This window comes from Nocardia sp. NPDC004573 (assembly GCF_053602135.1).
Window position 1 is genome coordinate 1 of the sequence record NZ_JBSGDA010000037.1, and the last position, 50946, is coordinate 50946.

At 67.7% G+C, this 50946-nt stretch carries 54 protein-coding genes, 2 tRNA genes and 1 pseudogene; 34 read left to right on the plus strand and 23 right to left on the minus strand.

The genetic code is table 11. The features are described from left to right. The 9 genes and pseudogenes from ACWEKR_RS33515 to ACWEKR_RS33555 form a co-directional block, all read right to left on the minus strand. Positions 1–356 (minus strand): annotated as a pseudogene (locus tag ACWEKR_RS33515) (hypothetical protein); the annotation flags it as partial. After that, positions 353–730 carry a hypothetical protein gene (locus ACWEKR_RS33520; RefSeq protein WP_452357919.1) on the minus strand — a complete coding sequence of 126 codons (378 nt, stop codon included), beginning with the start codon at positions 728–730 and terminating at the stop codon, positions 353–355. The pseudogene ACWEKR_RS33515 and the gene ACWEKR_RS33520, both read right to left, overlap by 4 nt. Further along, positions 727–927 carry a hypothetical protein gene (locus ACWEKR_RS33525; protein WP_452357920.1) on the minus strand — a complete coding sequence of 67 codons (201 nt, stop codon included), beginning with the start codon at positions 925–927 and terminating at the stop codon, positions 727–729. The genes ACWEKR_RS33520 and ACWEKR_RS33525 overlap by 4 nt, the downstream gene beginning before the upstream one ends. Next, positions 924–1235, minus strand: coding sequence for a hypothetical protein (locus ACWEKR_RS33530; protein WP_452357921.1), 312 nt, complete (start codon positions 1233–1235; stop codon positions 924–926). Before ACWEKR_RS33530 ends, ACWEKR_RS33525 begins: the two co-directional genes overlap by 4 nt. 14 nt (positions 1236–1249) lie before the next feature. After that, positions 1250–1462, minus strand: a complete 213-nt coding sequence (locus ACWEKR_RS33535) for a hypothetical protein (protein ID WP_452357922.1) — start codon at positions 1460–1462, stop codon at positions 1250–1252. Beyond that, complete coding sequence (locus ACWEKR_RS33540) at positions 1459–2763, minus strand: FtsK/SpoIIIE domain-containing protein (protein ID WP_452357923.1); 1305 nt, start codon at positions 2761–2763, stop codon at positions 1459–1461. The genes ACWEKR_RS33535 and ACWEKR_RS33540 overlap by 4 nt, the downstream gene beginning before the upstream one ends. A 318-nt stretch (positions 2764–3081) precedes the next feature. Then, positions 3082–3729 (minus strand): DUF2637 domain-containing protein, encoded by a 648-nt coding sequence (locus tag ACWEKR_RS33545; protein WP_452357924.1) that lies wholly within the window; start codon positions 3727–3729, stop codon positions 3082–3084. A gap of 20 nt (positions 3730–3749) precedes the next feature. Beyond that, entirely contained in the window at positions 3750–4010 is a 261-nt protein-coding gene (locus ACWEKR_RS33550; RefSeq protein ID WP_452357925.1) for a hypothetical protein, read from the minus strand. Continuing rightward, on the minus strand, positions 4010–4480 hold the full coding sequence (locus ACWEKR_RS33555; RefSeq protein WP_452357926.1) for a hypothetical protein: 471 nt from the start codon (positions 4478–4480) through the stop codon (positions 4010–4012). The genes ACWEKR_RS33550 and ACWEKR_RS33555 overlap by 1 nt, the downstream gene beginning before the upstream one ends. Positions 4481–4621: 141 nt before the next feature. Here ACWEKR_RS33555 and ACWEKR_RS33560 point away from each other — a divergent pair, with 141 nt between their 5' ends. Together ACWEKR_RS33560 and ACWEKR_RS33565 are read left to right on the plus strand one after the other, a co-directional pair. After that, positions 4622–5359: a helix-turn-helix domain-containing protein gene (locus ACWEKR_RS33560; protein WP_452357927.1), complete on the plus strand. Its 738-nt coding sequence runs from the start codon at positions 4622–4624 to the stop codon at positions 5357–5359. A 4-nt stretch (positions 5360–5363) separates the two neighbouring features. After that, positions 5364–5846 carry an NUDIX hydrolase gene (locus tag ACWEKR_RS33565; RefSeq protein ID WP_452357928.1) on the plus strand — a complete coding sequence of 161 codons (483 nt, stop codon included), beginning with the start codon at positions 5364–5366 and terminating at the stop codon, positions 5844–5846. Here ACWEKR_RS33565 and ACWEKR_RS33570 read toward each other — a convergent pair. Next, on the minus strand, positions 5822–6349 hold the full coding sequence (locus ACWEKR_RS33570; protein ID WP_452357929.1) for an HD domain-containing protein: 528 nt from the start codon (positions 6347–6349) through the stop codon (positions 5822–5824). The two genes, ACWEKR_RS33565 and ACWEKR_RS33570, sit on opposite strands and share 25 nt — an antisense overlap. Before the next feature lie 610 nt (positions 6350–6959). On the opposite strand from ACWEKR_RS33570, the gene ACWEKR_RS33575 reads away from it, so the two are divergent. Both ACWEKR_RS33575 and ACWEKR_RS33580 read left to right on the plus strand, forming a co-directional pair. Then, entirely contained in the window at positions 6960–7124 is a 165-nt protein-coding gene (locus ACWEKR_RS33575) for a hypothetical protein (RefSeq protein ID WP_452357930.1), read from the plus strand. Between the two features lie 847 nt (positions 7125–7971). Beyond that, positions 7972–8799 (plus strand): enoyl-CoA hydratase, encoded by an 828-nt coding sequence (locus ACWEKR_RS33580; protein ID WP_195088287.1) that lies wholly within the window; start codon positions 7972–7974, stop codon positions 8797–8799. A 51-nt stretch (positions 8800–8850) separates the two neighbouring features. Here ACWEKR_RS33580 and ACWEKR_RS33585 read toward each other — a convergent pair whose 3' ends face one another. Next, a complete protein-coding gene (locus ACWEKR_RS33585; protein WP_195088289.1) occupies positions 8851–9897 on the minus strand; it encodes an Hsp70 family protein in 1047 nt (348 codons plus the stop codon). A 125-nt stretch (positions 9898–10022) separates the two neighbouring features. Further along, positions 10023–10574, minus strand: a complete 552-nt coding sequence (locus ACWEKR_RS33590; RefSeq protein WP_452357931.1) for a MarR family winged helix-turn-helix transcriptional regulator — start codon at positions 10572–10574, stop codon at positions 10023–10025. Between the two features lie 114 nt (positions 10575–10688). Between ACWEKR_RS33590 and ACWEKR_RS33595 the strand changes: the two genes are divergently transcribed. Further along, positions 10689–10763, plus strand: a tRNA-Cys gene (locus ACWEKR_RS33595). A gap of 72 nt (positions 10764–10835) precedes the next feature. On the opposite strand, the gene ACWEKR_RS33600 is transcribed toward ACWEKR_RS33595, so the two are convergent. The 6 genes from ACWEKR_RS33600 to ACWEKR_RS33625 all read right to left on the minus strand — a co-directional run bounded on the left by ACWEKR_RS33600 (position 10836) and on the right by ACWEKR_RS33625 (position 17132). Next, complete coding sequence (locus ACWEKR_RS33600) at positions 10836–11888, minus strand: ABC transporter ATP-binding protein (protein WP_452357932.1); 1053 nt, start codon at positions 11886–11888, stop codon at positions 10836–10838. Next, positions 11885–13438 carry an ABC transporter permease gene (locus tag ACWEKR_RS33605; RefSeq protein ID WP_452357933.1) on the minus strand — a complete coding sequence of 518 codons (1554 nt, stop codon included), beginning with the start codon at positions 13436–13438 and terminating at the stop codon, positions 11885–11887. Before ACWEKR_RS33605 ends, ACWEKR_RS33600 begins: the two co-directional genes overlap by 4 nt. Positions 13439–13440: 2 nt before the next feature. After that, the gene (locus ACWEKR_RS33610) at positions 13441–14463 is read right to left on the minus strand and encodes an iron ABC transporter substrate-binding protein (protein WP_452357934.1); all 1023 of its coding nucleotides are present in this window, start codon (positions 14461–14463) and stop codon (positions 13441–13443) included. Positions 14464–14562: 99 nt separating this feature from the next. Then, positions 14563–15984 (minus strand): metallophosphoesterase, encoded by a 1422-nt coding sequence (locus ACWEKR_RS33615; RefSeq protein WP_452357935.1) that lies wholly within the window; start codon positions 15982–15984, stop codon positions 14563–14565. A 4-nt stretch (positions 15985–15988) separates the two neighbouring features. Beyond that, the gene (locus ACWEKR_RS33620) at positions 15989–16603 is read right to left on the minus strand and encodes an Rv0361 family membrane protein (protein ID WP_452357936.1); all 615 of its coding nucleotides are present in this window, start codon (positions 16601–16603) and stop codon (positions 15989–15991) included. A 127-nt stretch (positions 16604–16730) separates the two neighbouring features. Continuing rightward, on the minus strand, positions 16731–17132 hold the full coding sequence (locus tag ACWEKR_RS33625; protein WP_452357937.1) for a nuclear transport factor 2 family protein: 402 nt from the start codon (positions 17130–17132) through the stop codon (positions 16731–16733). Between the two features lie 141 nt (positions 17133–17273). Here ACWEKR_RS33625 and ACWEKR_RS33630 point away from each other — a divergent pair, with 141 nt between their 5' ends. Both ACWEKR_RS33630 and ACWEKR_RS33635 read left to right on the plus strand, forming a co-directional pair. Next, a complete protein-coding gene (locus ACWEKR_RS33630; RefSeq protein ID WP_195088299.1) occupies positions 17274–17648 on the plus strand; it encodes a hypothetical protein in 375 nt (124 codons plus the stop codon). 234 nt (positions 17649–17882) lie between these two features. Further along, on the plus strand, positions 17883–18566 hold the full coding sequence (locus ACWEKR_RS33635) for a hypothetical protein (protein WP_195088301.1): 684 nt from the start codon (positions 17883–17885) through the stop codon (positions 18564–18566). A gap of 241 nt (positions 18567–18807) precedes the next feature. Here ACWEKR_RS33635 and ACWEKR_RS33640 read toward each other — a convergent pair whose 3' ends face one another. Then, positions 18808–19515, minus strand: a complete 708-nt coding sequence (locus tag ACWEKR_RS33640) for a L,D-transpeptidase family protein (RefSeq protein WP_452357938.1) — start codon at positions 19513–19515, stop codon at positions 18808–18810. Between the two features lie 463 nt (positions 19516–19978). Between ACWEKR_RS33640 and ACWEKR_RS33645 the strand changes: the two genes are divergently transcribed. From ACWEKR_RS33645 to ACWEKR_RS33655, 3 genes are all read left to right on the plus strand, one after another. Further along, complete coding sequence (locus tag ACWEKR_RS33645) at positions 19979–20353, plus strand: hypothetical protein (protein WP_452357939.1); 375 nt, start codon at positions 19979–19981, stop codon at positions 20351–20353. Positions 20354–20424: 71 nt separating this feature from the next. After that, complete coding sequence (locus tag ACWEKR_RS33650) at positions 20425–20802, plus strand: hypothetical protein (protein ID WP_452357940.1); 378 nt, start codon at positions 20425–20427, stop codon at positions 20800–20802. Between the two features lie 153 nt (positions 20803–20955). Next, entirely contained in the window at positions 20956–21279 is a 324-nt protein-coding gene (locus ACWEKR_RS33655) for a hypothetical protein (RefSeq protein ID WP_195088309.1), read from the plus strand. A gap of 150 nt (positions 21280–21429) precedes the next feature. Here ACWEKR_RS33655 and ACWEKR_RS33660 read toward each other — a convergent pair whose 3' ends face one another. Further along, on the minus strand, positions 21430–22440 hold the full coding sequence (locus ACWEKR_RS33660) for an asparagine synthase-related protein (RefSeq protein WP_452357941.1): 1011 nt from the start codon (positions 22438–22440) through the stop codon (positions 21430–21432). Positions 22441–22524: 84 nt separating this feature from the next. Here ACWEKR_RS33660 and ACWEKR_RS33665 point away from each other — a divergent pair, with 84 nt between their 5' ends. Next, positions 22525–22854 carry a hypothetical protein gene (locus ACWEKR_RS33665; protein WP_452357942.1) on the plus strand — a complete coding sequence of 110 codons (330 nt, stop codon included), beginning with the start codon at positions 22525–22527 and terminating at the stop codon, positions 22852–22854. Between the two features lie 120 nt (positions 22855–22974). Here ACWEKR_RS33665 and ACWEKR_RS33670 read toward each other — a convergent pair. The 3 genes from ACWEKR_RS33670 to ACWEKR_RS33680 all read right to left on the minus strand — a co-directional run bounded on the left by ACWEKR_RS33670 (position 22975) and on the right by ACWEKR_RS33680 (position 25374). Next, positions 22975–23047, minus strand: a tRNA-Arg gene (locus ACWEKR_RS33670). A gap of 105 nt (positions 23048–23152) precedes the next feature. Further along, positions 23153–23809, minus strand: a complete 657-nt coding sequence (locus ACWEKR_RS33675) for a DUF305 domain-containing protein (RefSeq protein ID WP_452357958.1) — start codon at positions 23807–23809, stop codon at positions 23153–23155. 644 nt (positions 23810–24453) lie between these two features. Beyond that, positions 24454–25374 carry a DUF3105 domain-containing protein gene (locus ACWEKR_RS33680; protein WP_452357943.1) on the minus strand — a complete coding sequence of 307 codons (921 nt, stop codon included), beginning with the start codon at positions 25372–25374 and terminating at the stop codon, positions 24454–24456. A 93-nt stretch (positions 25375–25467) separates the two neighbouring features. Between ACWEKR_RS33680 and argS the strand changes: the two genes are divergently transcribed. From argS to murA, 23 genes are all read left to right on the plus strand, one after another. Further along, entirely contained in the window at positions 25468–27126 is a 1659-nt protein-coding gene (gene argS, locus ACWEKR_RS33685) for an arginine--tRNA ligase (RefSeq protein ID WP_452357944.1), read from the plus strand. A gap of 129 nt (positions 27127–27255) precedes the next feature. Beyond that, positions 27256–28677: a diaminopimelate decarboxylase gene (gene lysA / locus ACWEKR_RS33690; RefSeq protein WP_452357945.1), complete on the plus strand. Its 1422-nt coding sequence runs from the start codon at positions 27256–27258 to the stop codon at positions 28675–28677. Continuing rightward, positions 28674–30029 (plus strand): homoserine dehydrogenase, encoded by a 1356-nt coding sequence (locus tag ACWEKR_RS33695; RefSeq protein ID WP_452357946.1) that lies wholly within the window; start codon positions 28674–28676, stop codon positions 30027–30029. The genes lysA and ACWEKR_RS33695 overlap by 4 nt, the downstream gene beginning before the upstream one ends. A 23-nt stretch (positions 30030–30052) precedes the next feature. Then, on the plus strand, positions 30053–31174 hold the full coding sequence (gene thrC / locus ACWEKR_RS33700; protein ID WP_452357959.1) for a threonine synthase: 1122 nt from the start codon (positions 30053–30055) through the stop codon (positions 31172–31174). Positions 31175–31199: 25 nt separating this feature from the next. Continuing rightward, positions 31200–32153 carry a homoserine kinase gene (gene thrB / locus ACWEKR_RS33705; RefSeq protein WP_452357947.1) on the plus strand — a complete coding sequence of 318 codons (954 nt, stop codon included), beginning with the start codon at positions 31200–31202 and terminating at the stop codon, positions 32151–32153. Between the two features lie 328 nt (positions 32154–32481). Beyond that, on the plus strand, positions 32482–34536 hold the full coding sequence (gene rho / locus ACWEKR_RS33710; protein WP_452357948.1) for a transcription termination factor Rho: 2055 nt from the start codon (positions 32482–32484) through the stop codon (positions 34534–34536). Between the two features lie 748 nt (positions 34537–35284). Further along, entirely contained in the window at positions 35285–35515 is a 231-nt protein-coding gene (rpmE, locus tag ACWEKR_RS33715; RefSeq protein ID WP_039796334.1) for a 50S ribosomal protein L31, read from the plus strand. A gap of 81 nt (positions 35516–35596) precedes the next feature. Continuing rightward, positions 35597–36667 (plus strand): peptide chain release factor 1, encoded by a 1071-nt coding sequence (gene prfA / locus ACWEKR_RS33720; RefSeq protein WP_452357949.1) that lies wholly within the window; start codon positions 35597–35599, stop codon positions 36665–36667. A 25-nt stretch (positions 36668–36692) separates the two neighbouring features. Continuing rightward, the gene (prmC, locus tag ACWEKR_RS33725) at positions 36693–37571 is read left to right on the plus strand and encodes a peptide chain release factor N(5)-glutamine methyltransferase (protein ID WP_452357950.1); all 879 of its coding nucleotides are present in this window, start codon (positions 36693–36695) and stop codon (positions 37569–37571) included. 299 nt (positions 37572–37870) lie between these two features. Next, complete coding sequence (locus ACWEKR_RS33730) at positions 37871–38539, plus strand: L-threonylcarbamoyladenylate synthase (RefSeq protein WP_195088329.1); 669 nt, start codon at positions 37871–37873, stop codon at positions 38537–38539. After that, on the plus strand, positions 38536–39693 hold the full coding sequence (locus ACWEKR_RS33735) for a glycosyltransferase family 4 protein (protein WP_063022915.1): 1158 nt from the start codon (positions 38536–38538) through the stop codon (positions 39691–39693). Before ACWEKR_RS33730 ends, ACWEKR_RS33735 begins: the two co-directional genes overlap by 4 nt. An 11-nt stretch (positions 39694–39704) precedes the next feature. Then, positions 39705–40160, plus strand: a complete 456-nt coding sequence (locus ACWEKR_RS33740; RefSeq protein WP_452357951.1) for a hypothetical protein — start codon at positions 39705–39707, stop codon at positions 40158–40160. 268 nt (positions 40161–40428) lie between these two features. Next, positions 40429–41277: a F0F1 ATP synthase subunit A gene (atpB, locus tag ACWEKR_RS33745; RefSeq protein WP_452357952.1), complete on the plus strand. Its 849-nt coding sequence runs from the start codon at positions 40429–40431 to the stop codon at positions 41275–41277. A gap of 78 nt (positions 41278–41355) precedes the next feature. Continuing rightward, positions 41356–41604, plus strand: coding sequence for an ATP synthase F0 subunit C (locus tag ACWEKR_RS33750; RefSeq protein WP_039796339.1), 249 nt, complete (start codon positions 41356–41358; stop codon positions 41602–41604). A 5-nt stretch (positions 41605–41609) separates the two neighbouring features. Then, complete coding sequence (locus ACWEKR_RS33755; protein WP_452357953.1) at positions 41610–42170, plus strand: F0F1 ATP synthase subunit B; 561 nt, start codon at positions 41610–41612, stop codon at positions 42168–42170. A 19-nt stretch (positions 42171–42189) separates the two neighbouring features. Further along, positions 42190–42999: a F0F1 ATP synthase subunit delta gene (locus ACWEKR_RS33760; RefSeq protein ID WP_452357954.1), complete on the plus strand. Its 810-nt coding sequence runs from the start codon at positions 42190–42192 to the stop codon at positions 42997–42999. A gap of 53 nt (positions 43000–43052) precedes the next feature. Next, positions 43053–44690 carry a F0F1 ATP synthase subunit alpha gene (atpA, locus tag ACWEKR_RS33765; RefSeq protein ID WP_452357955.1) on the plus strand — a complete coding sequence of 546 codons (1638 nt, stop codon included), beginning with the start codon at positions 43053–43055 and terminating at the stop codon, positions 44688–44690. A gap of 132 nt (positions 44691–44822) precedes the next feature. Continuing rightward, the gene (locus ACWEKR_RS33770; RefSeq protein ID WP_063022903.1) at positions 44823–45794 is read left to right on the plus strand and encodes a F0F1 ATP synthase subunit gamma; all 972 of its coding nucleotides are present in this window, start codon (positions 44823–44825) and stop codon (positions 45792–45794) included. Between the two features lie 76 nt (positions 45795–45870). Beyond that, positions 45871–47319: a F0F1 ATP synthase subunit beta gene (gene atpD, locus ACWEKR_RS33775; RefSeq protein ID WP_195088338.1), complete on the plus strand. Its 1449-nt coding sequence runs from the start codon at positions 45871–45873 to the stop codon at positions 47317–47319. A gap of 6 nt (positions 47320–47325) precedes the next feature. Next, the gene (locus ACWEKR_RS33780) at positions 47326–47703 is read left to right on the plus strand and encodes a F0F1 ATP synthase subunit epsilon (protein WP_159839198.1); all 378 of its coding nucleotides are present in this window, start codon (positions 47326–47328) and stop codon (positions 47701–47703) included. A gap of 248 nt (positions 47704–47951) precedes the next feature. Next, the gene (locus ACWEKR_RS33785) at positions 47952–48374 is read left to right on the plus strand and encodes a DUF2550 domain-containing protein (RefSeq protein WP_195088340.1); all 423 of its coding nucleotides are present in this window, start codon (positions 47952–47954) and stop codon (positions 48372–48374) included. Between the two features lie 51 nt (positions 48375–48425). Next, complete coding sequence (locus tag ACWEKR_RS33790; RefSeq protein WP_452357956.1) at positions 48426–49007, plus strand: cob(I)yrinic acid a,c-diamide adenosyltransferase; 582 nt, start codon at positions 48426–48428, stop codon at positions 49005–49007. A gap of 216 nt (positions 49008–49223) precedes the next feature. Further along, the gene (murA, locus tag ACWEKR_RS33795; RefSeq protein WP_452357957.1) at positions 49224–50483 is read left to right on the plus strand and encodes a UDP-N-acetylglucosamine 1-carboxyvinyltransferase; all 1260 of its coding nucleotides are present in this window, start codon (positions 49224–49226) and stop codon (positions 50481–50483) included. The last annotated feature ends 463 nt before the right edge of the window (positions 50484–50946 follow it).

The window sequence follows — 50946 nt, forward strand, 5'->3', positions numbered from 1 at the left end:
TCGATACTCAGGTGGCAGGCGGTCATGAGTTTGGCCCACCGCCGGCGGTAGCGGTGCCAGGTCAGGAACCGGGTACGAGCCCGCGCGGTGACCCAACGCTCGAACATCTGCGGGCGAGCACGCTGCCACAGCACAAGTCCCGCGACGGACACCCCGCCGGCCGCGAGACCCATCGGCCACCCCAACAGCACCCAGGCGGTGACGACCAGGGCGAGGGGGACGGAGATCATCGGGAACAGGATCAGCCACCACACGCCGATCGCCGCTGCCCACAGCAGGTTGAGCAGCGCCAACGCGAACCGGTCCGATGCGTCCAGGCGGGTGTCTTTGCGGATGTGAACGGTTTTGGTGGTCATCGGCTCGCCTCCACGGTCGAGGGATCGAACAAGGACATCTGCCCCCGACACGGGGCGTGCAGGTCGGTGGAGCGGCGACCCTTGCGGACCTGACTCGCCGCCGCAGCCACCACCGGATTGACGCACTTCACGGTGTTGTCGCGCCCGACCTTGAGGCGGGCATCGCCATCGACCCGTCGCGGGCCACCGTGTTCGGGGATCAGCTCCCATGCACCGCGAGGCGTGGCGGAATCGGTTGGCAGCACGCGGGTTTCGTGGATGATCAGTGCCCCACCGGGCATGGGTCGGTCGTTGACCTCGTAGACGACATCACCGGGTTTCACCTGCGAGGGGCGCAGCAGGTAGAAGAACACCGCAGGCTCAGGCGTGGTCATGCCGCCTCATCCCATCCGTAGCCGTCGTCCAGGTCGGCATCCCACCCGGGCGCGTCCCCGGTCTCCACCAGCAGGTGCACCGCGATCCCGACCGGGTCCACGCCGCGGCGGTCGAGTTGGCAGCGCCGCAGGGCGCGGGTATCGATAACGGCATCGATGTCGTCATGGTGGTGGAGGGAACGGACGTTGTTGTTCATGACAGGGCCTCGATGTCAGGGATGCCGCACACTTCGCAGGTGCGGGAACGAGTGGCTTTGCCCAGCGACCACAAGGTGGTCTGCCAGGACTCGGGGAAGGAATGGCCGGCTTCGGCGCAGCGGGCGGTAGCGAGGCAGCCGTCACAACGCACCTGATCGCCGTCATACAGCCAGCCCACGCCGCCGCTGCGGGCATTGAGGTAGGCCACGGCCTGGTTGATGGAGTCGAAGCAAATCGACTCGTTCTCGCCTTCGGAGTAGATGTCACCGCAGCCGTCGCAGTACACGACCACGTGTGTCTCGGTCACGAATCCCCGCCTCATCACCGGTCACCGCCCCGAGACCACCGGATACGGACGTACGCGCGGGCACGGCCACGGTGGCGGCTCAAATGGAACTCCCCGTCCCAATCGACGTGGTAGTTGATGAGTTCCAGGAACTCCACCACGGTCTCGATGTCGGAAGGGGAACCGATCAGCCGCAGCGCCACCGGAGACGAGCCGACCGCAGCATTGGCGTTGTTGTTGGTGGTCATGCCGCCACCGGCCCGTCATCGAACCCGCTGAACCCGTCGAAGTCGGTGAGGTTGACCGGCCGCGGCAGTGGTGTGTACTGCTTGACGATCCAATCGATATCCGCGTTGGTGATGTGGAAGGCGCGAGCACGCCGGAAACCGGGGTTGCCGTCCTCCTGCACGTAGCAGACACCGGGAGTCGAATGCGGAATCTCATCGCAGCGCGAACCCCGCTCCCGAGCGCCTTGGCCGTGGATCATGGCGACCTGGGTGGGTTCGTCCATCCGCATCCCGATCCGATACGGCAACAACTGTCGTTGCGGCACAGTGTCTTTCGACGGATCGATCACCGTTTCGATCACCGAAAACAGTGGTGCCCGACCCTGCGACAGCAACTGTCCGTGAGCGTGTTCGAACCGGTTGCGCAACTCCGAAGTGGTGAACGCCGACAACACCGCAGCCTCATCGATGATCGTGACCACCAGCGGGTTATCCGGTGTCGGCACCGGCTTGCGCACCCCGTCTTGGCCGTAGCGGTCCGCGGCGGCTTTCATGTCCGCGACCGTGGCCTCCAGCTGGGCGATCATGAACTCCGGTTCGGTGTGCGCGAACTGGGTGCACAGCGGTTCCAGATGCCCGAGTTCCATCCGGCCTTTCGGGTCGATCAGCCGCAGGTCCACCCGTCCGGAACGGATCGCCGGACCCATGCCCTTGACCAGCGAATGCAGGACCGTGGACTTACCCGATCCCATCCCGCCGGCGATCAGCACATGCCGGCCCTGCACCGGCACCGGCCAGACTTCGCCGTCCTCGAACACCCCAGTCGGGACCGCCTCCAGGTCCACCCCGTCCCCGAACGCCACCATCGGCGCGGCAACGGCGTCGGCCAGGGTGTCGTAGACCCGCAGGTCCAGGCGGACGAAGCCGGGACCGGCACCGGTCGCGGTCACCTGGGGAACACCGAAGTACTGGGCCAGGGCGTCGAGGGTGTCCTCGTTGGTCCAGTCCTTGAGCTTCTGCCCGCCGAGCATCTGCACGTCCACCGACATCCCGAACGGGGTGTAGGACGCGGACAGGACATTCGGGAACCCGGTCTCCCATGAGCCGAGCCCCACAGCCGGCCACATCAACGACAGCTGCGCCGAATCGGTCACTACGAACACCGCCGTCCGCAACTCCACCGGAGCCCCCGCAACGACCTCACGAGCATTACCAGCCGGTTGCACACCAGCGCCGCGCGCCGCCAGTGACCGCAGCCACCACAACGCCGACGCCCCCGTGCACATACCACCGGCCAGCATCACCGAACTCGCGATACTCATCGGGACAACCCCCAACCTTCCGAGCCGCGCTCCAGCTCGCAGAACAGGCGGCAGCCATTTGGAGCAGGGGACTCAGCCGGAGCCTTGTCGACCTCCGGCCGGCCGAGACCGGCGTCCTCGCAGAACATCACGCATTTGGGCGCAGTCGCAGTCGGAGCCGGAGTCTCGGTGGTGGTGGCTACCGCCGAGGAGGACGCCACGGCCGGGACAGCCGGGGTCGGGGTGGCTGGGGACGAGGTGCCCAGCACTCCGACACCGGCCAACAGGGTCACCAGCGACGAAACACCCATCGCTACAGCAGGAACAGAAACAGTCATCTCAACCCCCCACAGGGATAGCGAGCGGCAGCATCGGCTGCTGAACCGGCCGCGGACGAACAGGAACAGGACGGATAGGCCGAACCGGAGCCGTACGCACCACCGCCGGGACAGCAGGCAGCGGCAGTTGAGCCGGTTCGGGATCGGTATCGGGCACAGGTTCGACCGCGGCGACAGCCGGCGTGTCGGTCTCCGGCACGGCGTCGGGCTCGACATCGGAGACGGTCTCGGTCGTGGGCTTCTCGACGCGTTTGCGCTGGGCAGCGCGGAACAGCATCACCCCGCCATGCGTGTCCACCAACAGCGCGATCGGGGCGATAGCCGCGATCACCGCCGCCACCCAGTTCGGAAGCTGTTGCCCATCGGTGAAGGCATGCAGGCTGTTGCCGGCCACCGACACCACCGCACCAACGCCGAGCACCCATGAGAACCAGCGGCGCTCATCGGGCCGGTTGGACAACACCATCGCCGACACCGTGGCCTGAATGATGGTGCCGTCCACGATCACCGGAAACAGCCACGAATCGTCGCGGTCGATGCCGGCCAACTCCGCCAGGTCGCGCAGTGTTTCGTAGCTGAGGACGAACGCAGCGACGCCGACACCGACGATGATCAACACCGCCGCCACCAGCGCCAACCGCATCCGCATCGAACGGTCATCCCCGAACATCACGCCACCCTCGAACCCAGGCGAGGCAGCCAATCTGGGAAGTTCAGACCGGCGTCGGCCCACTCACACTGGACCGCGTCCTCCAACGCCGCCGCCAGGTCCCACAGCAGATCCACCGCGACCGGCACCGTCATGAACATCGAGCCCGAACCCGTGGTCACCACAACCTTGTCGATGCGGTGCGAGTACTCGGCGTTCACCGCCGCCGGGTCGCCGTGAGGCGAGGAACTGACCTGCATCCACACGTCCGGGGCAGCCATCACGCACCCGCCTTCGCGGTGTTGCCGTTGCCGGCCGCGGCGTTGGGCTTCGGGGTGTTGTTGTCGCCCTTGATCCCTGTCGCCCGGTAGACGTAGCCCAGGTACTTGAACTCGCCCTGACCCATCACCTTCGGTTCCGCGGTCAAGCCCTCCAACTCGATGAACCACATGTCGTCGACGATCTGCTCACCCGCCGGCACCGGCTGGTGCTGCGAAATGAAGGTGATCTCGAACGACGCGCGCTTGCCCTTGCCCTCGCTGGCCTCATGCGGGTCGGTCACCGTCGCCGTCCACAACGGCAGGCCCGTGCCCTCCCCCGTCTTCGGGTCGAAGTCGAACTTCTGCTCCGGCAGCGCATTGCGGTCCGGGTTGTACTTGATCGCCGGGCCGATCGGAGCCATCAGGATCAGACGCTTCGGAAACGCCACCCGCGACTCGATCGGAAACTGGTAACCCTTGCTGATTGCCACGTGAATCCCCTTGTGTGAGTGATGATTTGGTCATCAAATGAGGTTCTGTAACCTCCGACACATCTAGGATCCCGCGACATATAGGGACGGAATAACCCGATATCTGGGACACTTTGGGACACTTTGCGGTAGCATTGAAGCATGACCAATGAACGACTTCGCGGGGCGATGGCGGCAGCAGACCTCACGAAACACGCTCTCGCGGAGCGGCTTAAGATCAGCACCAAAACCGTAGAGCGATGGATCACTCAAGACCGATGCCCGCATCCGGGACTTCGGCTAAAGGTCGCCCGCGAACTGGCCTGTGACGAGACCTACCTCTGGCCTGAACTTTTGGCGGGTAGTCGATCTGCAACCGCCTCGTTATCAGAGCTAGTGCAAATCTGGCCAACTCGTCCCGAGGTACCGCACGAGGTTTGGCGTTCGCTCATGCAGCAGGCCGCTGGCCACATTGATGTCCTGGTGTACGCAGGCGGCTTCCTTGTGGAGTCTCTCAACTTCGTAAACGTCGTCCGAGCCAAAGCAAGTGCGGGCGTGCAGGTTCGAATCCTCCTTGGAGAGAGCGATTCGCCGGAAGTTCTCGCCCGAGCCCGCGAGGAGGGCTTGCCGTCACTACCTCAGCGGTGCCAATCAACGCTGGAATATCTCCGGGAAACGATGGACTCGCCGATGGTCGATATCCGCACCCACCGCACGACGCTGTACAACAGCATCTACCGTTTTGGCGACTCGATGCTTGTCAACACCCACAGCTACGGTGCCTACGCAGCGAAGTCTCCCGTTCAGCATTTGCAGCGCGTCCCTGGTGGTCGTCTCTTCTCCTACTACATGGAGTCGTTCGAAGCTGCGTGGGCCACGGGACGTCCCGCATTATCCTGACCCTATGGGACGCCGAATCGACTACCACCAGGACCCCAACGCTCCAGCAGCCAATAGCGTCCGGCCTAGCGCCGCAGCATTCGTCCACCGGCAAGGCAGGGTCCTTCTTATATGCAGGTCAGATAATGGCAACTGGTCAATGCCTGGAGGTGCACACGACCCTGGGGAGTCTCTCAGCCACACCGCCGTCCGAGAGACCCAGGAAGAGACAGGGGTCGACATCCACATAACCGGAATCGTCGGAATCTTCACCGACCCGACCCACGTCATCCACTACACCAGCAACGATGAAGTCCGGCAGGAGTTCACCGTGGTCTATCGCGGTGAAGCAATCGGCGGGTACCCGACAACCAGCAGCGAAAGCACGCGCGTCGAATGGGTGCCGGTCGATCAGATTCCGGCCCTGAAGATGGACCCTAGTCAGCGAAAGCGAATCGACTGGGCACTCAATGAGAGCGAACCCTACATTGACCCCGACGCCCGCTGAGCCGCCATCCGCAACCGCGGCTCTGCTCGCGTGATGGCGGTATGAACCACACTTCCCGGTTCGTACCTTCTTAAAATCTCGGCCAATCGTTCATCCACTGTGAAGTCTTCGCCGTTCGGCCCGGTGGAGAGGTCAGCCCACCACATGAAGTCGTCGGCAGCGTCGAGTCCTGTAATGCCGACCAGCCGGAACTCTTCGAACAGTCCCACATCCAGGCCCCGTACATCCGCCTCGACCTCTGCCGCTGTGTGAAATGCCACCAAGTGACATACGACCAGCGAATACCCGAGCGAACGCAACAGCCGGGCACCGTCGATCGGGTGGAACCCGAGGTCCGGATACCCGTAACCAACGTCATGCAGATACGCCGCCATGATCGCGTCTGCACGCAGTTCCGTTGGCAACAGTCCCGCGACACTCTCCATCCGCCGGCCCACCGCGATCGAGTGAGCACGTCGCGATTCGGTCAGCGGAGACAGCAGGTCGGCCATGGCCTCATTCACGGCTGCCATGCTACGCGCGGACGCCGATCCCACCCGCGCTGAAGGACGATCGGCGCATCGCTGACTCTCGTGCGCTGCGTTGTGCGGGTTGTTGCCGAATTTCGCCATACAGACTCAAGAGCGCCCGCGGCGGCGCTTCGCGCCGCCGCCGCGCTACGCCGCACGGCGGCGTCCTCGTCGCAGGCTCCTCGGACACCGGTGCGTCGAGCGCGTCGGCAGCACTCGACCGCCACGGGCGCGCCGGAGATCCTGTCTGACCGCTTTCTGCATAACCGGGCAGCGCTGGGCACGCCGGCAGCCGTACCCGACTTACCTCCCGCAGCCGAGCCCGAATCCGCCGGCACTCTGCCCGGTCGACCGGCCGGGGTCCCGCCGAGGTACCCGGGTACTCGAACGAGGTCACCGCATCCAGCCAGCCAGGCTCGCTGGTCACCAGTTCCTCCCCGGTCGTGGCGGTCTGACTGATCCGAGGGCTATCACGACCCCAGCGGGCATCAAGAGCGCCTACGGCGTCACTGCGTGATCGGCATTCGCCGACTCTTGACACCCGCCGGAGCCGTGATCGAGACGCCCTCAGCCAGACCACCCCAACCGGAGAGGAACCCGCGAGATGATCACCAAGCCCACTACCTGCCAGCTCCGCGGATGCGACAACCCCGCCGCCGTCCCGTTCACCTCCAAGTACGGCCCGCAGGACCAGGTCACCTGGCACTGCACCCCGTGCAACACCCAGTACCGCCGCAACCTCGAGATGCTCGACCGCCACCCGTACTGACCCCGGGGGGCTTCGGCCCCCTTCCCTTCGGGCCACCGGCAACGACGCCGGACAGCGGAACCGTCAGCGACGCCGGTTCCCAGGCCCGAACCCCTCCGGCCTGGCTAGCCGGAAACAGTTGTCCCGCGCGGGAATCCTCTCCACCGCGCGGGACAACTGCCGAATTCTCCTAATAAGAACCTTTAAAGAAGGAGCGACGCAAACTCGGGTCGCCAACCATGTCCGCCACCTTCGGCCGCGCGATGATCCAGCCGACCCGGCATGGTGCGGCGCGCACTCCTCCGATCACCCTGCCGAAGGTGTACCACACTGCCGGGACACTCCAAAGGGCGCTACGCGTCACTCCGTGATGGGCTGCGCCCACCCTTTTCCGCACCCCGGCAGCGCGGTCCAGGCCATGCCCAGGCTGACCGGAGGAGCGCACACCCCACTCCCACACCTCCGGCACGATCATCGATGTTGACTGACACCTTCGGTGTCACGCGGGGCACTGCCCCGGACCCCGCTCCTCGCCGGAGAGGCAGGCATCCCAGAGGGGCATTCGAACATAGGTGCGAATAAAGTGATCTTGTTCGAACACGCGTAAGCGGCAGGTGGGCGACCCATCTGCCGGCCGTGCAAAGCATGTTCAGTTGGAGGATGTAGCGGGAGTTTCGGCGGAAGATTGACCGGCATTTTCCGCGGGTGACAGAGGATGCAGTGGGATGAGGAGAGATGTCGAATTTCGCGAATAACGTTGCATCTCAATAGCTTCGGATGAGGAGGGATGTGGCGGGACGTCGGCAATATGGTGCTGTTGTATCGTCACCGATATCCGTGACCGTTCCGACCGTGAGGGTGCAGAAGAATGAGCGCATCGCAAAGCGATTCCGTGGGGGGCGGGGGCCGGGCGACGGGCGGGCCGGCCTTCGAGACGATTCTGCTGGAACGCAAGGGCCGGGTCGGCTGGATCACGCTGAACCGCCCGAAGGCGCTGAACGCACTGAACGCACAGGTCCTCGACGACGTCATCGCCGCGCTCGACGAGCTCGAGCACGACGACGAGATCGGGGCCATCGTGATCACCGGCTCGGAGCGGGCCTTCGCGGCGGGCGCCGACATCAAGGAGATGCAGCCCAAGTCGTACATGGACATGTTCATGGACGACTACTTCGCCCGCTGGGACCGGCTGGCGCAGTTCCGCAAGCCGACCATCGCCGCGGTGGCCGGCTACGCGCTGGGCGGCGGCTGCGAGCTGGCCATGATCTGCGACATCCTGCTCGCGGCCGACACCGCGAAGTTCGGACAGCCGGAGATCAAGCTGGGCGTCATCCCCGGCATCGGCGGCTCGCAGCGCCTGACCCGTGCGATCGGTAAGGCGAAAGCCATGGACCTGGTGCTCACCGGCCGCAACATGGATGCCGAGGAGGCCGAGCGGGCGGGGTTGGTCTCGCGGATCGTGCCCGCCGCGCAACTGCTGGACACCGCCCTCGAGGTCGCCGAGACCATCGCGTCGATGTCGCTGCCGGTCGCCATGATCGCCAAGGAAGCGGTGAACCGCTCGTTCGAGACCACTCTCGCCGAGGGCTTGCGCTTCGAACGCCGGGTCTTCCACTCGCTGTTCGCGATCGAGGACCAGAAGGAAGGCATGAGCGCCTTCGTCGAGAAGCGTCCGGCGAAGTTCACCAACCGCTGATCTCGCGGTTCCACCCGGCCCGATCCGTCCGGCCGGGCGGAATCGTCGCGGTTATCCGAAGGCTCCGGGCGTGGGCACGATGATCTCCGCGGGCGGGGGCCCCTTGTCGCCTTCCGGTCGGGGCGCCTCCTTGCTCGTGGCGAGCAGTCCGGCGATGGTGGCGCCCAGCGCGAGGGTGACCGCGGCCGCCGCGATGAGCTTGCGCCGGTCGACGCCCACCGGGACCAGGGTGGCTCCGGCGCGCAACCGCGCCATCCGCACGTCGCCGCTCCGGCGTTCGGCGGCCAGCAGCACCGCGCCGCGCGCGGAGACGATCTCGGGTTCCGGGTCGTAGACGATCGGCAGGTCGATCAGCTCGGCCAGCTCGGCGCGGATGCTGGGACTGCGGGTGCACCCGCCGAGCAGCACCATGGCTTCCGGTCGCACTCCGGTCTCGTCGATGACCTGCCGCACGAACGACACCGAGTGGTGGATACCCGCCGCGCAGAGTTCGGCCAGGTCGCTGCGGGTGACCACGGCCCGGTCGCCGGTGCCGTCGTCGATCGCCGTGACCACCCTGGCCTCGCTGAGTTCCTCGCGGTGGCGGCGGATGGTCGGGGTGTCGGTGAGCACGCCGTCGCGGGCCAGCCGCCAGCGCAGCAGCGCGTCGTAGCCGTCGCCGCCGAGCACCGTGCTGCGCTTGCTGGACAGAATCGTGTCGGTGCGGCAGTCGGCATGGGTGATGGTGAGCCCTGAGCTGCCGAGGTCGTAGAGGATCACCGAGCCGCTGTCCGGCAGTTGCCCGGTGAAACGCAGATAGCGCAGCTGGGCGAGCGGCTCGTCGACGATGGTGACGCCGCGGCCGCGCACGCCCGCGCGGATGGCGTCGGCGTGCAGCGGACAGCGGCAGGTCACCGCCGTGCCCGAGATCAGCTCGTCGCGCCGGTCGGCGGCGCCGTTCATCCGGCGGATCGCCTCGAAGACCGACTCCTCGACACCACCGCCCGCCCGCCGCGGCACTTCGCAGCGATCGATCGGGGGTAGGTGTGGCTGATCGGAGTGTGTCAGCATCGCGTGGGCGCCGCCAGCGCCCGCCGATACCCCCAAGACCAGCACCATGTTCTCCATGGTGGACCTTTTCGCCTCCGCTGCCAAGACGGCGTGCCCGGCAATTCGCCGGATGGATGCCCGATTGTCACCGGCCGATCGGTCGAGCGCGGTATGCGACCGACCGGTACGCCGAATCAGTCTGTGGCCGTGGCCGACCAGCGCGCCGTTCCCTCCGCCGTCTCGAAGTCGCCCGCGGCATGTCGGAATTCGGCGAGTAGTTGCAGGAGCGTGTGCAGCCGCTCCGGTGGGAGGCCGGGCAGCGCGAAAACTTTCGCGTTGAGTTCCTCGGTGGCTCTGGCCACCAGTTCCCGTCCCGCGCCGGTGATTTCGATCAGAGTAGCGCGCCGGTCGCTGGGGTGCGGCACGCGCTCGACGAGCTTCGCCGCTTCGAGCCGATCCACGGTGTTGGTGACGCTGGTGGGATGGACCTGCAAGCGGGCGCTGGCCTTCGCCATCGGCAGCGCGCCGGTCTTGCTGAAATTCAGCAGCATGAGCAACTCGTAGCGGGAAAAGGTCAATCCGGTGGGCTTGAGCGCCTCGTCCACCCGGGCCATCACGATTTGCTGGGCCCGGACCAGCGACGTCACCGCGGCCATGCCGTCGGCGACATCGCCCCAGCCGTGACCGACCCACTGGCGGTGGGCTTCCTCGATCGGGTCGTTCGGAAGCGGGCGTGGCCGAGACATGTTCCGATCATTCCATGTCACCACGAGCGGACGGGGACATCCGACCAGCCTTCGGATCACCGTGAGCGCAATGGTAGGCGGGGCCTACCAGCCCCGGGCACTATCTAGTGCGAGGCGGGCGTGGCTGAGTGGTTTAGGCAACGGTCTGCAAAGCCGTTAACGCGGGTTCGATTCCCGCCGCTCGCTCCAAGCCCTCGGTGCCCGGCTCGGTGTACGCCACCGCCGAGCCGGGCATTTCGAGGCACACCATCGAGCGTCGCTTCAGGCGGCGTCGTTCGGTTCGGCGTACGCCACGGCCGTGCCGACCACTTCCAGGCGCACCCGCTGCCCGGTCACCGGGGCGGCGACGCTGGCGCGGCGTACCCGGATGGGGGCGCTCGCGCCGTCCAAGTCGATCGTCAGGACGACATCGGCGCCGCGGAAATCGACGGCACGCACCCGGCCGGTCTCCGACTCGTCCTCCGAAGCGATATGCGCGACAAGCTGTTCCGGGCGCAGCATGACGGTGGCCGGTCCGCCCGCAGCGCCGCGCTGCACCGGAATCCGGCCCAGCGCGCATTTGGCCACGTCGGCCTCCACCACCGCGTCCAGCAGCACGCAATCGCCGAGGAACCGGGCGGTGAACAGGTCCTTCGGCGTCGCGTACACCTCCTCCGGCGTCCCGACCTGGGTGAAGCGTCCCTCCCGCATCACCGCCACCTGGTCGGCGAAACTCAGCGCCTCCTCCTGGTCGTGCGTCACCAAGATGCTGGTCATGCCCGCCTCGCGCAGTGTCTCGGCCACTGCCTGCCTGGTCGTCGCGCGCAGGCCCGCGTCCAGTGCGCTGAACGGCTCGTCCAGCAGCATCACCGACGGCTTGCGCGCCAGCGCGCGGGCCAGCGCGACGCGCTGCTGCTGACCGCCGGAGAGCTGATGCGGCCTGCGGTCGGCGTAGGACGCGTCCAGCGACACCATCTCCAGCAGCTCCTGCACCCGCCCGCGGCTGTGGCGTCCCGAGCCGGGCAGGCCGTAGGCGATGTTCCGGCCGACGGTCAGATGCGGGAACAGCGCGCCGTCCTGGGCGACGTAACCGATGTTGCGGCGCTGCGGCGGCACCGAGATGCGCTCGCCGACAACGGTTTCGGTTCCGATCGAGACCGATCCCGCGTCCGGTGACTCGAATCCGGCGATCACGCGCAACAGCGTGGTCTTGCCGCACCCGGACGATCCGACCACGGCGGTCGCGGTGTGATCCGGCACATCGAGGCTGATCCCGCCGAGCACCCGGGTGTGCCCGAAGGTCTTCGACACCTCGGCGACGACAACGCGACTCATATCCCGGCCGCCTTCCGCGAATTGGTGAACAGCAGGTAGGTCACCGGCACCGCGGCAACGATCATGATCAGGGCGTACGGCGCGGCGGCCGCGTAGTCCAGTTCGCCGGACAGGCCCCAGAACCGCATCGCCAGCGTGCGAGTTCCGTTGGGCGCCAGCAGCAGCGTCGCGGTCAGCTCGGTCGCCACGGCGACGAACACCAATGCGGCCGCGGCAGCCGCGGCGGGCGCGGCGAGCCGCAGGGTGACCAGGAAGAACGTCGCGGGCGCCGATTTGCCCAGCGAACGGGACGCCTCCTCCAGGCCCACCGGCACCTGCGCCAGCCCGGCCCGCACGCTGACCAGGGCCCGAGGCAGGAACAACAGCAGGTAGGCGGCGATCACCATGCCCGCCGTCTGGTAGAGCGCGGGCGCCCACCGGATGGTCACGGTCACCATGGCCAGCGCGATCACGATGCCGGGCAACGAACTGGTGATGTAGTTGGCGCCCTCGATCAACCGCGCGAACGCCGAGGTGGAACGGACCGCGATCCAGGCGACCGGGAACGCGCACAGCGTGGTGAGCAGCGCGGCGACGGCTGCCAGGGCCACCGTCTGCCCGAGCGCGTTGCCGATGTCGGTGAGGTCCCACACCGCCGTTCCGCCGATGCGCAGCCAGCGCCCGATGGTCCACAGCGGCACGCCCAGCGCACCCACCCCCACCGTGACGAGCGCCGCCAGCACCGGTACCGTGGCGAGGCGCAATCGGATCGGGGTCGCGGCGCGCGGCGCCCCGCCGCCGATCCGCGCGTAGCGCGCCCGGCCGCGCAGCCCGGCTTCCGCGCCGAGCAGCGCCAGGCAGCACAGCACGAGCACACCGGCCAGCATGCTGCCCGCCGGACCGGCGAAGCTGGACTGGTACTGCTCGAAGATCGCCGTGGTGAACGTGTCGAACCGGATCATCACGAAGGCGCCGTACTCGGCGAGCAGATGCAGCCCGATGAGCAGCCCGCCGCCGAGGATCGCCAAACGCAACTGCGGCAGCACGATCCGGGCGAACACCGCCACCGGCCCCGAGCCCAGCGCCCGCGCCGACTCCTCCACCGCCGGGTCCAAGCGGCGCAACGTGGCTGCCGCGGGCAGATAGACCAGCGGGAAGTAGGACATCGTCGAGATCACCACACCGGCCCACAGGCCGTGCATGGTCGGGAAGAGGCTGACCCAGGCATAGCTGTTGACGAATGCCGGAACTGCCAGCGGGGCCACGAAAACCGGCCCCCACCACGACTTGCCCGGCACGTCGGTGCGTTCGACCACCCAGGCCAGCCCGACACCGAGCGCCACGCAGATCGGCACGGTGCACACCACCAGAGCGGCCGTGTTGCCCAGCAGCTCACCGACTCTCGGCCGGAACACCAGCTCCGCGGCCTGCTCGAAGCCCGTGGCGAAGACCGTCGAGACGATGTATCCGAGCGGCACGAATGTCGCCGCCACCAGCAACAGCGCGACGCCCGTGACCAGCGGCCCTGGTCTGCCGACCCGGGGCGCGGCGACAACGGTCCGCAGTGCCACGGCTACAGCAAGCCCGCTTCGGTCATCAGCTGCGTGACCTTCTTCGAGTCCAGCTTCGACGGGTCGACCACAGGGGCCTGGAGATCGGCCAGCGGCGGCAGCGCCGGGTTCGCGGCCACGCCCGCGGCCACCGGGTACTCCAGCGACGTGCCGTCGCGCAGCACCTGTTGTCCGGTCTTGCCGACGATGAACGCCAGGAACTTCTGTGCCGCCTCCTGCTTCTTGCTCGCCTTCAGCACGCCACCGCCGGAGACGCTGACGAACGCGCCCGGGTCCTGGTTCTTGAAGTAGTGCAGGGCGGTGTCGGCGCTGCTCTCCTTGGTGTTCGCCTGGTCGCGGTACCAGTAGTAGTGGTAGATGACGCCGCCGTCCGGGTTGCCGGAGTTGACGGCCTTCATGGTGGCGACGTTGTTCGGGAAGGGCGTCGCGTTCTCCTTCATGCCCTTCAGCCAGGCACGGGTGACGTCCTCACCCCTCAGTGCGAGCAGGGCCGCCACGATGGCCTGGAAGTCGGCGCCGGAAACGCCCGCGCCCCAGCGTCCTTTCCACTGCGGCTGCGCCAGATCCAGCAGCGAGGCAGGCAGCTGACCCGGCTGCACTTTGTTCTTGTTGTAGACGAAGACGGTCGAGCGTGCGGCGACGCCGGTCCACTTGCCGGTGGACGGGCGGTACTGCGCCGGCACCTGCTCCAGGGTCTCGGCGTCGACGTCGGCGAACAGGCCCGCGTTCTCCACCAGCGCCATGGCGGGGGAGTTCTCGGTGAGGAAGACGTCGGCGGGCGAGGCCGCGCCCTCGGCGACCAGCTGGTTGCCCAGCGCCGTGTCCCCGCCTTGGCGCAAGGTCACCTTGATGCCGGTCTCCTTGGTGAACGCGTCGGCCCATTCCTTGGTGAGCGACTCGTGCTGCGCGTTGTAGACGGTGATCGCGTTCGCGTCGTCGGAGGAATTCGAGCACGCCGTGCTGCCGAGCGCCGTCATCGCGAGGACCAATCCAGCGGCAATCGTCTTCCATCTGACCGGCTTCATCCTCGTCCTTCCGACGCGTCTCGCATGCCTATGTTGAGGCTTACCTAAGGAAGATACCGCGTCCGACGTGCGCAAACGTTTTCGGATGTGAAGAACCCTCTACCGCAGCCCCGAGAAATCGCGCAGCACAACGTGATTGCGGTCAGCGCAGGTGCCGAGCGTGTAGTCGGGGAGCAGCCCGAAGTACTCGCCGCGGGTGAGCGCGCTCCAGCGCCGCGCGTCCTCGGTGCGAGTCTTGTAGAAATTGACCATGTAGCCGCCCTCGTAGACGCGCAGCAGGCTGTAGCCGCCCGGATACTCCTTGACGGCGGCGACCTCGAGGAATTCCACCGCGCACGGCGCGTCCGGCCTGGTGCGGCGATTGCGGTGCGTGTGGCCGCTGTGCTGCAGGAAGACTCCAGGGCTGCGGGTGTAGAGCGCTTGCAACTCGGCGCTGTCGCGTCCGTCGAGCACGAATCCCGGGCCCGCGAGGTTGGTCAACCCGGACTCGACCGTGACCGGATGATGGCCGAACAGCAGCGTCGGGCGGTCCGGGTCGGCGCGCAGACGTTCGGCCAGGTGATCGAACTGCGGACGTTCGATGGATCCGCCCGCGCCGTCGAGCCTGCTGGTGTCCACGCCCAGCACCCGCAGGCCGCCGATCTCGTGTTCGACCAGTTCCTGCCGTGCGGAGAAGACATCGGCCCAGCAGTCGTGATGGTCGGCGGGCGCGGGTGCGCAACCGGCGTACTCGCCGCCCAGGTGCGGCCGGTCGTGGTTGCCGCGCACGGCCAGGTAGTCGTGGCCGAGCGCGCCCCACGCGTCGAGGCGGGCCCGCACCGTGCGGGTGTCGGATTCCGAGGCTTCGGCGGTCAGGTCCCCGGCGAGCAGCAGGAGTTCGGCCGCGCGATCGGGGCTGCGCAGGTCGTCCAGTACCGCCGCCAGCATGACCTCGGGATAGGGCGCGAGACCGGGGCCTTGCCGGACGCCGGGCGGCAGGTCGCCTGCGATCAGCCCGCTGACCTGCTCGCCGTAGTGCACGTCGTTGGCCAGCGCCAGGGTCCGCAGCCGGCGGCCCGGCGGCGGAACGAGGGTGGTGAACTCGCCGCGCGCTTCCGGCGCGGCGGGGTCGGCGGTGGTGAGCGACAGCGCAGGCGTGGCGCGCAGACCCGCCGACCACGCTTCGAAGCGGTAGGCGCGGCCCGGTTCGAGTCCGCCGATCTCGGCGTAGTGGAAGGGGGTCGGGCGGTCGTCGGTGAAGACGGGCAGCGGTGCGCGCGTGGAATCGGCGGGACCTATCCGCACCTGCGTGTCGGCATCGACGGGGATCAGCCGTCCGCTCGGGTCGGGCGCGAGCGTGGTCCACGTGAGGATCACCGAGGTATCGGTGATCGTCACCACTTCGAGATCGGTCGCGACGATCGTATTCGGTTGTGCCTGGGAGTGTTTGCCGCGGCCGGCGAAGGGGAGGAGGGTGGCGAGGGCGAGGGCCCCGAGAACGGTTCTGCGGCTCGGTCCGCAGCAGGTCATGCTTGGGTGCATGCGATCAGCGGGTGCCCTCCGCGGAGCAGATCTTCCACTTGCCGTCTTCCTTCTTCAGATGCTCGGTCGTGCTGGTCTCGGTATCGGGTTGCCGGCCGGGCACCTCGACGGTGAGCTTGCCGGTGACCTTCGCGGTCGCCATGTCGTCGATGACGACGATGTCCTCGATCCTATCGATCGTCACCGAGACCGAGGTGCTGTCGAATTCGTTCTTCTCCTGCTCGGTCATCGCCTCGAAGGTGGCGCGTTCGCGGGTGCACGCCAGCTCGGCCGCCGCGCGGAAGCCGCGCGTGTCCAGCGTCTCGTAGAAGTCGCGGATCGCCAGTTCGATCCTCTTCTCGTCCGAGGCGAGCGGGCCCCGTCCCTTCGAGGTCAGGAAGAATCCGGCGATCACCGCGCCCGCGATCACCAGGGCCACGATCACCACCAGGCCGACGATCAAGCCGGTATTGCTTTTCCTGGGCGGTGGCGGGTAGCCCCAGGGCGGGTAGCCGGGTGGCGGATAACCCGGGCCCGGTGGTGGCGCGGGCTGCCCGGGTCCGGGGTAACCAGCAGGTGACGGCTCCTGCGGGTAGTGCGGTCGGTCATCCGGCGGTTGCCCGCCCGGCGGATAAGCCATCTCGTCCTCCGGTCTACCCCCGGTGCCAGGATCGTTTACGGCAAAGGCGTGCCCGGGTGATCGGAAACCAAACCAGGCCGGGTGGTCGCGACGGAGCGCGTGCCCTCCGGCCGTGGCGGACGATCTTTCAGGCCGCCAATGCGGCGTGCCAGCGCGCGGTGTCGGTGTACTGGTGCAGCCGCGTGATGCGGCCGTCGTCATCGACCTGCCACAAGTGCACGAATTCGGCGTCGTACTCGCGGCCGGTGGCCCGCGCCGCGCCGCGATAGTGACCGGTCACCACGATGGTGCCGTCGCTGGTCTCCTGCCACGTCTCGTCGCACGGCGCGGTGTCGAATTCCCGGGCGACCGCGCCCCAGACGCGTGTCATCACCGCGAGCGGGCCGTGGAAGACGCCGCCCGCGCCGCACGGCAAGCCCGGAGCGGTGCGCGCTTCGAATTCCGGATGCAGCAGGGCCAGGATCCCGGGTCCGTCACCGGTCTGTGTCGCAGCGTAGAAACCCTTGACGACCTCGAACTTCGTGGACATTTCCAACTCCTTTTAATATGATCGTTCTAGAAGGATCATATTAAAAGGGTCGGGTCTGCGACAGTGTGGTCGTCGTCATGGTCTCGACTTTGCGGCCGGGTTGCCTGGTGCTTGCCGCATATGTCCGGCTAACATTCGAACATGGGTTCGATCAGCGATGAAACGCCGCGAACCGAAGGAACGGAACCCGAGCTGGTCTACCCCAACCGGACCGGCCACTACTACCGCACCTTGACCTACCCGCCGCGGCCGGTGTGGGTGCGCCTGGATGCGATTCTGGTCCGCGACCCGGGGACTCCGCGCCATGTGAACGGCGCGGGAGTCATCATGCGCGGTGAGCGCCCCGGAACCTTGACGCATTGGTTGCCCACCGTCGACGGGGACTGGATGGGCCGGGTGACCTACAGCATCCAGTTCGCCGACGGGCGCCCCGACCTGCACGTGCGCGACCAGCTCGTCCCGGCCTACGCTCTGCGTCCGCGTCGCACCGAGCACACCGAACCGGAACCGACCTGATCGGCGAACCGCGGCCAGGCGCGCCGTCTCGGGCTCGGTGCCTGGCTGCGTGCGCACGCTGCGCCGGGCCGGGTCTCATTGCTGCGCATTTGCCATTTATTCGTACATCTGCGAGACCCCTGTGAGGAGCCCTTCCACCCTGGTTTGCCAGGGCGGGCGGGCGTGGCGCGGCGGGTTGTCCGGCCGGTTGCCGATCGGTTGTCGCGGTGGGGGGCCGGTGATACGTTGCCCGGCATGGGATTTCAGTTGCCGCATCCCGAGGTGCTGTGGGCGCGCGTGACCGTCTTGGACGTGATCACCGCCGCTACCCACACCGATCGGGCCGCGAGCGGACAAGAGATCGGGCAGACGGCCGGAGTGGAAGGCGGCCGGCTGATCAACGACGACGGTGAGGGCAATTGGTACTCGCTGGTCAGATATCCCGGCGACCGTGCGCTGCTATTCGGAAGGGATGAGGACAACGAGGTCGCCGGAACCTCCTACGATCCGCTGGCCGCGGCGCCGGCCTGGGTGCGCTCGGTGGAACCGACGACGAAGCTGCCCGCCGGCGTCGAAGGCCCGGTGAGCTTCGTGCGCTGGTGGGAGTTCGGCCGCTGGCAGCACACACCGACCGACCTGGACGACGGCCTGGAACTCGGCCTCAGCGCCGCCTCCAGCCGGGAGGATTTCACCGGCAGCGTCATGAGCGCCGCCATCCACGCGAAGTGGGTGGAGATGGACTACGAGGCGGGCAAGCTCACCGCGCTCACCGTCGACCCCACCGCCCTGCACGCCCTGTGCGACGCCACCGAGAACGGCTCCGTCACCAAGGCCCACTTCTACTTCCTCCAGCCCGGCTTCACGGCCCCCGCCTTCACCTACCTCACCAAGGCGGGCGTGCTCAGCGCGACCGACAAGCCCACCGAACCCCTGCCGTGACCCTCTGATCGCAGGCGACACCAACCATTCGAGAAGGGCTCCGGCTTCCGGAGCCCTTCGCTCATATGACGGCGGCATTCGAGAAATCCCTTGTCCACGTCCAACGCCATCGGCTGGTCGATCGCCGGATTCGACGGTCGGACGGCTGGGTGCGGTCGGTGGCCGTGCAGCGTGAGCGGACATCGCTCCGTTCGGCCGAGTCATCGCGCATCGCCGCGAAGCCGACCGGAAAGCAACGGATTCAGATCGCGTACATGCCGATAACCGGCTTCCTCGACGGCTCGAGCGTGGCCAGCAGCGTGCGCATCACGTCATCGCCCACCGCGACGCACCCTGCGGTCGGCCTGCCTGCCTCGACGTGGACGAAGAAGGCCGAACCCCGCTTCGGCACGACCGGAAACCGGTTGTAGTCGATGACCAGCGCGTAGTTGTATTGCGGGTCGGTCCGGCCGAGATTCTCGCTGACGGTGGTGTCGAACGGGCACTCGCCCTCGGCGCATCGATATTTCTGGTTGTACAACGGGCTCTCCGTGTCCGACACCCACCACCAGGTATTCGACGGGTCCACCGACAGGTAGGGGAGCTTCGCCTCGGCGTGCGGTAACCGCCCGAAGCCCTCGGTCAACGCGAACGTACCCTCCGGCGTGTACGCTTCCCCCTCCCTCGCCTCCCGGGAAATCCCCGCCTTGCCCACCCAGGCGGGCACCGCCAACGTCCGCTCCCACCGCCTGAACCGGTTCCGCTGCCACAATTCCAACGTCCCTCGATCGGCTCCCGCAGGGGCCGTCACCCAGACGACTTGAGTGCCCGGCACCGCGTCCGGATCGAACGGCGGCCTCCTCCCGCTGATCCCGATCACCACGACGATCCCGACCACCGCGACCGCCACCAGAACCCCTGTCACGCCCCAGCGCACTACCCACCCGCGCCGGGTCCCAGCGTCAGCCAATCCTGTTCACGCTCCTCCGCCTACCCAGACGCCCGCATCTCATACAGTGCCGACGCCATCGTATTCACCACCGTCGGTCGGCGAGCGGCACATGGCTGCGGCAAATGTCGAGCAGACCTCCCCGTGGTGTGCCACTCGCGCTATCGGCGTAGGGCTACGCGTTCCAGTAGTCGGATTCGACCGCGTCCCAGAGGGGGAGGCGTTCCGGGAACCGGCGGATGGGACACCTTTACCGCGGGCGTGGTGCATGGCGGGTTGGACCGGGCATAGGACGACCGCCTACCGCAACCTGGCTGACGAGCACGTCGGCCGGTGGCAGCTCCCGCACATGGCGACGTCGGCGAGCAGCGCGGCGGTCTCCCGCGGTCGGTCGAGCGCCCGTGCTTACCGGTTGTTAAGAATTTCTTCAGGCCGTCCTGTGAGGGTCGCGCGACAGTGATTTCGTTCTCGCGCAGGAGCCTTGATGATCGCAACCCGTCTCACCCTCCTGGGACTTCCCCTGCTCGTGCTGGCCGCGACCGCTGGTCTGGCCACGGCTCCCACTGCCATGGCGCAGCCCCCGCTGCCGACCTACACCTGCAAGTACACGCCCATCACCGACTATCTCGTGGTGTTCAGCTCGATGCGAGCGCGCAAATGCGCCGCGTCTCCGGGCGCTCCGCTGGACGGCAATTACTTCTATCCGGTCCGCATGGAGAACAGCGTCACCGGTGAGAAATGGGAATGCGGTGGCGCGTTCCCGTACCTCGGCAAGCCGATCCATCCGGAAATGGGATCTTACGAGGCGGAGGCGGTGCTCAACGCCGGTGTGGACGCGAGCAACTGTCGCCCGATCTGACCGCGCGGTGCGCGTGACAGCTGCTGATGAGTGCCGAGAAGTATTGATTTCTATTTCGAACAGGAACCGCGATGAACACAACCCGCACGGTCCGACTCGGGCTGCCGCTACTCCTGCTGGCCGCTACCGTCGGTCTGGTGGCAGCCCCCGCCGCGGAGGCCCGATCTCTGCCTACCTACACCTGCGGCTACACGATCGATCAACCGCAGTTCGGCTCCGTCAAAGGTCGCGAATGCACGGCCTCGGCGGGCGCTCCACTGATCGGCCACCACTGGATCACCTTCCAGATACGAAACAGTGGATCGGGTGAGACATGGGTGTGCAACAGCGTCGAGGCGGCTCTCGTCCCGTACTACCTGGACAACAAAATAGACCCGGACTATGCGGATATCGAGCGGGCATACGGTCGTGGCGCGGACGCGAGCGTCTGTCATCGGTTATTGGACTGACGCGGCATCGAAAGCACAGCCGGGGGTAGGTGTTTCGCCCGTAAGCTTCCTCCGTACGAATATCGGGGTACGGTCGACCCGGGCCGGTGACTCGACACCCGTACCTGGGCGATGTCCATCTCCGGCCTGCCCCATCCGCCTCGATCGAGGCGGATGGGTGCACGCATTGCTGTCGCTAGAAAGGATCTGCCGGTGTTTTCGGCAACCACATCCACCGCTGCGCGTCGGATATCGGCCCGCGCCATCGTCGCTGGAGCAATCGCCGCTGTTCCGCTGACGATATCGACGATTCCGGCCTCGGCCGCTCCCGCGACGTCCGCCGCGGTCGGCACGGAAATCGGGCACGACCGCTGGGACGACCGTCTCGACTTCCGAGGCAAAGACTGGCCGGGGGATCACGACAACGGTCGCGGCAACGATCCGCTCTGGCGTCTGCTCCACGGCGTCCTACCGAATGGCGTGTTCGGCAGCAGCTGAACGCGGCCGAAGGCATGCACGGCGGTGGCTCCCGACCGGAAGAATCCGGGCGGGAGCCATTGTGTCGCGTGCCCTCGGCAACCGGCGGCCTGCTGCCCCGGAGGCAGGTCGGAGGCGCGCAACGCGCGTGGCGACGGCCGAGCGGTATCGCTAGCTGTGCTCCAGGATCGAGAGATACAAGCGCGTTGCTACGGCTTCGGCATCCTCGGTCATGGGGTCCGAGTACGTTCGCGCTCCCGGAAGGTCGGCGGCGTGCGACCGGGCGGCAGTCGCGAGGACGGACATCAGGCCGGACGAACGCTGGATCGGTGACTTCACCGCCCAGGCGAGATGCTTCACTCCCGATGGAAGCTGTTCTTCACACGCCAGGCGAAGGGCGAGTTTGTCCACAGTCATGCCGTCACGTACTCCGAAAAGTACTGAGGGGGTGAATCGTTCGGCGATCTGCCACCACCGTACGGTCTGGAATACGTGAACTAGCCGATCGGCGTACTCGTCCAGCAGCGCTGGATAGAAGTGTGGGACGAGCCGGTCATATCTGAAGTTCGCGGCTGACTCGATTCGAATGATCCGGTCGAGCTCGTCCCTGGCGTCGAGCGATGCCACTGGATGGGTGAGTCGCTTGCCGCCACCGAGGATTGCATCCGCGCCGCTACCGTTCAAGATCGGGCCGAGTCGTGCGATCTTGTCGAAACCGCTACGAGCGGCGAGTATCGGGATGCCTGCGGTTACCTCCCACAGTTCCGATGTGCCAAGTCGCCGCATCGTGTCACGAGACAGTTGGCTGACCTCCTGTGGGGTCAGGCGGATGAGGTCATGCCGCAGATCTAGGGCTGCGGCCGCGGCTGCTGCGTTCTGTTCGTCTGATTGGCCTTCGGTCGAGATCGTGATCACTGTCGGTTTCGCGCCCAGTGCGACCGCAACGGCTGCGACGTAGATCGAATCGACGCCGCCGCTCAGCAGCACGACCGGCGTTCCTCCGAACTTGTCCAGAACGGCAGTGATCCGCGACCGGGTTTCTTCGGCAATGAGGTGAGCGGCCTCTCGCGGATCGATGAGTGTTCGCAAGTCGGGTCGAGGGCGTCCGATGTCTTCGAGCAGGTCGGTGACGAACTGGAGTGGTTCGGAAGTCTGCGGGGCCAGGCGGGTTGGGTCGGTCATGTCCATCGTTCCAGATGTGTTGTGTAAGTCCGGCATCCGTGGGTGGTCCGATCACTGAAGCAGACCGTCGATACGACGTCGATAGTGCTGGATTACGCGATCGAGCGGAAGTTGTCGACACACAACGTGAGTCGGGCAATCAGACCGAAGGCGGGCAAGAAGCGCAAGCCGCTGACCTACACGCCGGAGGAACGGTCGAAGCTGCCGGCCGGTCTCGAGGCGGATCGGGACGGGCATCTGTGGTCCGCCGTACCATCCCGACACCCTGACGCATCGGTGGGCGATGCCCGTCACACCTGCGGCACAACCACGCACCTGCGCAAGGTGCCGCTCGCGATCATCGCTGCCTGGTTGGCCACGCCGACGCCGGCGTCACCGCGAGGATCCACACCCATTCTCCCGAGGAAGCGCTGAGGGAGGCGGCGAGGACTTCGGGCGAGGTTGTGTCATCTCGTCTTATCGAGGCGGGCCGACGGTACGGACGAGAAAGGCCCCGGCCAGCGAGTGTGCTGGTCATGGGGCCTTTGTCGTGCGTGCCCTCGGCAGGATTCGAACCTGCGGCCTTCTGCTCCGGAGGCAGACGCTCTATCCCCTGAGCTACGAGGGCGGGATAGGGCTCGGTCGGGCCTGGAAGGCGGTCCGATCGGGCTGGGTCAGCCTATCGTATCGGCGGCCGTCCGCCAAAAAGGGCAGACGGCGGCGGGGTTTCGGGTCAGGGGAGTGGGGCGGCTCCGCGCGCGGTGAGCATGGTGGTCATCAGGTCGGATTCGCCGCGCTGGGTGGTGGCCATGGTTTCGGCGAGGGTGCGCACCGCTGTGGTGTCGGCGTGCTGAGCGGCGTAATCGATCATCGGCAGGCCGCCCTGGTGGTGGCGCAGCATGAGCTGCAGGAACATCGTGTCCAGCTTGGGGCTGGTGGCTTGGCGCAGCGCGGCCAGTTCGGCGGGCGTGGCCATGCCGGGCATGGTGGACACCGGCCCGGAGTGGTGCGGCATATCGGCTCCGGAATGGTCGTGGCCGCCCATCGGCTCGCTCATCCAGCCCATGAAACCCTCCACGCCCTGCGCGGGTTCGCCCCACAACTGCAACCAGCCCTGCATGCGCCCGATCTGGCTCTGCTGGGTGGTGAGGATGTCGTAGGCCAGCCGCCGTACCTCGGTGTCGGTGGAACGAACCAGCACCACGCCCGCCATTTCGACGGCCTGCGCATGATGGGCCGACATGTCCTGGCTGAAACCTGTGTCGACCGGGCCCGGCTCCGGCTCCTTCGCACCGTCCAGTGGAATCCTGGCGAGCACGCCTATCGCGAAGCCGATGAGCATGGCGCCGATGATGCCGAGAGCCAGCAGTGCCGTGCGTTGGCGGCGCAACTGCCCCCCGAAACCGGAATCGCCTGTCGCTTCGCCATCCGCTCCGGTGGCTTCGGAATCGCTGGATCCGGCAGCTGCTGCACGCGGGCCGGACGCGGCGGGTGCGTCGGCTTCGGCGCCTGGTCGCCGATCGAATCCGGCGGCTCCGTGCTTGCCGGACTCGGTGGCGTCAACGCCGGACCGGGCCGTAGTTCCGCGCTCGTCGATCTCGGGAGTGTGGTGACCGGCCGACCCGGTGACTCCAGGCGCGCCGGATCCGGTCGGGGGTGCGCCATCATCGGACCCGGAAGCTTCGCGATTGCCGGACTCGGTCACGGCACGAGCCCCGGATCCGAGGGCTACTGCTCGACCGCCGGACTCGGAAGACGCGTCGCGACCGTCGGCCCCGGTGATCTCAGGGGCGGGGGACTCGGCGGACGCGGCATGACCGCCGACTCCGGTGACTTCACGCGGGGACTCGGTGGCTGCCGCGCGATCGTCGGGCTCGGTGGCTGCGCGCTTACCGGTCCCGCCGGCTTGGCGACCGCCGCCTTCGTTCAGAGTGCGGGACTCGTCGGACGCCGCACGATCGTCGGATCCGGTGACTTCCCGATCGCTGGGACCTGCGGATGCTTCGCGCCCCGCTTCTCCCCGCTCGCCGGACACTACTGCCCCGCGCCAGGTGCGGGCTGGGCAGGAGCGGGCGGCGCGGGCACCGGAGCGCCGGGCATGCCGGGGAGCCCCGGCAGACCGGGAACGCCCGGCACACCGGGCAGCCCGCCGGGCGCGCCACCGAGTTCGGACTGGTCCGGCTGTAGGCCCCTGCCGTCCATCGGCACCGCGTCGGGTCCGGGCGGCGTCGGGTCGAACGGCGGCGGGTTGTCGGTGTCGAAGACGATGGTCGAGCAGTCCGCGCCGACCTCGGGGTAGGTGTAGTTGTTCAGCCGCAGCGCGGTGATGAACTGGCCGACGCGCTTGTCGTCCGCGCTGTCCAGCTTCAACTGATGACCCCAGGACTGCAGCGACACCGGGGAGTCGAGGCCCGGGTAGGGCGACATCATCGTGTACGGCTTGCCCTCGACCTTCGCCTTCAGCGTCGCGATGCCGTCGGCGTTCACCTTGTCCGGGTTGTAGGCGATCCACACCGCGCCGTGCTCGAGGGAGTGCACCGCGTTCTCCACCCGGATCGGCTTGCTGTAGACCACGCCGGTGCAGGTCGCCCAGGACTGGTCGTGCGGGCCGCCGAACGGCGGCGCCTGGTCGTAGGCCACCCGCTGGTTCGCGCCGATGTGCAGACCGGCGGGGTATTCCTTCTTCACCACGCCCGGGATCCCGTCGGACGGGTCCTTCTTCTGCGCGCTCGGGGTGTACTTGTCCAGATCGGCCTTTTCCCGGTACTTGGGGACCAGGTTGTAAGCCAGGGCGCCGATCAATGCGATGATTACTACGGCCGCGCCGATGGCCGGCCAGGGGATCTGCCGGTTCTTCTTCGGAAGCTGTCCTTGTCTGCCCCGCTTGCGGGGAGCGGACAACTTCGCCGCGGCCTTGGCGGCCTTGGCCGATTTGGCGCTGGGACTGCTAGGCATCGCTCAGTGTGCTCTTTCGACGTTGATGGATCCGCTGGCTGCGCAGTGCCCACCCCGAGGTGTACACCCGCCAAGACCATAGGATAGAGACTCGTGACTCCAGCTGACCTTGCAGATCTCCTTCGCTCGACCGCGGCGAAGGTGCTTGTCGAACGCGGACTGGACCCCGCGGTCCTGCCTGACGAGGTCACCGTGGAGCGTCCCAGGAACCCCGAACACGGCGACTATGCCACGAACGTCGCGATGCAGGTGGCCAAGCGCGCCGGGACCAAACCGCGTGACCTCGCCACCTGGCTGGCCGACGCGCTCGCCGCCGCCGACGGCATCGCCGCCGCGGAGGTCGCCGGGCCGGGCTTCCTGAACATTCGCCTCGCGGCTTCCGCGCAGGGCGCGATCATCGAGCGGGTGCTCGCCGCCGGCGCCGCGTACGGCACCGCCGAGACGCTGAAGGGCACCCGGATCAATCTGGAGTTCGTCTCGGCCAACCCGACCGGCCCGGTGCACCTGGGCGGTACCCGGTGGGCTTCGGTCGGCGACGCGCTGGGCCGCATCCTGGCCGCGCAGGGCGCGGATGTGGTGCGGGAGTACTACTTCAACGACCACGGCGCGCAGATCGATCGGTTCGCCGCCTCGCTGGCCGCGGCCGCCACCGGCGCGCCGACCCCGGAGAACGGCTACGCGGGCGCCTACATCGGCGAGATCGCCGACAAGATCGTGGCCGCGCACCCGGATGTGCTGAGCAAGCCGGAGCCCGAGCGCCTCGAGTTGTTCCGGGCCGAGGGCGTCGAGCTGATGTTCGCGCACATCAAGGAGTCGCTGCACGAGTTCGGCACCGATTTCGACGTCTACTTCAACGAGAGCTCGCTGTTCGCCTCGGGCGCGGTGGAGCAGGCCGTCGAGCGGCTGAAGAACTCCGGCGACCTGTACGAGAAGGACGGCGCTTGGTGGATCGCGAGCTCGGAATACGGTGACGATCAGGACCGGGTGGTCATCAAGAGCGACGGCAAGGCCGCCTACATCGCGGGGGACATCGCCTATTTCCAGGACAAGCGCGCCCGCGGCTTCGATCTGTGCATCTACATGCTCGGCGCCGACCATCACGGTTACATCGGCAGGCTGAAGGCCGCCGCGGCCGCCTTCGGCGACGACCCGGCGACCGTCGAAGTGCTGATCGGGCAGATGGTGAACCTGCTGCGCGACGGCGTGGCGGTGAAGATGAGCAAGCGCGCGGGCACCGTGGTGACGCTCGACGACCTGGTCGAGGCGATCGGCGTGGACGCGGCGCGGTACTCGCTGGTGCGTTCGTCGGTGAACTCGAGCATCGACATCGATCTGAACCTGTGGACCAGCCAGAGCAACGAGAACCCGGTCTACTACGTGCAGTACGCGCACGCGCGGACCGCGTCCATCGCGCGTAATGCCGCCGAGTTCGAATACGGTTCCGTCGCAGCGGATCTCGCGCTGCTGTCGGCCGAGGAGGAAGGCGAGCTGATCCGCACCCTCGGCGAATACCCGCGCGTGGTGGCGAGCGCGGCGAGCTTGCGCGAACCGCACCGGGTGGCCCGCTACCTCGAGGAGCTGGCAGGCGCGTACCACCGTTTCCAGACCAACAAGAACCTGCGCGTCCTGCCGCTGGGTGACGATCCGGTCTCCCCGACGAACGCCGCCCGGCTGGCTCTGGTCAACGCCACGCGCCAGGTCTTGGCCAACGGCTTGGGCCTGCTCGGCGTCAGCGCCCCGGAGCGCATGTGACCAGCCGGTCGACCGAGGGAAGGAAACGACAGTGAGCGAGCGCAGCGAGGAGCGAGCCGTGAGCCTGCGAGCCATCGGTACAGCCGCGTGCGCGGTCATGCCGGAGCCGAGCGCCGGCGAGGTGGGGGCATGAGCGTGCATCCCGCCGGTCCCCGGCACGCCGAGATTCCGCACGCGCCGAATCTGCCGGAGCGTCCGAGTGACCCGCAGCAGATGATCGACCTGCCCGCGAACGTGTGGCCGCGCAATGCCACGCGCGACGACGCGGGCGTGGTCCACTTCGCGGGCGTGCCGGTGTACGAGCTGGCCGAGCGATTCGGCACCCCGCTGTTCGTCGTCGACGAGGACGACTTCCGCTCCCGCTGCCGCGACATGGTCCGTGCTTTCGGGGCGAACGCGCGCGTGCACTACGCGTCGAAGGCGTTCCTGTGCGGCGAGGTCGCCCGCTGGATCCGGGATGAGGGCCTCTCGCTGGACGTGTGCTCGGGCGGCGAGCTCGCCATCGCGTTGCACGCGGGCTTCCCGGCCGAGCGAATCGCGTTGCACGGCAACAACAAGTCGGTCGCGGAACTGGAAGCCGCGGTGTCCGCGGGCGTCGGTCACGTGGTGGTCGACTCGCTCATCGAGATCGAGCGCCTGGAAGCCGTCGCGAACCGCGCCGGCGTGGTCCAGGACGTCCTGGTCCGGGTCACCGTCGGCGTGGAAGCCCATACCCACGAATACATTTCGACCGCGCACGAGGACCAGAAATTCGGTTTCTCGATCGCGGGCGGCGACGCGATGGAGGCGCTCGCGCGCGTCTTCGACGCCGACAACCTGCGCCTGGTCGGCCTGCACAGCCACATCGGCTCGCAGATCTTCGAGATCGACGGCTTCGAGATCGCCGCGCGGCGCATGCTCGGCCTGCTCCGCGAGGCGATCGACAAGTTCGGCATCGAGCGCACCGCGCAGATCGCGACGCTGGACCTGGGTGGCGGACTGGGTATTTCCTATCTGCCGTCGGACGATCCGCCGCCGCTGGACCGGTTCGCGGCGAACCTGCGCGAACTGGTGGCGGCCGAAGCCGACCGCGCGGGGCTGCCCACGCCCACGATCGCGGTGGAGCCCGGCCGCGCCATCGCCGGTCCCGGCACGGTGACGCTCTACGAGGTGGGCACCATCAAGGACGTCTCGCTCGACGGCGGTCTGCGCCGCCGCTACGTGAGCGTCGACGGCGGCATGAGCGACAACATCCGCCCCGCGCTGTACCAGGCCGACTACGACTGCCGCCTGGTCTCGCGGTCGTCGCAGGCCGGCCCGGTGGTCGCGCGCGTCGTCGGAAAGCATTGCGAGAGCGGCGACATCGTCATCCGGGACACCTGGATGCCCGCCGACGTCGGCCCCGGCGACTTGGTCGCCGTCGCCGCCACCGGCGCGTACTGCTACTCGATGTCCAGCCGGTACAACCAGTTGACCCGCCCCGCGGTCGTCGCGGTGCGGGACGGACAGCCGCGCCTGATCCTGCGCCGGGAAACGGTGGCGGACCTGCTCAGCTTGGAGGTGGAAGCGTGACGGCCAGCGCGAAGAACGGCGTGTGGGGGACCGATCGCCCGATCGGGGTCGCGGTCCTCGGCATGGGCAATGTCGGCACCGAGGTGGTCCGCATCCTGCGCGAGCACGCCGAGGACCTGCGTTCCCGCGTCGGCGCACCGGTGGTGCTACGCGGGGTGGCCGTGCGCAGCCTCGACACCGACCGCGGCATCCCCGCGGACCTGCTGACCACCGACGCCGACGCCCTGGTCGCCCGGGACGACGTGGACCTGGTGGTCGAGGTGATCGGCGGCATCGATCCGCCGCGCCGCTTGATCCTGGCCGCGCTGAACGCGGGCAAATCCGTGGTGACCGCGAACAAGGCGCTGCTGGCCGACTACACCGGCGAACTCGCCGCCGCCGCCGAGCGCAGCCGCGCCGACCTGTACTTCGAGGCCGCCGTCGCGGGCGCGATCCCCGTGGTGCGCCCGCTGATCCAGTCGCTGGCGGGCGATCGGGTGAACCGGGTCGTCGGCATCGTCAACGGCACCACCAACTTCATCCTTTCCGCGATGGACGAGACCGGCGCCGACTACTCGCAGACGCTGGCCGAAGCCACCCGGCTGGGCTACGCCGAAGCCGATCCGACCGCCGACGTGGAGGGTTACGACGCCGCGGCCAAGGCCGCCATCCTCGCCTCGCTGGCGTTCCACACCCGGGTCACCGCCGCCGACGTGTACCGCGAGGGCATCGCGCGCATCTCCGCCGAGGACCTGGAAACCGCTTCGGCGCTCGACTGCACGGTCAAACTGCTGGCCATCTGTGAGCGCGTGGACGCGGGTCCCGGCGAGCCGGGCCCCGAGGACGGCGGCAAGGAGCGCGTCTCGGTGCGCGTCTACCCGGCGCTGATTCCCCGTAAGCATCCGTTGGCCGCGGTGAACGGGGCGTTCAACGCGGTGGTCGTCGAGGCGGAGAACGCCGGACGGCTGATGTTCTACGGGCAGGGCGCGGGGGGCGCGCCGACCGCGTCGGCCGTCCTCGGCGATCTGGTGATGGCGGCCCGGAACAAGTTCTACGGGGGTCGCGCTCCGGGCGAATCGGTTTATGCTGAGCTACCGATCGCGCCGATCGGCGATACGCCCACCCGCTATCACGTGAACCTGCAGGTCGAGGACCGTCCTGGAGTCCTGGCCGCGGTGGCGGGCGAATTCGCCGCACATGGGGTGAGCATTTCGACCGTCCGTCAAGAAGGGCACGGCTCGGGTGCGCGCCTGGTCGTGGTGACCCACCACGCCGTGGAGTCGGCGCTCGCGGACACCGTGGCCGCCCTGGCGGAAATGGCATCCGTCACATCTGTGACCAGCGTTCTGAGATTGGAAGGCACCGAAGAATGACCACAGCGTCGCGCAGCGACTCCATGAGGGGCGGCGGCCGGGAGCCGGAGGGCCATACGTCGGGTGTCGCGCCCCAGGCGGGAGTGCACTCCCGCTGGCCGGGCCTGATCGCGGCCTACCGCGACCGGCTCGCGGGCGCGGCCGACTGGGAGCCGGTCACGCTGTACGAGGGCGGTACGCCGCTGGTGCCCGCGGCGCACCTGTCCGAGATCACCGGTTGCGAGGTGTACCTGAAGGTCGAGGGCCTGAACCCGACCGGCTCGTTCAAGGACCGCGGCATGACGATGGCGATGACCGACGCCAAGTACCGCGGCCAGCAAGCGGTGCTGTGCGCGTCCACCGGCAACACCTCGGCCTCCGCGGCGGCGTACGCCACCCGCGCGGGCATGAGCTGTGCCGTGCTGATTCCGCAGGGCAAGATCGCGATGGGCAAGTTGGCCCAGGCCGTCATGCTCGGTGCGAAGATCATCCAGGTGCAGGGTAACTTCGACGACTGCCTCGAGCTCGCCCGCAAGGTCACCGCCGATTTCCCCAGCATCGGGCTGGTCAACTCGGTGAACCCGGCGCGTATCGAGGGTCAGAAGACCGCCGCCTTCGAGATCTGCGACGTGCTCGGCAAGGCGCCCGACGTGCACGCCCTTCCCGTCGGCAACGCGGGCAACATCACCGCGTACTGGCGTGGCTACCGCGAGTACTACGCCGACGGCGTCACCGGCGCGCTGCCGCGCATGCTCGGCGTGCAGGCCGCGGGCGCCGCCCCGCTGGTCAACGGCGCCCCGGTGAAGGATCCGGAGACCATCGCCACGGCGATCCGGATCGGCGCGCCCGCCTCCTGGAACGGCGCCGTCGAGGCCGAACAACAGTCCGGTGGCGCGTTCCGCGCCGCCACCGACGAGGAGATCCTCGACGCGTACCGCCTGGTCGCCGCGACCGAGGGCGTATTCGTGGAGCCCGCGTCGGCGGCCAGCGTGGCCGGTCTGCTCGCCGCCCGCAAGGACGGCTGGCTGGATTCCGGGCTCACCGTGGTGTGCACGGTGACCGGCAACGGTCTGAAGGATCCCGATACCGCGCTGTCGGGCATGCCGCAGGTGCAGCCGATCTCCGTCGACCCGGTCGCGGTCGCCGCCGAACTAGAACTGGCCTGACTTGAGTTCGCGCGACGGCCGGCTCATGAGCGCGACGCTGCCCGCCGGTCTGACCGTGACCGTGCGGGTACCCGCGTCCACCGCGAACCTCGGTCCCGGATTCGACTCGCTCGGCATGGCGTTGGGGATCTACGACGAGATCGAGGTGCGCACCACCGATTCCGGTCTCACCATCCGGGTCGAGGGTGAGGGCGCCGACGACGTCCCTTGGGGCCCTTCGCATCTCGTGGTCCGCGCGATCGAGCGCGGCCTGGAGTCGGCCGGGGTGTGGGCCGACGGCCTGGAAGTGGTGTGCCGCAACGTGATTCCGCATTCGCGTGGGCTCGGCTCCTCGGCCTCCGCGGCGGTCGGCGGACTGGCGGCGGGCTGTGCCCTCGCCGCGAAGCTGGATCCGGCGCTGGCCACTTCGGCGGACCGAATGGTCCAGCTGGCGGCCGAATTCGAGGGTCATCCGGACAACGCGGCGGCCAGTGTGCTGGGCGGGATCGTGGTGTCGTGGACCGAGAGCGATCGCCCCGCCGACGAGGCTCCGGCCACGGAGTATCACGGCCGCGTGTACCGCGCGGTGCGGCTCGACGCGCATCCCGCGCTGCGCCCGGTGGTGCTGATCCCCGAGGAGCGCTCGTCCACCGCGCACACCCGCGGCCTGCTGCCCGACGTGGTGCCGCACGGCGACGCCGCGTTCAACGTCAGTCGCGCCGCGCTGGCCGTCGTGGCGCTGACCCAGCGCCCCGACCTGTTGCTGCCCGCTACCGCGGACCGCCTGCACCAGGCCCAGCGTGCCCCCGCGCTACCGTTGACCACCGCGTGGATCACCCGTCTGCGCACGGCGGGCATCGCGGCCACCGTCTCCGGGGCGGGACCGACCGTCCTGGCCCTCGGTACCAGCGAATTCCCGGCAGAACTCCGTGAACTGGCGGCGGCCGACGGCCTGCGCGTGGTGGAGCCGGGAATCGCCGAGGGCGTCCTGGTCGACTGACGGCGAGTCTGTCTTGCCGAGATTCGCAATGGACAGCTATTCTGGGCAAGTCCGTACATCGTGCGCATCAGACGCCGGTGCTTCATCAGGGCAATCGCTCCAGCAGGCTCCAGGCTCGAGCCTCCAGGCCATGGGGGTGCTGCGTAGCTGCGCAACTGGAATGATCTCTCCCCACCTTTCACCATGGGTGGAGAAGCCGCCGGTCCGGCGGGGCAGGTGATACGGCACACAGCGCCCGGACGGACGCATCCCAGTCCGGCAGAATGCCCGGGCTGCGGGACGAACCCTCGAAACAGCACACGGCGATCGAGGGAAGGAAAGGATTTCCGTGACAGATACGGACCTGCTCGCGACACCCGGCGTGGAATCGAACCCGACGGGCGAGCGCGAAAGTGAATCCGGACAGATTTCGAAGATGAGCGAACACACCGACGTCGCACGATCGGGGCTGACTGGAATGTTGTTGCCGCAATTGCGCGCGCTTGCGGGGGAGCTCGGTATCCGAGGCACCTCCGGAATGCGCAAGGGCGATCTGATCGCCGCCATCAAGGAGAATCAGGCCGCCGGAAAGGCGGCGAAGGTGGAGAAGCCCGGCAAGAGCGAGGCCAAGTCCGCGGTAACCGCCAAGGCCGATGCCCCCGCGAAGGCCGACACCCCCGCCAAGACCGCCGCTGCGGCGGAGCCGGCGCCGGCCAAGGCCGAGCAGGCGACCCTCGACGTGACGCCCGCGGCTTCGGCCGCGCCCGGCGAGGCTCCCGCCCCGGCGAAGACGGCCCCCGCCGATGCCGCGCCCGAGTCGGCGTCGGCGCAGGCCACCGAGACCACCGAGGAGTCCGGCCGGGAGAGCGGCCAGCGTGGCCGCGGTCGGCAGCGGCGCGGCCGTGACCAGGCGCGATCCGCCACCGAGACCGCGTCCGCCGAGACCCGTGCCGACGAGTCGAAGCAGGACGCCGAACAGGGCGGCGAGCGCCGCCGCGAGCGTGGAGGCGACCGCCAGGGCGAGCGTGGCCAGGGCGAGCGTGGCCAGGGCGAGCGTGGGGGCGACCGGCAGAGTGAGCGTGGCCAGGGCGAGCGTGGCCAGGGCCAGAACCAGAACGGCAGCGCGGGCGGCCGCGGCGGCGACGACGAAGAGGGCGGTCGCGGACGGCGTGGACGCCGCTTCCGGGAGCGTCGTCGCGGGCGTGACCGCGAGAGCGGCGGCGGCGGCGAGTCCCGCGAACTGGAGATCCGCGAGGACGATGTGCTCCAGCCGGTCGCGGGCATCCTCGACGTGCTGGACAACTACGCCTTCGTCCGCACGTCGGGCTACCTGGCCGGGCCGAACGACGTCTACGTGTCGATGAACCTGGTCCGCAAGAACGGCCTGCGCCGCGGTGACGCGATCACCGGCGCGGTGCGCGCTCCGCGCGACGGCGAACAGTCCAACCAGCGCCAGAAGTTCGATCCGCTGGTGCGGCTGGACACGGTCAACGGCGGCGACGTCGAGGCGGCCAAGCGGCGTCCCGAGTTCGGCAAGCTCACTCCGCTGTACCCGAACCAGCGCCTGCGCCTGGAGACCCAGCCGAACAAGCTGACCACCCGCGTGATCGACCTGATCATGCCGATCGGCAAGGGCCAGCGCGCCCTGATCGTGTCGCCGCCGAAGGCCGGTAAGACCACGATCCTGCAGGACATCGCGAACGCGATCGCGACCAACAACCCCGAGTGCTACCTCATGGTGGTGCTGGTCGACGAGCGTCCGGAAGAGGTCACCGACATGCAGCGCTCGGTGAAGGGCGAGGTCATCGCCTCGACCTTCGACCGGCCGCCGTCGGACCACACCTCCGTCGCCGAACTCGCCATCGAGCGCGCCAAGCGCCTGGTGGAGATGGGCAAGGACGTCGTCGTGTTGCTCGACTCGATCACTCGCCTCGGGCGCGCGTACAACAACTCCTCGCCCGCTTCGGGCCGAATCCTCTCCGGTGGTGTGGATTCCACCGCGCTGTACCCGCCCAAGCGGTTCCTCGGCGCGGCGCGCAACATCGAGAACGGCGGCTCGCTGACGATCATCGCCACCGCGATGGTCGAGACGGGTTCGACCGGTGACACGGTGATCTTCGAGGAGTTCAAGGGCACCGGCAACGCCGAGCTCAAGCTGGACCGCAAGATCGCCGAGCGCCGGGTGTTCCCCGCGGTGGACGTCAACCCGTCCGGTACCCGCAAGGACGAGCTACTGCTCAGCCCCGACGAGGCGGCGGTACTGCACAAACTGCGCCGCGTACTGTCCGGCCTGGACTCGCACCAGGCGATCGATCTGCTGATCGACCGTCTGAAGAAGTCCAAGAACAACCTGGAGTTCTTGATGCAGGTGAGCAAGACCGCGCCGGGCGCGCTCGACGAATAGGGTTGTCCGCCTCTCCGGATATTCCGGCCGTACAGGCTTGGAGCCGCGAGAGCAGCGCTCAGGGCCGGCGGTCAGCGCCTCGCTGGGTTCTGGGCGCGCCCGACGAGTTCCCCATGTGCTCGCGAAATCAGTTGTCGCCAGGACAACGGCCGAGAGGGTCCCGCTGGTGCGGGACCCTCTCGGCGTTCGTGGGGTGAAGAAGGCGAGTCCGATCGTGGCAGCGCCGCAGATCAGGACCCCGAGGATCAGCGCACACGGTTCGGGATCGGGGGCGTCGTCGGGTTCGGAAGTCTGGATGTACACGGCGTTCGCCGGCGCCGGATAGTGCGCGTCTTCGGGGAGGGCGGACAAACCGACGGTGACCGCGATAGTCAGCAGGACGAGAATCGCGGACGCGATCCGGATGTTCACGGGGTCTCCTTCCTGTCTCGGCACGCCGATGTGCACCAGGTACGCAACTCTATGAACGAATTTGTTCGCATTCCTGAGTAGCGGACTACCCGACTTCAGCGTCCCGGAGGCGGCGCGGATTCGCGTGCCCGGACTTCCAGGGGCGCGACCGGCAGGGGAGTACGCGGGGCGGGAACAAACCGCGCGCCGGGGGTGTTTTGGGAGCGTAACGGCATTTCTGGCATACTGAACGGTCGTTGCGTCTGCTCAGGTGAGCAGAGCTCCCGCCTAGTCGGTTCCGGTTCACGCTTCGCGCGTTCGCGCAGGCGACCCGGCGACCACAATCGAGAGGACATCCATGAAGGCAGGAATTCACCCGACGTATGTCGACACCACGGTCGTCTGTGGTTGCGGCAACACCTTCCAGACTCGCAGCACCAAGGAGTCGGGACACATCACCGTCGAGGTCTGCTCGCAGTGCCACCCGTTCTACACCGGCAAGCAGAAGATCCTCGACACCGGTGGCCGCGTGGCCCGCTTCGAGGCCCGCTACGGCAAGCGTGCCGGCAAGAAGGCCGACGCCAAGTAGCTTCCTCGCCGACGCCCGGTCCTGCTGCGCAGGCCGGGCGTCGGTGTTTTGTATGGACAGGGACCAGGAGAAGGAAGCACCGTGACGCAACCGTCCGCCATCGACGACATTCTGGCCGAGTACGCGGGCCTGGAGACGCAGCTGGCCGATCCGTCGCTGCACAACGATGCGGGCGCCGCGCGCCGGGTCGGCAAGCGATTCGCCGAGCTGGCCCCGGTCATGGCCACCTACCGCAAGCTCGAGACGGCGCGCGACGACCTGTCGGCCGCCGAGGAGCTCGCCGCCGACGACGCCGCGTTCGCCGCGGAGATCCCGGAGTTGCAAAGCCAGGTCGAGGAGCTGGAACAGGCCCTTGCCGACCTGCTGGCCCCCCGCGACCCGCACGACGGCGACGACGTCGTGCTGGAAGTGAAGTCCGGAGAGGGCGGCGAGGAGTCCGCGCTGTTCGCCGCCGACCTGGCCCGCATGTACGTGCGGTACGCCGAGCGCCGCGGCTGGAAGGTCGAGATCCTCGACGCCGCCCTGTCGGACCTCGGCGGCTACAAAGAGGCGACGCTGTCGATCAAGAGCCGCGACGCGGCGCGCGACGGTGTCTGGTCGCGCTTCAAGTTCGAGGGCGGTGTGCACCGGGTGCAGCGCGTCCCGGTGACCGAATCGCAGGGCCGCATCCACACGTCGGCGGCCGGCGTGCTGATCTACCCGGAGCCCGACGAGATCGCAGAGGTGCAGATCGACGAGTCGGATCTGCGCATCGACGTCTATCGCTCCTCCGGCAAGGGCGGGCAGGGCGTCAACACCACCGACTCCGCGGTGCGCATCACCCATCTGCCCTCCGGCATCGTGGTGACCTGCCAGAACGAGCGCTCCCAGCTGCAGAACAAGGCCCGCGCCATGCAGGTGCTCGCGGCCCGCTTGCAGGCGCTGGCGGAAGAACAGGCCGATCAGGAGGCGGCGGCGGGCCGCGCCAGCCAGATCCGCACGGTGGACCGCTCCGAGCGGATTCGCACCTACAACTTCCCCGAGAACCGCATCACCGACCACCGGATCGGTTTCAAGGCGCACAACCTCGACGCCGTGCTCGACGGGGACCTCGACGCGCTGCTCGACGCGCTCGGGAAGGCGGATCGCGAAGCGCGGATGGCCGCGGAGTAGGTACCTTTCGGGCAGAGTCGCTGTCATGTCTACGACCCGAGTCGCGCTGCGCCCCGTTCTCAACGACGCCATCGAGACGTTACGGACCGCCGGGGTGCACAGTCCCCGCGCCGACGCCGAGCACTTGGCTGCGCACGTCCTCGGCGTGGAGCGGACCAGGCTGGCGCTGAGCCCGCTGGTATCGCCGGACGAGCTGGACGAGTTCCGCGCGCTGGTCGACCGCCGGGCGCGGCGGATACCGTTGCAGCACTTGACCGGAACGGCCGTGATGGGCGCGCTCGACCTCGCGGTCGGCCCCGGCGTCTTCGTGCCGCGGCCGGAGACCGAGTTGCTGTACGCGTGGGCGCTGGCACAGTTGGAGGCGCTGCCGCACGATCACGCGCCGATCGTCGTCGATCTGTGCACCGGGTCGGGCGCGCTCGCCCTCGCCCTCGCCCATGCGCGCCCCGACGCGGAGGTGCACGCCGTCGAACTCGATGCCGCCGCCCTGGTCTGGGCGCGGCGCAACGCCGACGACCGCATCGCCGCCGGCGACACCCCCATCACGCTCTACGCCGACGACGCCACCGATCCCACCCTGCTCACCGACCTGAACGGCCGGGTGGACCTGGTGGTGTCCAACCCGCCCTACATCCCGGAGGGGGCACGCCTCGACCCCGAGGTGGCCGAGCACGACCCGCCCGTCGCCCTGTTCGGCGGCCCCGACGGCCTGTCCGTCATCCGCGAGATGATCCCGAACATCACCAGATTGCTGCGCCCCGGCGGCGCCACCGCCATCGAGCACGACGACACCAACGGCTCCGGCGTAGCCGCCCTCCTCACCGCCACCGGCGCCTTCACCGACGTCGTCGAACACCCCGACCTGGCAGGCAAACCCCGCTTCGTCGCCGCCACCCGCACCTGACCGGGGTCCTCGCCGCAGTCTCGCCGCAGTGCACCGGTCTTCCCGGCACCGGTGCTGCCGACCACTCCGTTCCTCTGATGACCGCGTCCTAGGACGACCGCACCGCCGATGCTCCCGATGCGCGGCGACAGCCGTCGCAGCCCACGTGACGACTGATTTCGCAAGCACATGGGTAACTCGCCGGGCACGCCCAGAACTCGCTCGGCACCCGGCGCAAGACCTGAACGCGACTCTCGTTTCACCCCACTAGTACGGCCTGAATACGCGGAGAGGCGGGGGAGCATGCCAGGATGGTTGCCGTGAGTACCGTCTACGACTGCGCGGATCCCGACTCGCGCGCCGCCGGACTGTCCGCAGCCACCAGCGCCCTGAAATCCGGACGGCTGGTCGTGCTGCCCACCGACACCCTGTACGGGCTGGGCGCCGACGCGTTCGATTCGACCGCGGTGAGTGCGCTGCTCGCGGCCAAGCGCCGCGGCCGGGACATGCCGGTGCCGGTGCTCGTCGGTTCCTGGCACACCATCGACGGCCTGGTGTTCTCGGTGCGCCCGCAGGCGCGCGAGCTGATCCAGGCGTTCTGGCCCGGCGGTCTGAGTCTCGTTGTCCAGCAAGCGCCTTCGCTCGCCTGGGATCTCGGTGACACCCGCGGGACGGTGATGCTGCGGATGCCGCTGCACCCGGTCGCCCTCGAATTGTTGCGTGAGGTGGGTCCGCTGGCGGTGTCCAGCGCCAACGTGTCCGGGCAGCCACCGGCGAAGACCGCGCCCGAGGCCCGCGATCAGCTCGGTGAGCTGGTGAGCGTGTACCTCGACGGCGGCCCGGCCGAGCACGCGGTGGCCTCCACCATCGTCGACCTGACCGCCGACCAGCCGCGCGTCCTGCGCGTGGGCGCGGTGCCCGTCGCCGACATCGCCGAAGTGCTCGGCATGTCGCCGGAAGCGCTCACCGGCGCCGCGCAGCTCGGATGATGGGTTCGAGCGCTGTCGTCCCGCTCCGCGAGCTACTCGTCGTGCTGCTCATCTCGGCGGTGGTGACCTTCCTGGCCACCGGCGGGGTGCGGGTGCTGGCGATCGGCTTCGGCGCGGTCGCCGTGCCGCGTGACCGGGACGTGCACGTCAAACCGATTCCGCGGATGGGCGGTGTCGGCATGTACATCGGCGTGGTCGCCGCGGTGCTGTTCGCCCATCAACTGCCCGCGCTGCGCAGCGGCTTCGACTACAAACCCAACATCCCGATCGCCGTGCTGGTGGCCGCGACGGTCATCGTGCTGGTCGGGATCGTGGACGATCGCTGGGGCCTCGACGCGCTGACGAAGTTCGCCGGCCAGGTGACGGCGGCCGGGGTGATGGCCGTCATGGGATTGGGCTGGTACGTCATCTACAACCCGTTCAGCAACACCACGGTCGTGCTGGACGGATTGCAGGGCGGACTTGTCACGGTCGCCGTCACCGTCACCTTGGTCAACGCCATGAATTTCGTCGACGGCCTCGACGGCCTCGCGGCGGGACTCGGCTTGATCGCCGCGCTGGCCGTGTTCGTGTTCTGCCTGGGCCTGATGAACGAGCAAGGCGGCTCGGTGGACACCTATCCGCCTGCGTTGCTGGCCGCCGCGCTCGCCGGTGGATGCCTCGGATTCCTGCCGCACAATTTCCAGCCCGCGCGCATATTCATGGGCGACTCGGGCTCGATGCTGATCGGATTGATGCTCGCCGCGGTCTCGACCGGCGCGTCGGGGCGAATTCCGCTCCAGGGTTACGGCCCGCGCGACATCGTCGGTCTGCTTTCCCCGTTGTTGCTGGTCGGCGCGGTGATGTTCATTCCGGTGCTCGACCTGTTGCTCGCCATTGTGCGCAGGGTTCGCGCGGGTGTGAGTTTCTCGACGCCGGACAAGATGCACTTGCATCACCGTCTGCTGCAGATCGGTCATTCGCATCGCCGCGTGGTGTTGCTGATCTATTTGTGGGTCGGTGTGCTCGCCTTCGGCGCGGTCGGCACGTCGCTGATGGATCGCAGGCTGGTCGTCTTGCTGATGGCGGGCGGGCTGGTTTTCGCGTTGGTGATCACCGCCATTCCGGGGCTGCGTCGTGGGGACCCGGCGGGCGACGGATCGGCGTCCGGGTAAAGTCGGCGGCTGTGAGCTTCACACCCCGACCCGTTCCCGGCCCCGACGCGCCGCTGCGCGCCGCGCTGCGCTACGGACTGATCGGCCTGGGCGTGCTGGTGGTTCTGGCCGTCGCGCTCGGCGCCGCCGTGTCGGGTTTCGCCGGCGTGTGGGGCGCGGTGCTGGGCGCCGCGATCGGCGGCGGCTTCATCCTGACCACCGCCGCCGTCGTGCTGTTCGGCGCGAAACTGCCGCCGAGCACCGCCGGTCTGGTCATGCTGGTCAGCTGGGTGCTCAAGCTCCTGGTGGCGCTGATCGTCGTCGCGGTCTTGCAGCGATTCGACTTCTACGACCGGGTCGTGTTGTTCCTGACCGTGGTCGGGGCCTTGATCATCGTGCTCGGCGCGGAGACGTACGGCGTTGTCCGCCAGAAGGTTCCGTACGTGACGACGACGGACTCGGAGCCCGCGTCCGGTACTCGGGAGTAACGAAAACCCCCACCCCCTACACGCTGTCGTAGATGACTTGGTAAAGTATTGGTAAGCAAGCGACCAAGTCGGGGATCAGTGAGGGGTCACCGCCGAGATCCCCTGCATGGGCCGCTATGCTTACTGCCGTGCCGGGCTCCGAGGGGTGTTCCGGTTCTGCATGTCGACGAATGTCGCCGACACACGTACAGACGCCGGGTGGATGCGAACCACCGCACAGCTGCTGACGAACTTCGAGCCGACCTGAGTCGACCCAAATTGATCGTCAATGTCCGATCGAACCGCGGGAATGACCGTACCCGCGGCCCGAACACGGGAGAGAACGCTGAGCGTCACCACTCTGGCGGCCGAGTTCCATGCGCCGTCGCTTACCGACTTCTTCCCTCCAGCTGTGCTGTTCGAGGGAACGCCGTTCGAACTCGATCGATTGATGCTGATCCGCATTCTGATGACGGCCGTTCTCGTCGTCGTGATGGTGCTGGCATTCCGCTCGCCCCGGATCGTTCCGCGCGGCCTGCAGAATGTCGCCGAAGTCGGCCTGGTCTTCGTCAAGGAGCAGATCTGTGAGGAAGTCCTCGGCAAGGAATCCGGACGGAAGTTCTTCCCGCTGATCGCGACGATCTTCTTCACGGTCCTCTTTCTGAACTTCTCGGGTGTCGTCCCGGGGTTGAACATCTCCTCGAACGCCCGAATCGGCATGCCGCTGGTGCTGGCCCTCATCGCGTACGTGACGTTCAACTACGTCGGTATCCGGAAGTACGGATTCCTCAACTACATGCGCAGCAGCATCGTCGTTCCGAACGTTCCCGCCGCACTGCACGTGCTGCTGATTCCGATCGAGTTCGTCTCCACCTTCATCCTGCGCCCCTTCACGCTGACCGTCCGACTCATGGCGAACATGCTGGCCGGCCACATCATGCTGGTGCTGTTCTTCAGCGCGACTTGGTTCTTCCTGTTCGACGCCGCCGCGTGGATGAAGGTGTTCTCGCCGTTCTCGCTGCTCGCGGGACTCGGGTTCACGCTCTTCGAGCTGTTGGTCATCTTCCTGCAGGCCTACGTGTTTGCGCTGCTGACCGCCGTATACATCGGACTCGCACAGCACGCGGCCGATCACTGACCTGACCGACACAAATACCGGAAACCTGCTACACCACGCCGACCGGCGGGTGAGCAACAGAAAGGGAATGGAAGACTCATGAGCCTCGCTTACCTGGCCCAGGAAGCCGCCACGAACGAGAGCACCTTCAAGGGCCTGGGCGCCGTCGGCTACGGTCTCGCCGCGATCGGCCCCGGTATCGGCGTCGGCATCGTCGTCGGTAAGGCCATCGAGGGCATCGCGCGTCAGCCTGAGCTGCAGGGCACCATCCGCACCAACATGTTCCTCGGTATCGCGTTCACCGAGGCGCTGGCCCTCATCGGTCTCGTCGCCGGCTTCATTTTCTGATTCCGATGTACGAGTCAGTTTTGCTCGCGGCGGCGGAGGGAGAGGAAGTGAACCCTCTCCTCCCCGAAACGTACGACATCGTCTGGTCGATCGTCTGCGTCGTCATCATCGGGTTCTTGTTCTACAAGTACGTGATCCCGCGCCTGATGAAGACGCTCGACGAGCGCTCCGAGAAGATCGAAGGCGGCATCGCTCGCGCGGAAGCCGCGCAGGAAGAAGCTCAGCTCACCCTGCAGCAGTACCAGCAGCAACTGGCCGACGCCCGGCTCGAGGCGGCGCGTATCCGTGAGGACGCGCGCACCCAGGGCCAGGAGATCCTCGCCCAGATGCGCTCGGAGGCCCAGGCCGAGGCCGACCGCATCATCGCGGCGGGCCACACCCAGCTGGAAGCCCAGCGCCAGCAGATCCTGACCGAGCTGCGCCACGAAGTCGGCCGCACGGCCGTCGACCTGGCCGAGAAGATCATCGGGCAGTCGGTGTCCGACGAGGCCAAGCAGGCGGCCTCGATCGACCGGTTCCTCGACGAGCTCGACCAGACCGACGCAGGCATCGGGGTCGGAAGGTAACGACGCGAAAGTGAGAAGCATGTACGCAGCGAGCCGCGAGGCCAGTGCCCGGTCTCGGGAGGCGCTTCGGGCCGCTCTGACCGGAAGCGACAGTGCTGCGGCCACGACGGGCTCGGAACTGTTCGCCGTTGTCGCCGTGCTGGACGACCAGCGTTCGCTGCGTGTGGCGCTCGCGGACGTGTCGGTGCCGGGTTCCGCGCGTGCGGAACTCTGCGAGCGGGTCTTCGGCGGCAAGGTCAGCGCTGCCACGCTGGCAGTGCTGACCACCGCGGTGGCCGAGAACTGGTCGCGCACTTCCGATCTGGTGGACACCCTGGTGCTGCTCGGTCAAGAGGCGTTACTGGAGTCGGCGGCCCAGCGTGGCCGGATCGAGGCGGTCGAGGACGAGCTGTTCCGGCTCGGCCGGATCATCGGCGACAACCCCGACTTGGAGCAGGCGCTGTCGGATCGTTCGCAGCAGGCTTCGGCCAAGCGCGAACTGATCCGACGGTTGCTCGCAGGCAAGACCGAGCCCATCACCTTGACCCTCGCGGAGCAAGTGGTGACCAGGCAGCGGTCGGGCATCAGCGCCGCCTTCGACGAGCTGTCCGACCTCGCGGCGGCGCGCCGCGATCAGATCGTCGCGCACGTGCGCGCCGCGATCGGGCTCACCGAGCAGCAGCGCGACCGGCTGGCCGCCTCGCTGCGGCGCATCTACGGCAAGGCGACCACGGTGCACATCCAGGTCGACCCGAGTTTGCTGAGCGGAGTCGTGGTGCGCGTCGGTGACGACGTGATCGACGGCAGCGCCCTAGGCCGACTGGAGAAGATGCGCCGGGCCCTCACCTAGCGCGCTTCCACCACCCCCGACATTCAGACCCAGACAGCGAGAGCAGGAAGAACATGGCGGAGCTGACGATCTCCTCCGACGAGATCCGTAGCGCGATCGAGAGCTACACCAAGAGCTACACCCCCGAGACCTCCATCGAAGAAGTCGGTGTGGTCACCGACACCAGTGACGGCATCGCGCACGTCAGCGGCCTGCCCTCGGCGATGGCCAACGAGCTGCTCGAGTTCCCGGGCGGCGTGCTCGGCGTCGCGCTGAACCTCGAGGACCGTGAGATCGGTGCGGTCATCCTCGGCGAGTTCGCCGAGATCGAGGAGGGCCAGGAGGTCCGCCGGACCGGTGACGTGCTCTCGGTTCCGGTCGGCGACAAGTTCCTCGGCCGCGTGGTGAACCCGCTGGGTCAGCCGATCGACGGCCTCGGCGAGATCGAGTCCGAAGAACAGCGCGTGCTCGAGCTGCAGGCCGCGACCGTGCTGGAGCGCCAGCCGGTCGAGGAGCCGCTGGCCACCGGTATCACCGCGATCGACGCGCTGACCGCCATCGGCCGCGGCCAGCGTCAGCTGATCATCGGCGACCGCAAGACCGGCAAGACCGCGGTCTGCATCGACGCGATCCTGAACCAGAAGGCCAACTGGGAGACCGGCGACCCGACCAAGCAGGTGCGCTGCATCTACGTCGCCATCGGCCAGAAGGGCTCCACCATCGCGGGCGTGAAGGCCGCGCTGGAGCAGCACGGCGCGCTGGAGTACACCACCATCGTCGCCGCCCCGGCCTCCGACTCCGCGGGCTTCAAGTGGCTGGCCCCCTACACCGGTTCGGCCATCGGCCAGCACTGGATGTACCAGGGCAAGCACGTGCTCATCGTGTTCGACGACCTGACCAAGCAGGCCGAGGCCTACCGCGCCATCTCGCTGCTGCTGCGTCGCCCGCCGGGCCGCGAGGCCTACCCCGGTGACGTCTTCTACCTGCACTCCCGGCTGCTGGAGCGTTGCGCGAAGCTGTCCGACGAGCTCGGCGCCGGCTCGATGACCGGTCTGCCGATCATCGAGACCAAGGCCAACGACATCTCGGCGTTCATCCCCACCAACGTCATCTCCATCACCGACGGCCAGGTCTTCCTCGAGTCCGACCTGTTCAACAAGGGCGTCCGCCCGGCGATCAACGTCGGTACCTCGGTCTCCCGCGTCGGTGGCGCCGCCCAGACCAAGGGCATGAAGAAGGTGGCCGGTTCGCTGCGCCTGGAGCTGGCGCAGTACCGCGAGCTGGAGGCGTTCTCCGCGTTCGCCTCCGACCTCGACGCGGCCTCCCTGGCCCAGCTCGAGCGCGGCGCCCGCTGGGTCGAGCTGCTCAAGCAGGATCAGTACTCGCCGGTGCCGGTCGAAGACCAGATCATCTCGATCTACCTGGTCGACCGCGGCTACTACGACTCGATTCCGGTCGCCGACATCCGCCGCTTCAACACCGAACTGCTCGAGGAGCTGCACCGCAGCGCCGCCGACGCGTTCAAGGCGATCGAGGGCGGCAAGGTGCTCGACGGCGAGGCGGCCGAGCAGGTCGAGGCGGCCACCAAGAAGTTCCTCGGGACCTTCCTCACCTCCGACGGCACCCCCGTGGTGAACGAGGCCGAGGCGGGCCAGCTCGACCACGAAGAGGTCGAGTCGCTGTCGGTGACCCGCAAGCACGTCGAGAAGTAACGCGAGCCGGCAAATGCGCTATTCGATCCGCGGTATGCGCGACGGGCACGAAGGAGGACGCGTGCGCGACCTCCTCGTGCCCCGCGGATGCCGCCCATTCCACGCAGCGAATGAAGGGAGTGTGAACCGCTGATGGCAAGCTTGCGTGAATTGCGCTCCCGCATTCGTGGTGTGAATTCGATCAAGAAGATCACCAAGGCCCAAGAGCTGATCGCGACCTCGCGTATCTCCAAGGCCCAGGCCAGGGTCGCGGCCGCGAAGCCGTACGCGGAGGAGATCACCAAGGTCCTCAGCGAGCTGGCGAGCGCGTCGAAGAACCTGTCGCACCCGCTGCTGACCGAGCGCCCCAACCCGCGCCGGGCGGCCGTGCTGGTGATCACCAGTGACAGCGGCATGTGCGGTGGCTACAACTCCAACGTGCTCAAGCGCGCCGAGGAGCTGATGACCACCCTGCGTGACGAGGGCAAGGAGCCGGTGCTCTACGTCATGGGCAACAAGGGCCTGACGTACTACGCGTTCCGCAACCGCTCGTATGTGTCGGCCTGGACCGGGTTCTCGCAGCAGCCGAAGTACACCGATGCTTCGTCCGCCTGCCACCACCTGGTCGACGCCTTCATGGCCGGCTCCGACGGAGCGGTCCCCGCGCCGAACGGGACGGGTGACATCGCCGGTGTCGATGAGCTGCACGTCGTGTACACCCGCTTCGTCTCGATGCTGACGCAGACCCCGGAGGTGCGCCGTTTGGCGCCGATCCAGGTGAGCTACGTCGACGAGAACTTCGACCTGGGTGAGGACATCGTGTCGGATTCACCGACCGCGGACGTCCACGCGCAGTACGAATTCGAGCCCGACGCCGATGTGCTGCTGGCGGCGCTGCTGCCGAAGTACGTCAACACGCGCATCTACGCGTCGTTGCTCGAGGCAGCGGCATCCGAGTCAGCGGCTCGGCGCACCGCAATGAAGGCCGCCACCGACAACGCCAACGAGCTCGCGAGCGTGCTCCAGCGCGAGGCCAACTCGGTGCGCCAGGCCCAGATCACGCAGGAAATCAGCGAAATCGTCGGCGGCGTGAACGCGCTGGCGTCGAGCTCGGACCGCGACTAAAGCGCCACGCGGCCTGAGCGACGGGCACGAAGGGCCCCTCGAAGGCCGCACATCGACACGGAGAGAACCAACACCAATGACCGCAGCTGTCACTCAAGACAACACGAGCCGGACCGGCGGCGCCGCAGGCCGCGTCGTCCGGGTCATCGGCCCCGTCGTGGACGTCGAGTTCCCGCGCGGAGCCATCCCCGAGCTGTTCAATGCTCTGCACGCCGAGATCACCCTGACCTCGGTGGCCAAGACCCTGACCCTCGAGGTCGCCCAGCACCTCGGCGACAACATCGTGCGCACCATCTCGATGCAGCCGACCGACGGCCTGGTCCGCGGCGCCACCGTCACCGACACCGGCAAGCCGATCTCGGTGCCGGTCGGTGACGTCGTCAAGGGGCACGTCTTCAACGCGCTCGGCGACTGCCTGGACACCCCCGGCCTGGGCCGGGACGGCGAGCAGTGGGGCATCCACCGCAAGCCGCCGTCGTTCGACCAGCTCGAGGGCAAGACCGAGATCCTGGAGACGGGCATCAAGGTCATCGACCTGCTCACCCCGTACGTGAAGGGTGGAAAGATCGGTCTGTTCGGTGGCGCCGGTGTCGGCAAGACCGTTCTGATCCAGGAGATGATCACCCGTATCGCGCGGGAGTTCTCCGGTACCTCCGTGTTCGCCGGCGTCGGCGAGCGCACCCGTGAGGGCACCGACCTGCGCCTGGAGATGGAGGAGATGGGCGTCCTCCCGGACACCGCCCTCGTCTTCGGCCAGATGGACGAGCCGCCGGGCACCCGTATGCGCGTCGCCCTCTCGGCGCTGACCATGGCCGAGTACTTCCGCGACGTGCAGCACCAGGACGTGCTGCTGTTCATCGACAACATCTTCCGGTTCACCCAGGCCGGTTCCGAGGTGTCGACCCTGCTCGGCCGCATGCCCTCCGCCGTCGGTTACCAGCCCACGCTGGCCGACGAGATGGGTGAGCTGCAGGAGCGCATCACCTCGACCCGTGGTCGGTCCATCACGTCGCTGCAGGCCATCTACGTGCCCGCCGACGACTACACCGACCCGGCTCCGGCGACCACCTTCGCCCACCTCGACGCGACGACCGAGCTCTCCCGCCCGATCTCGCAGAAGGGCATCTACCCGGCCGTCGACCCGCTGACCTCGACCTCCCGCATCCTGGAGGCCTCGATCGTCGGCGACCGGCACTTCCGGGTGGCCAACGAGGTCAAGCGGATCCTGCAGAAGTACAAGGAACTGCAGGACATCATCGCCATCCTCGGTATGGACGAGCTGTCGGAAGAGGACAAGGTCCTCGTCGGCCGCGCTCGCCGTCTGGAGAAGTTCCTCGGCCAGAACTTCATCGTGGCCGAGAAGTTCACCGGTCAGCCGGGTTCGGTCGTGCCGCTGGAGCAGACCATCGACGACTTCGACCGTGTCTGCAAGGGCGAGTTCGACAGCTACCCCGAGCAGGCCTTCAACAGTTGCGGTGGTCTCGACGACGTCGAGAAGGCCGCCAAGAAGATCCTCGGGAAGTAGTCACCGATGGCGGAAATGTCAGTCGATCTCGTCGCGGTCGAACGACTGCTCTGGTCCGGCCAGGCAACGTTCGTCAGCGCGCAGACCACCGAAGGCCAGATCGGCATCATGGCCGGCCATGAGCCGTTGCTGGGCCAGCTGGTCGAGGGCGGCACCGTGACGATCGTGGATACCGACGGTCAGCGCGTCGTCGCCGCGGTGCACGGCGGCTTCTTCTCGGTCACCGCGAACTCGGTTCGGGTGCTGGCCGAGTCGGCGGAATTCGCCGACGAGGTGGACGTCGAGGAGGCCCGCCGGGTGCTGGCCGACTCCGACGCCAGCGAGGAGCAGCAGCGGGCCGCTCAGGCTCGGGTGCGCGCGGTCGAGCAGACCGCGAACGCGTAACACACAACCTCTCATCGAGAACAACTGCTGTCGGCGGTGAAGCGTTTTCTTCACCGCCGACAGCGTCTTTCAGGCGAGTCGGACACGGCCGGGCCATTTGTAAACTCGGCGCCGTGATTGAATGGCCGCACGCGATGTGAGCATCGGGCTCGACGGCGCAAGCCGGAAAGCCCGTCCACATCGCCGATCGATTGCCGTGTGCACGACACGGCGGCGGAGCGAAGGGACGTACGGCATTGCGAACCGGGATGGTTCTGCTGATCATTCTGGTGCTCACGCTCGTGTTCCTCGCGCTCGCCTCGACTTATCGCCTGATCATGCTGCGACGCGGCGGAACTGCCGCGCTCCTGCGTGTCCTCCCCGCTCGCGGTGGCCAGGGATGGCGGCACGGATTGATGCGTTACGACGAGGATCGTCTCGTCTTCTTCAAACTCACCAGCCTGAAACTCGGCCCGGACTCCACCATTCGGCGTCAGGGCATCGAGATCGGTGATCGCCGTGGCCCGCGCGGCGACGAGTACGACATCATGACCGACGACATCGCCGTGATCGCGGTGTCGGACCGCGCGGGCGACTTCGAATTGGCGCTGGACCGCGACTCCCTGACCGCCTTCCTCTCCTGGGTGGAATCCCGCCCGTCCGACCGCACCCGACGGATGCCGGGTCTCTAGCACGCACCTGGGCCGACGGCCGGGTCCGGCCACGCCCGCTAGGGTTGTGCTGTGAGCGTGCATTTGACCCGGATCTACACCCGGACCGGCGATGACGGGACCACGGGATTGAGCGACTTCTCCCGGGTCGCGAAGACCGACCCACGCTTGGTCGCCTACGCCGACTGCGACGAGACGAATGCCGCCATCGGTGTCGCGATCGCGCTCGGCGGGCCGGACGAAACAATGCTCGCCGTGCTGCGGCAGATACAGAACGATCTGTTCGACGCCGGGGCCGACCTCTCGACACCCGTGGTGGCGGAGCCCAAGTATCCGCCCCTGCGAGTGACCCAGCCTTACATCGATCGGCTCGAGGCATGGTGCGACGAGTTCAACGCAGGCCTGCCCGCGCTCGACTCGTTCATCCTCCCCGGCGGTACGCCGCTGGCGGCATTGTTGCACACCGCCCGTACGGTCGCTCGCCGTGCGGAGCGTTCGGCATGGGCGGCGATCGAAGCGCATCCGGACGACACCGAAGTCTTGCCGGCCAAGTACCTCAATCGCCTCTCCGACTTGCTGTTCATCCTGGGCCGGGTGGCCAATCCCGGCGGCGATATCCTGTGGAAACCCGGCGGGGAACGGCCGAACGCCTGAACGCCCGGCAGTCCCGGGCGAGTACCGGAGCGATCACGGGGTATGGCCGTCAGGGTGGCGAGGTCACCCTCGTTCACCGCGGAACGCCCATCTCGCGGCACTCGCTCCAACGGCGAATACGTCCGGCGGCGAGGGGAGTCGTGGAGAGGCGGCACCGTAGTGCGCCGCCCCAACTATCCTTGCACCAACAGTGCGCCGAATACGCGGAGAGGCGGCATGGAACGGTTTTTGGTTACCGGCGGAAATCGACTCGTCGGTGAGGTCACGGTGGGGGGCGCCAAGAACAGCGTCCTCAAACTGATGGCCGCTGCGCTGCTCGCCGAGGGCACCACCACGATCACGAACTGCCCGGACATCCTCGACGTGCCGCTGATGGGCGATGTGTTGCGTGGCCTCGGCTGTGACGTGGCCATCGACGGCGGGGTGGTCAGCATCACCACCCCGGCCGAACCGAAGTACCACGCGGACTTCCCCGCGGTGACGCAGTTCCGCGCGTCGGTGTGTGTGCTGGGTCCGCTGATGGCGCGGTGCAAGCGCGCCGTCGTCGCGCTGCCCGGCGGAGACGCCATCGGTTCCCGCCCGCTCGACATGCACCAAGCCGGACTGCGCCTGCTCGGTGCGACCAGCGAGATCGAGCACGGTTGCGTGGTGGCCAGGGCCGATGAGCTGCAAGGCGCCCGGATCCGCCTCGACTTCCCCTCGGTCGGCGCGACCGAGAACATCCTCATGGCTGCGGTGCTCGCCGAGGGCGAGACGGTGATCGACAACGCCGCCCGCGAACCCGACATCGTCGACCTGTGCAACATGCTCGTCCGGATGGGCGCGCGGATCAGTGGCGCGGGCACCTCGGTGCTCACCATCCAGGGGGTCGAGCGCCTCGCGCCGACCACCCACCGCGTGATCGGCGATCGCATCGTCGCCGCGACATGGGGCATCGCCGCGGCGATGACCCTCGGGGACATCCGCGTCACCGGCGTGAACCCCAAGCATCTGTCGCTGGTGCTGGACAAGTTGCGGTCGGCAGGCGCGCGCATCTCGTTCGAGCAGGACGGCTTCCGGGTGGTCCAGGCCGAGCGCCCGCGCGCGGTGAACTTCTCGACCCTGCCGTTCCCCGGTTTCCCGACCGACCTGCAGCCGATGGCCATCGGGCTCGCATCCATCGCGGACGGCACCTCGATGATCACCGAGAACATCTTCGAGGCGCGCTTCCGATTCGTGGAAGAGATGATCCGGCTCGGCGCCGACGCACGCACCGACGGGCACCACGCGGTGGTGCGCGGTATTCCGCGGTTGTCGAGCGCTCCGGTGTGGTCGTCGGACATCCGGGCCGGCGCGGGCCTGGTTCTCGCGGGCCTGGTCGCCGACGGCACCACCGAAGTGCACGACGTCTTCCATATCGACCGCGGGTACCCGAATTTCGTCGAGCAGCTGCAGGCGCTGGGTGGCGATGTCACGCGCGTCGGCGCAGCGGATTGAGTGCCGCCGCGTTCTTGCCGCGGCGGCACGTAACAAACGTGTTCGCGAAACGCACGCTGACCAGGCGATTTGACATGATGCACGCAGACACGTAACTTATTCCAAGTCAGAGCGACACGGACACCGACCCGGGGCCCCAGGAGCTCAGTGGAAACGCTGAGTGAGAGGCCAGGGAAACGAGGTAGGACGAGGAGCGCCTGGCGATCACACTAGCTCGAACGAGACCCTGGTTTGCAACTGGGTTCACGGCTGAGCTAAGCTGGAAAAGTTGCCTCACCGATCAATCGGCTCAAACCGGGCGATGGTGTGTGCGTGTGTTCTTTGAGAACTCAATAGTGTGTCGATGAATGTCAGTGCCAAATATTTTATGGTTCCGGCTCTTCCGCTCCCCGTGTGGAGGGTCGGGCATTTTTTGTCAGCTATTTTCCGGCTGGCGATTGTTTTGCTGGGTTTTCGGACTCTG

Excerpts from the sequence above, each read along its gene's own strand:
- ACWEKR_RS33760 (WP_452357954.1), top strand. The coding sequence starts at position 42,190 with ATGTACGCAGCGAGCCGCGAGGCCAGTGCCCGGTCTCGGGAGGCGCTT.
- ACWEKR_RS33520 (WP_452357919.1), bottom strand. The coding sequence starts at position 730 with ATGACCACGCCTGAGCCTGCGGTGTTCTTCTACCTGCTGCGCCCCTCG.
- lysA (WP_452357945.1), top strand. The coding sequence starts at position 27,256 with ATGAGCGTGCATCCCGCCGGTCCCCGGCACGCCGAGATTCCGCACGCG.
- ACWEKR_RS33635 (WP_195088301.1), top strand. The coding sequence starts at position 17,883 with ATGGGATTTCAGTTGCCGCATCCCGAGGTGCTGTGGGCGCGCGTGACC.
- ACWEKR_RS33580 (WP_195088287.1), top strand. The coding sequence starts at position 7,972 with ATGAGCGCATCGCAAAGCGATTCCGTGGGGGGCGGGGGCCGGGCGACG.
- ACWEKR_RS33585 (WP_195088289.1), bottom strand. The coding sequence starts at position 9,897 with ATGGTGCTGGTCTTGGGGGTATCGGCGGGCGCTGGCGGCGCCCACGCG.
- ACWEKR_RS33615 (WP_452357935.1), bottom strand. The coding sequence starts at position 15,984 with ATGCACCCAAGCATGACCTGCTGCGGACCGAGCCGCAGAACCGTTCTC.
- ACWEKR_RS33550 (WP_452357925.1), bottom strand. The coding sequence starts at position 4,010 with ATGGCTGCCCCGGACGTGTGGATGCAGGTCAGTTCCTCGCCTCACGGC.
- ACWEKR_RS33535 (WP_452357922.1), bottom strand. The coding sequence starts at position 1,462 with ATGACCACCAACAACAACGCCAATGCTGCGGTCGGCTCGTCTCCGGTG.
- atpD (WP_195088338.1), top strand. The coding sequence starts at position 45,871 with ATGACCGCAGCTGTCACTCAAGACAACACGAGCCGGACCGGCGGCGCC.
- thrB (WP_452357947.1), top strand. The coding sequence starts at position 31,200 with ATGAGCGCGACGCTGCCCGCCGGTCTGACCGTGACCGTGCGGGTACCC.
- ACWEKR_RS33660 (WP_452357941.1), bottom strand. The coding sequence starts at position 22,440 with ATGACCGACCCAACCCGCCTGGCCCCGCAGACTTCCGAACCACTCCAG.
- ACWEKR_RS33590 (WP_452357931.1), bottom strand. The coding sequence starts at position 10,574 with ATGTCTCGGCCACGCCCGCTTCCGAACGACCCGATCGAGGAAGCCCAC.
- ACWEKR_RS33755 (WP_452357953.1), top strand. The coding sequence starts at position 41,610 with ATGTACGAGTCAGTTTTGCTCGCGGCGGCGGAGGGAGAGGAAGTGAAC.
- ACWEKR_RS33625 (WP_452357937.1), bottom strand. The coding sequence starts at position 17,132 with ATGTCCACGAAGTTCGAGGTCGTCAAGGGTTTCTACGCTGCGACACAG.
- ACWEKR_RS33750 (WP_039796339.1), top strand. The coding sequence starts at position 41,356 with ATGAGCCTCGCTTACCTGGCCCAGGAAGCCGCCACGAACGAGAGCACC.
- ACWEKR_RS33650 (WP_452357940.1), top strand. The coding sequence starts at position 20,425 with ATGAACACAACCCGCACGGTCCGACTCGGGCTGCCGCTACTCCTGCTG.
- ACWEKR_RS33600 (WP_452357932.1), bottom strand. The coding sequence starts at position 11,888 with ATGAGTCGCGTTGTCGTCGCCGAGGTGTCGAAGACCTTCGGGCACACC.
- ACWEKR_RS33525 (WP_452357920.1), bottom strand. The coding sequence starts at position 927 with ATGAACAACAACGTCCGTTCCCTCCACCACCATGACGACATCGATGCC.
- ACWEKR_RS33735 (WP_063022915.1), top strand. The coding sequence starts at position 38,536 with ATGATGGGTTCGAGCGCTGTCGTCCCGCTCCGCGAGCTACTCGTCGTG.
- ACWEKR_RS33575 (WP_452357930.1), top strand. The coding sequence starts at position 6,960 with ATGATCACCAAGCCCACTACCTGCCAGCTCCGCGGATGCGACAACCCC.
- ACWEKR_RS33785 (WP_195088340.1), top strand. The coding sequence starts at position 47,952 with ATGGTTCTGCTGATCATTCTGGTGCTCACGCTCGTGTTCCTCGCGCTC.
- ACWEKR_RS33780 (WP_159839198.1), top strand. The coding sequence starts at position 47,326 with ATGGCGGAAATGTCAGTCGATCTCGTCGCGGTCGAACGACTGCTCTGG.
- ACWEKR_RS33545 (WP_452357924.1), bottom strand. The coding sequence starts at position 3,729 with ATGCGGATGCGGTTGGCGCTGGTGGCGGCGGTGTTGATCATCGTCGGT.
- murA (WP_452357957.1), top strand. The coding sequence starts at position 49,224 with ATGGAACGGTTTTTGGTTACCGGCGGAAATCGACTCGTCGGTGAGGTC.
- ACWEKR_RS33680 (WP_452357943.1), bottom strand. The coding sequence starts at position 25,374 with ATGCCTAGCAGTCCCAGCGCCAAATCGGCCAAGGCCGCCAAGGCCGCG.
- ACWEKR_RS33645 (WP_452357939.1), top strand. The coding sequence starts at position 19,979 with ATGATCGCAACCCGTCTCACCCTCCTGGGACTTCCCCTGCTCGTGCTG.
- ACWEKR_RS33540 (WP_452357923.1), bottom strand. The coding sequence starts at position 2,763 with ATGAGTATCGCGAGTTCGGTGATGCTGGCCGGTGGTATGTGCACGGGG.
- ACWEKR_RS33560 (WP_452357927.1), top strand. The coding sequence starts at position 4,622 with ATGACCAATGAACGACTTCGCGGGGCGATGGCGGCAGCAGACCTCACG.
- ACWEKR_RS33630 (WP_195088299.1), top strand. The coding sequence starts at position 17,274 with ATGGGTTCGATCAGCGATGAAACGCCGCGAACCGAAGGAACGGAACCC.
- prmC (WP_452357950.1), top strand. The coding sequence starts at position 36,693 with ATGTCTACGACCCGAGTCGCGCTGCGCCCCGTTCTCAACGACGCCATC.
- ACWEKR_RS33610 (WP_452357934.1), bottom strand. The coding sequence starts at position 14,463 with ATGAAGCCGGTCAGATGGAAGACGATTGCCGCTGGATTGGTCCTCGCG.
- atpA (WP_452357955.1), top strand. The coding sequence starts at position 43,053 with ATGGCGGAGCTGACGATCTCCTCCGACGAGATCCGTAGCGCGATCGAG.
- ACWEKR_RS33620 (WP_452357936.1), bottom strand. The coding sequence starts at position 16,603 with ATGGCTTATCCGCCGGGCGGGCAACCGCCGGATGACCGACCGCACTAC.
- thrC (WP_452357959.1), top strand. The coding sequence starts at position 30,053 with ATGAGGGGCGGCGGCCGGGAGCCGGAGGGCCATACGTCGGGTGTCGCG.
- ACWEKR_RS33655 (WP_195088309.1), top strand. The coding sequence starts at position 20,956 with ATGGGTGCACGCATTGCTGTCGCTAGAAAGGATCTGCCGGTGTTTTCG.
- ACWEKR_RS33770 (WP_063022903.1), top strand. The coding sequence starts at position 44,823 with ATGGCAAGCTTGCGTGAATTGCGCTCCCGCATTCGTGGTGTGAATTCG.
- rpmE (WP_039796334.1), top strand. The coding sequence starts at position 35,285 with ATGAAGGCAGGAATTCACCCGACGTATGTCGACACCACGGTCGTCTGT.
- ACWEKR_RS33565 (WP_452357928.1), top strand. The coding sequence starts at position 5,364 with ATGGGACGCCGAATCGACTACCACCAGGACCCCAACGCTCCAGCAGCC.
- atpB (WP_452357952.1), top strand. The coding sequence starts at position 40,429 with ATGTCCGATCGAACCGCGGGAATGACCGTACCCGCGGCCCGAACACGG.